The following is a 41498-nucleotide window of genomic DNA, read 5'->3' as shown; positions in this document are numbered from 1 at the left end:
AAGTCGATCGCTCAATAACATTTTTAACCAAAGTGATCGGCATCGATGTTATTAGGTGATCGCCATGAATGGTATTGGCTGATCGGCATCAGTGTTATTGAGCGATCGGGATGGATGAAAATATGCAACAAAGAAGATTGCTCCAAATCATGTCGTTGTACACCATCTAGATAGGTATTATAAAGCGGTATGTAACGTCTATTGAAACCCATGAATAAAGGTTGCTTTTGTTGTTCTGCTATTTCATATAGCGCTTCACATTCTTGATAAGAATCAGATAAAGGCTTGTCGACAAATACAGGAATACCATGAGATAAGAAGAACTGAGCAATTTCATAATGCGATGATGTTGCACTATGAATCATGACGGCATCGATACCACGCTTGCCATTAGTCGATTGATGTGAGATTAACATCTTATAATCTGTACAAAATTCAGTAATTCGATGCGTATTCGCTAACTGTTTTAATCGCTGTTCGTTACGGGTGCAAAAAACTAACTCAATACCCTCTCGTTGCGTTAGTACTGGCAAATATGCTTTAACCGCAATATCACCTAAACCTATAACCGCTATTTTCATTATTCTTCATCTCTTTCATTGCGAACCACAACGGCGTGGTAACAAAATGAGACTATCACAAATCGCCATTTCATATAAAAACAAGCATAAAAATATGATTTGTAGACCTAAAATTTTTCATGGGAATTTTAAATCACAAAATATGACACTTTTTTTACTTTGTGAAGTCTACCCTCTGATACCATTCACGTCTGTTCAACGAAAAAAATAATCAAATGCTAGTATCTTCTTTTATCGCAAAAAAAATCCCGGGGCTAAGTGCACTACTTGTGTTTGCTGTCTTAATGACCACGGTTATTGTTCTTTTTCAACACCCAGCGCTTACGGGTGATGTCAACGACGGTATTGGGCTGCTTAATACAGTACTGACTAATTCAGCAGGTAGCCCATATTTCTTAGTAACAACAGCGCTATTGTGTGCCCTTCCTATCTTAATGAAGCTTCCTAAAAAACAGATGCTTCAATTATGGGTACAATTTGGTATTTTACTTGTGCTAAGCTTTGCTGCTAAAACAGGCTTAAAGCACATCACCGAAGTACCCCGCCCTTATACTTATGAGCTTCAACAACTTGGCTTGGTTGATTCTGTAGAGCAATTTTATCAATTAGATGCTGCAAGGAAAGATCAGGTTGTTGAGTTGGCAAAAGAAAATGTGAGCGACTGGCGCATTCGTCATTGGCAAGGTGAAACGAACTATTCAATGCCTTCTGGACACACGATTTTTGCCGCAATTTGTGTTGTATTTTGGGGGGGATTTTTCTTTAGAAGAAAGCAAATTATTCCTGCGTTGCTAATCACCCTATGGGCAACAGGTGTGGGAACAAGCCGTCTTTGGATTGGCATGCACTGGCCTTTAGATTTGTTAACCTCAATTATCTGCGCTGGGCTCTTATATTGCCTTGTACCAGAATGGGAAAGTACCAGCTCAAAATAAGATTCAAGCAGGTACGATAAAGAACAAATATCAAAGAGCCCTCAAGCAGTATTGTTCGTTAATACGAATAAAATTGCTTGAGGGCTCTTTCATAGATAGCTCTAAATTGTTCAACAAAAAGTATCACTTACATAATGTTGTGGTTGCTCAATTTACGCTGCACTTTCGCTTACGTTATGTTCATATTCAACAACAAGCTGGTTTCCAGTGTAATACACCTTTTTTATATCACCATCAAGTATATACGTGTTCTTTACTGTGACCGAGTTGGGCATAGAAGCCCCGACTTTATTACGTAAAGATGGCAGTGTTATTGCTGGATCGACACCAATAAAATCACAAAACTGAGTCACAAACTGATGTTCTAGAGGTAATTTCCCTCTTAAAATATCAGAAAACACAAGCTGGCTTACCCCTAACCGTTTTGCCATTTCTATTTGAGTGATTCGCATTTTTGCTTTATAGCTCATCCATGTGTCATGTAAAATATTACGGTCTTGTTCGGTGTATTGCATACTCAAATTCCTAGCGCATTTTTTATTTATACTGATATTTAAACGTACAATTCAGCCATTAATGTCAGGGAAAAGTAAGGCTTATTCAGAATGGATAATCAATATGTAAACGCGTTGAAATCACTCTGTATTCTGCAATTAAACTGTTTGAGTATTAATTTTGGCTTAAAATCTTTAGAGTGCGACAGCAAGTCATACCAAAATCAGTAATACTTTCAAATTAACGGTTCAAAGTGATTGTTTGAGAATATAAGCAAGATATAATCATGATGCTATCAAAATGAATCTCCGTCTGATTTAGCGCTTTGTACTTTGTAATAACGGTCGAATAAAGTAATGAGTATGCTTAGAAAGCTTGTCTCAAAATTTGTGTTAATTGCTATGCTGTTCACTGTATTTTCAACTACAGTGAATGCAGGATTACTATACTCAAAAAGCCTTGTTCAGCCGTCAAATTGCATAGAATCAATGCTGTGCTGCCCTACAATGCAAATGCACAAAATGACGGACTCACCATCAATATCCTCAACTGACATATGTGATTCACATTCTTCAAGTATGGGTGAACCGTCGTCAGCCATTACGCAATGCTGTAGTGATGCAGATTGTCACTCTCAAGTTAGCCCCATAGCAATATTACCTAGCTTTTCATTTAGCCCTGAAAACACGCACATTGATCATTTCATTGAACCCCAAGGTCAGCTTTTCACACGTAATGAACCTATCTTACGTCCGCCTGTATTTATTTAATTACGACCAAAATTTAGACAATACTGTGTTTTGGTAACACTGTTTTTTTGTAATATTATATTTTGATAACAATTAAATAAATTAGGATTTGCCATGAAATTTTCACATCTAACAGCCCTTGTATTACTGACACTTAGCACTTCATCTTTTGCACAAACCATTAAAGGGACGAATTATCAATCACCCTATTGTGGCTGCTGTAAAGAGTGGGTAAAACATATGGAAGATAATGGCTTCGAACTTGATGTCGTATACAAAGAAGATCTAACACCAATCAAAATTGAACTGGGTCTACGTCCTGAATATGCATCATGCCATACCGCTGAAATCGAAGGATACACCTTCGAAGGTCACGTACCTGCCGATGAAGTTAAACGATTTCTAGACAAGAAGCCGGCACGTATGATTGGGCTTGCCGTTGCTGGAATGCCGATGGGTTCACCTGGCATGGAATATGATGACCAAAAAGACCCGTATGAAGTCTTAGCATTTGACGAAAATGGTAAAACAATGGTTTGGTCTACGCATAATCAGTAATACATGTAGAGCTGTTTTAGTCACGATACTTGATTGAGATATGTTCTTTGAAAAAGCCAGTTAGAAATGATTTTTCTAGTAGAAAGCATATCAAAACTAGCTGGCTTTTTTATCAATTCATCTTTTCAATACGGTCAAATAGCAGCCTATTAGGATCGTCATTTTCTGCCCATTCAGGGTCTGTCTCACGTTTTTCGTAATAAATTTGTAACCCATTAAAATACGTAAACGCCGTTAATTCAGAGTCTTTCATAAAGAATTCAAAGAAGGCATCTTCTTGCTGAGAAAGCCCTACCAATGTCGTAATACCACGCTGTAAAGCCCACTGAATAGCATGTGGTGAAATCATCGTGCGGTACAACATCAATTCCTTAATCGCTGAAAGTTGAACATTCAGTAATGCATTGTCTGTTTTTTGTTGCAGGTTCATTTGCTCATCAAGCACTTGTTGTTCAGCAAGTAGCGCTTTTAAACTCAATAGACTCGTTTCACGTTCAGCGACTGAATAACCATAGGTTGTTTTACAAAAACGAATCGCATAAGCCAGTTTAGTGCGCCCCACTAGCTCAACAACATCTTCAAGGTATGGTTGAGGGATATTATAAGCCTTAGATAGTTGCTCTACGGCTTGAACAAGGCTGGTATATACTATTCCGTTAAATTCAAACTGAAACACTGTTGTTAAGCCCACGACAGGAATACCATCAATGCTAAGATCCCATCCAGAGTAATTGACTCGCTCTTTGGCAATTTCAAACATCACCCAAGCCTTATCACGAAAGCCTTCAAATGCTCGACCTTCCATCTCTGATTCTTCAAGCTCTTGCTTGGTCCAATTAACACCAATTTGAAGGTGTTTTTCATAATGCTTATGAAGCTTATCTTTTACTTTGTCACGCAATAAATCCAAGCTACTCACCTTAAGGGGTTTACTAAAAGTAAAACACTCCTGACAAGCTGGGATCATAATGGGTGACATTTGATTATCGTAATTAGGCGATGCCATAAATGCATATGATTTATAGTACGGTTCGCCGCAAAACCAGCAGGTATGACGGAATTCAAAAGGAACATCAATAGACTGATAGTCATCGATCATAATGGCTTATTATCCTGCATTTAAGAATCAATACGAACAGCTTAGATTCAAATAGTAAGTGCGTAACGTTAGCCTATTATGCTGATCCCCTCTCGATTAAATCAACATTAATGACTAAGTTTGTTTTACCTCACTGATTTACTGTTTGTTTTCCATACAACACCGAGCGATCTTATTCAGATATCTCGTATTTTTTTAAAAAAAAGACATTCATTTTTTGCAAATGTACCGTGGAAAAAGTTAAAATATGTGCCCGTTTTGAATAAGAGTGTGATTGAATGTCTGAACAGAAGCGAAAGGCGCTGAAAAAAATAGCTAAATGCCTAGAGCTGGGTAACTCTGCGAACATCAACGAAGCAGCGCAAGCTATTCGAATGGCACACCGTCTAATGCTAAAATACGGCTTAGATCAAGATGATATCGAATTCATCAAAATGGGCAAAACCAAATCTGAAACCTTATTACCTTCAGATGTGAGTACGCAAATTCTTAAAATTATCCGAGGCATAAATCGTCGCTTCGGAGTTGAATGTGTACTTACCAACCATAAAGGTTTAAAAAAAGCAGAGTTTATTGGTGTTGCTGAACGAGCCATTTTTGCAGCTTTTGCGTTTGATATTGTTTACCGCGAAATGAATCAACAAACAGGTCAATTCCGAAATAGCTTTGCGGGCACAGGAACAAGTACAGCAGAAGTTGCTCGGCGTGTTGCATCCTTTTTAGCCGGATGGCTGGAAGGTGCACTTGAAAAGTTACCGGTTTTAAATACTGACGATGATCATGAACAACGTATGTCAAACTACATCGACAAGCAGTTTGAAAACCTAGATCGCGAAACATTCAAACAACAGCTACAAGAAGCAATGAAGGGAATTACAGACGATTACGAAAAGGGAATGAAAAAAGGACGCGCTATTTCAGTCAATCGTCCTGTTGGTAGCTCAACGACTAAACAAGATTATAAGCTGCTAGACAAATAATTCATCATAGAATATCAATACATTTTCATTGGTTTAGCAGCCATTAAAAAGCCGTACTTTGTTACGGCTTTTTGCTAACGTTTAAAAAAGAAGCATAAAGCCATAATTTATCATCACTTTGCAATGAAATGAGAGAGATGTCTCGTTTTTATGTTAACATCAAACAAAATCCCATGAATCCCGTAGCCTTTACACATGAAATTTCCTGGTCAGCGTAAATCCAAGCATTATTTCCCAGTTAATGCCCGTGATCCATTAGTAGCTCAAATTCAACAAGATAATCCACTAGCACGCACACACCCTGTTGGTGTTGGTCAAACCATTGTTGATATTGAAGCACGCGTTGATGATGACTTCTTAGCAAGACATGCTTTGAGTAAAGGTCACTCTTTAGTTCTTGATGAAGATAAAGCTGAATTGCTTTACCTTGAACTAAAAGAACGGAAATTGATCAGCCACGAATACCCAGGTGATACCATTGGTAACACACTGCACAACTATTCCGTACTAGCTGATGATAAATCAATTCTTTTAGGTGTAATGAGCCAAGATCTTAAGATTGGTTCGTACGCTTATCGTTACCTATGTAATACATCAAGCCGAATGGATTTAGACCATTTACAACCTGTCGATGGCCCTATTGGTCGTTGTTATACGCTGATAAGTGAAGATGGTGAACGTACTTTCGCAATAAACGAAGGTCAAATGAACCAGCTTCGCCCAGAAAGCATACCTGAGTGCGCATTTGAAAAAGCATCAGCCCTTGTGCTGTCTTCATACTTGGTTCGTGGTAAGCCAACCGACCCAATGAAAAGCGCTGCACTTAAAGCTATTGAGTACGCAAAAAAGCACGATGTACCAGTTGTACTTACATTGGGCACTAAATACGTCATCGAAGGTAAAGAAGAATGGTGGATTGAGTTCTTAAAAGAACACGTCACCTGTGTTGCGATGAACGAAGAAGAAGCTGAAGCATTAACGGGTGAAAAAGATCCTTTAATCGCTGCAGATAAAGCATTAGATTGGGTTGATATGGTTCTTTGTACTGCGGGACCAGTTGGCTTATACATGGCAGGTTACTGTGACGATGAATTAAAGCGTGAGTCAACACTTCCATTGTTACCTGGCCGTATTGCTGAATTCAATAAGCATGAATTTAGCCGACCAATGATCAAAGACAGCTGTAAAAACCCTATCCGTGTTTATTCACACATAGCCCCATACCTTGGGGGTCCTGTTGAAATTAAAAATACCAATGGTGCTGGTGATGCCGCGTTATCTGCACTACTGCACGATATGTCTGCAAATTGTTACCACAAAGCTAATGTGCCAAATTCAAGTAAGCACACAGCTCAATTCTTAGCATACTCTTCTTTTTCACAGATTTGTCAGTACTCTAACCGCGTAAGTTATGAAGTACTAACTCAGCACGCCCCTCGCCTTTCGCGTGGATTACCAGAGCGTGAAGATTGTCTTGAAGAAGCATATTGGGAGCGTTAATTCGCCCAATTATAATTTCTACCTAAGAAAACCCCATTAAAAAGGAGCTAATAAGCTCCTTTTTTATTACGCATGCAAAAAAGGCCGCCTAAGCGACCTTTTATCAATTTCTTTTTAATTAAAGAATTATATAGCTACAACGTTCGCAGCTTGAAGACCTTTTTGGCCTTGCTCTACTTCAAAAGAAACTTTTTGACCTTCAGCAAGCGTTTTAAAGCCTTCTGAAGCGATTGCACGGAAATGTACGAATACGTCAGCGCCGCCGTTGTCTTGAGTGATGAAACCGAAACCTTTCTCTTCGTTAAACCACTTGACGATACCAGTTGTGTTAGACATGTGTGTCCCTTATTTAATATTTAAATGTCGCATATGCGACGTGATAATCTGTTGAATTATACACTGTTACGCTAAATAAAAGGAAACATATAGGTACATAACGATAACGTTTTTGTAGCTGTAGGTTTAACTTGTACTTGATGCTGCATGTAATAACTCTCTGAAGAACTGAGCGAGATAATACCACCTGCTCGCTTTTTGTACAGCTTAATTTTTGTACAAATCCATTTTTAGCCGCAATAATACGCTATAAAACAGAGGAGGAACACAAGTAACTTTTAATTATCAAATGCTTAACCGAAAATGTAAAAGTTTAATAATAACAAAAGTGACCCGCCCCTCTTCTCTATATCTCTAATTAGTATGCTAAGCAATAACAGCATGGCGTTCTGCACCACGCAACATTGCATGTATTAGCTCGTTAGCTTCAAATTTAGTGAGTGCTTCATCCGCACCAACTTGATGAGCTTGAGAAACGCTAATTTCACTTGATAAGGAGGTATGTAAAATAATGTAGATACTTTTCAGTTTATCGGTGTTTTTTACTTCAAAAGCGAGTTCATAACCATCAAGCCCTGGCATCTCAATATCACTCACTAGAATCTGAAACGGATCATGATTATCCGCTGCATGTTTCATCATGCTTAAAGCATCTTTCCCATTCGTTGATATAAAGTAAGGAACACTAATACTGTCTAATGCTTGTGATAACTGACGTCGAGCGACAGATGAATCATCGACTAATAGAATCTTAAGTGGGCGTAAAATTTCACGTTCGATATCTGTTAGTACAGGATTAAGGCTACTTGGGTCTTCAGGGAAGATCTTTGACATCAACAATTCAACATCTAGAAGTTGAACAAGATTATCTTCAACTGTTGTTACACCAGTAACAAACACATTATTGCCTAGCGATACAGGTGGAGCATCAATTTCATGCCAATTACATTCTGTAATTTTATTTATGCCACGCACCATAAAACCGACTAGCTTTCGTTGGCAATCGGTAATGATAATATAACAGTCTTTTACTTCCTCCTTAACTAACGCTCGATAGCCCACAGCTTTAGCCATATCGATTACAGGGAATGTTTGACCACGCAAAGTAGCAGCACCCAAAACGGTAGAGTGAGAATGCGGAATAACAGTTAGCGGTGTGTAAGGAACAATTTCTTTCACTTTCAACGTTCCAATCGCAAAAGATTGGTTAAGTGTGAGTTGAAAAAGCAACATCCCTTGAGACTGGTTGGTTGCGCTTTTAATCATAAGTCGATCCCGTAATTACATAGCCGATAACATAGAAATCTATTTTAACCGTTTAAAGGACTTATAGGAATTAAGGTTATTGATTTTATAGATATTAAGTCAATTTTGATAACTTATGCATGAATTATCAAAATAACAAACCGTACTAAGTCACTATCTGTGTAGCCACCAGAATTTTCTAACGTATCGCTACAGCTCCACCATCAGGCAGAAAATTATACAAACTCACACTATAGTTAAGATGGTGCTATAGCTTGTTCAAAGAGGATGGATCGATATGGAACTACGTAATAAAGTTGGAGAAATCGCCAAATTAGCAGATAACTTAACATTGAAAGAAATCGCCGATATGGGCTTTTCTATCGATATCTGTGACAAGAACTACGATCCCAATGAACATTGGACAATACAACAAGACTCAGACAAAAAGGAAGGCGGTTATCCATAAAATCGTACAGAATATTCAACGTATCTTTATAAACATTTATGTAAGTATTATGGACAACAAAACGAAAAGCTGACAAATGTTGGCTTTTCATATTTCTATGCTATTCAGTAATAAATGGTTGCATTCTTTCTTACAAGTTTAATTATTTAAAAATAACGATTAAACATTACGGCCCGCCACAATAAGACAGCTGTTGCATATACAGGCGAATTATAAAAAGCACTTTAATATTATTAGATAAACTGGTGAAAAATCACAAACTTAATCAACACTCAATTATATAAAACCCGTTTGATAGTAAGGCTTTATCTATTCTGAAAAATAATAACCAAGCTCACATTAAATCAGTAGCAAATATACCATTTCTTACAACTTCACCTTGATTTCGTATTTCATACTGCAAAAATTAGTTGAAAAACCTTCCGACCTCTCAATTAACGCACAAAGTAGATCAATTCTAATTGAAAATTTAATTAATATTCCCATAATAAGAACTGTCAATATTATTATATTGGTTTATAAAAAGGATTTTTATGAAAAACATCGCTAACTTTGTCGAGCAACTTGAAAGGAGTAAAGTTCCTTTCAATATGTGGATCTACGCTGGTAATAACAGCTACTCTCCTTTGAAGGCTCAGGAGAATATTAAAGCTACACAGGTACTACAAAACACTATTGAACATCACCTACAAGTTGTTGTAGAAATGAACGAAAGTGCTTATTTGCTGTTATCTGAAGTACATATGGCTGTACCTATCAACTTTCAAGACTATCAAGTAACTGCTCTGACTGAGTCAAAAGCAGCGTAATATGATAGCAATTCGATGTATTGATATCAGAAAAAAACGATCAAGAAATAATCTGGCTAGGTGATTTCGACATTAACCTGATTGATAAACTCGTTTAATAGGCTCTTTTTAGAGCCTATTTTTTATACACTTTCAAATTAAAATCTGCTATTAAAATATACTTTATCTCGTAAGACTTATAATTTTTCATGATAATAAACTTTCTTTCATTTAGTCGTCAAATATTCATAATTCTATTACAATGTTGAATGAATGTGGAATATTATCCACTTTACGAGGAGAACTTAATATAAGCGGTTAACGCCAGCAAAAAAATAAACCAAACGTCACCTTTCGATGACGTAAAATTATTAGGATGATGCAAGTAGATTTACAACGAAAAAAATTATTTATTCGTCAGACAATTAACCTTCAGTGCTCGACTGCTTTAATGTATACATAACATTCCTCATTCCATTTTTACATGCCGCATTACCTGCATCCCAACCATCATTAAATCGAGTTAACCCGCCATCAAATGTTTCATCCTTTTGATACTCGGTATCCTCTACATTCTTTTCTTTCAACGCACTCTCACAGCCTTGGTTATAGCCATAATGATAAATACTGTCATATTTAACGTTAGTAACATATTCCTCAGGAAAGAATTTATAATTATCATAATCAGCACTTGTGCACCCGATAGCTGATAATGACAGTACAGCGATAAAAATGAGCCTTGCTTTCATCATAGTTTTTATTCCTTGAGTCGCTTTCTATCTATTTGTTTAACCACAACTTCATAACTTTTTCTTGTCACTTAATGTTAGTCTAGACAAGACTCAATGACTTGTTTAAATTATTCATCACAATAATGGTATATTTCTAACGAAAGAATAAGAAAGGTATACTGATTTATGCTGCAAGTAGAACGACAATTAAAAAACATCGTAGTAAGTATAATGGCTGCTGATCCTGCGCACGACATCAATCACATAGAACGGGTTGTTGCCTCAGCAAAAGCGTTTGCCATTCAAGAAGGGGCATCGTTAGACATCGTGATTCCTGCCGCTTGGTTACACGATTGTGTCTCCTTACCAAAGAACCACCCTGATAGACATTTAGGCTCTCAATTTGCAGCAAAGCAAGCCATTACTTACTTAAAGTCGATCAACTACCCTGGGCGTTTTTACGCTGACATCGAGCATGCTATAGAGGCGCATAGTTATAGTGCCAACATCGACATCAAAACTATTGAGGCAGCAGTCGTACAAGATGCTGACAGAATTGATGCTTTAGGGGCTATTGGTATTGCGCGATGCATACAGGTAGGTACTACATTTGGTGCAAACTTATATTCGAATGATGACCCATTCTGTGAGCACCGTCAGTATGATGATAAACACTTTTCTGTCGACCATTTTTATAACAAGCTTTTTAAGCTCAAAGACACCATGAATACGAAAACGGCCGAAAAAGAAGCGCAGATAAGAACAGAATATATGAAGGGTTTTCTTGCTCAGTTACAAAACGAAATCGGTGTTTAGAATAAAAACTCAGACGGGACACAATTGCTATAGGTAACTTGGGTATAAAAAAGCACCGTCAATACGGTGCTTTTGATCAATAAGTAAAGTGCTGAATAGCCACTCTACTTTCAAATTAGTTTAGATTCGATTACTTTGAATCAGCACGGCTCATGAACTTCTGTTCTGCGGTGTTGATCTTAATCTTTTCGCCAGATGCGATGTATTCAGGCACTTGAACAGACAAACCTGTAGACATAATTGCAGGCTTAGTACGAGCACTCGCCGATGCGCCTTTAATTGAAGGATCTGTCTCACTAATAACCATATCAACCGTTGCTGGTAGCTCGATGGCTACTGGCAAATCATCAACAGTCAGAACTTGCAGACCTTGTGTATCTTCGGTAATGAAAAGCAGCTCTTCTGCAATACTTTCTTTATTGAAATTATATGGCGTGTAATCTTCGCTATCCATGAAGACATACTCATCACCATCGATGTATGAAAACATAACAGAATGACGGCGGAAATCAGCCAGAGTAATCATTTCATCAGCTTTGAAGCTTTCATCTGTTTTCGAACCAGTTGCCACATCGTATAAACGCATACGATAAAGACTTGCACCAGCACGACCACTCGGTGTTAGCTTCTTAATATCTTTAACTAAAAACACTTTTCCGTTATGTTCGATAGCTGCAAACTTCTTTATTTCACTAGCCTTTGGCATGATCAATATTCCAAAAAATAAATCGTATTGTGGAAAATAGCATGAACTGGATTTTAGGCAAGTACTGAAAGTAATAAGCGCTGATTAATTCACCATCTTTACGCATAACAATTAGAAACATGGCGACAGAATGTTCGAGCTCTTACGGCGTGCCTTGATAATATGTCATTTGCCAATTTCAATGAATAAACGATGCAGTAACGCCTTCAGCTGATCTTGATCCTGACGTACTTCATACTGATGTTTTGAATTTACTTTTTCCCAATGCTGCGCCATAACTCAATAAAAAAATGAACAACCGCAGTGATAGGGTTTGATGCGTGATATTCCTCAATAACATAGACAAAGTTCGACTTGAATTTTTCTACTGCTTCACCCTCAGTTTCTGCATAAATATAGTCATCTTCCACCTCAAAACCCTGCATGAGTAACTGTTCTTTTTCTTGTAAAAATGTATCTGAGGTTGGATTCAAAAAAGTAAACTCTTTTCGATTTGAATCAGGTTTGCAGAAAAATTGAAACTTACTCATCTTACTTACACCTTTATCATTAATATCATAACTTTAATGCTGTATGTTCATACAAAAACATATAAAAAACAAATAAAAAGGAGAGGATTAAGATAGAGTTCAAATATTTTAAATGCAATGAATATTCAAACAATTTTACTTTAGCAAGCCATCAATAACGCCTTGCTGTAGCTTTACTTCAAGGGTATCCCAAAGTTGTTGGCTTCCGTCTGAAATTCGACGTCCATTTAATGAAAAGACTTTCTCTTTAGAAATATTGTGCTTTTTCCAACTATGCCCATTACCTTGAAGGTTATGCAGTAGAGGTGGAACACGATCAATGGCCTTAGCGTATTTAGATTCCGCCGTTTCACCGGCTTCAAACTCATGCCATAACGACAAATATTCTTCACCTAGCCCATCAGGTAACAAGTCAAAAACACGCTTTAATCCAGCTTCTTCATTTTGCTTATTTTCAACTGTTTCACTGGCGTATATTATCGTATCGCCCGCATCAATCTCGCCTAAATCATGGATAAGCAGCATCTTGATTACGCGGTTAATATCAACGGGCTCATTAGCATAATCTTTGAGCATTAAAGCAGAAAGGCACACATGCCAGCTGTGCTCGGCAGAATTTTCATAACGTTCCAGGCCTACTGGCCGAGTATTGCGAATAACCGATTTTAACTTTTCGATCTCAACGATAAAATCGAGAATTTGTGTAATTTCTTTCATTAAGACACCATCCTTGGCTTCAGATTCATACATTAGATATACAAGTATTATGTGCTATATAGAGTATTACATTCTGCTAGACATAGTGTGGTCATCATTCATTTGAAGCAGATCCCAGCGATTACCATATAGATCTTCAAATACGGCAACGGTTCCATAATCTTGCTCTTGGGGAGGTCTCAAAAATGTAATACCTTCAGATACCATTCGGTTATAGTCTCGCCAAAAATCGTCAGTATTTAAGAATAGAAAAACACGCCCACCCGCTTGATTGCCAATGAAGTCATGCTGTTCTGGTTTTGATGCACGTGCTAACAGTAACGCCACCCCGTTAGAGCCAGGAGGTGAGACAACAACCCATCGTTTATCCTGTTCTGGCTGGTAGGTATCTTCAATCAGCTCAAACTGTAATTTATTAACATAAAAATCAATCGCTTCATCGTAATCTTTAACTACTAGCGCAATATGAATAATTGATTGTTTCATTTAATCATCAACCTTAATCTTTGTTTTAACAGTACTATACTTATCCAATAACGTTAAGTCGCCACATAGATATGGATATCATGGAAAATACTTTCGTCTTACACTGTTTAAAAAAACTGTCTTTGACGTTTTTAACACTGAGTGTTTTTGCTACACAGCAAACCTACGCAAGCGAATACATTGTAGAAAAAATTAACCATCACAATCAAAAGCAAAGTTCTTGGGTGGTATTACCCTATATATTCAGTTCTGACAGTATGGGGCTAACGACCGGAGCTGTGGGGATATTTGATGGGTATCTTCAGCCACAAATGACAATGGTGGCAACGATATTCGTAGGTGAAGAGCTTGATGTCACAAATGAAATTGATGGTGATAATAAAGAAGAACGCACAGCTGGCGCTATGTTTACTGTAAGTGGCTACAAACCACCACTCACAGATCGCGTATTCATCACGATGCTCGGTGCCTATGCGTATTACCCTAATCAGCGTCTATACCTCGATGGCAGTAATGATTCCATTCGCGATCTGGAATCGAATGATCCGAAGAGTACCTCTCCTTTGCAGACTCAAGGTTATAGCAATTGGTTTGAAGCCGATTTTCGTTATGTTCTACCTTGGGGAGAAAGTACTGATAATGCCCTACCCATTATTCAATTAGATCGCGGTATCGCCGTTAATAGAGATAATATCGGTGGTGGTACTCCTTTTTCAACAGGGCAAACAATTTTAGGAACTGAGCTGTTTTACTCCAAATGGACAGCAGATAAATTTGCTGAAGAACCCGTAATAAATACGAATGGTATTAGGTTCTATCTTGAGCATGATAATACCGATTACCCCGCAAACCCAGCCAGAGGATATCGTTTTAATGGTCAATTCTCTGTCGATTTTGGTATTGGAAATTCAACGCAAAGTTGGAATGCAATTGAACTTGATTATGCGCATTATATAGAACTTGATGACTTTTCATGGACGAGACAAAATGTTATCGCATTTAATGTCTGGAGTGCTTACTCTCCCTCATGGGATAAGTCAGAAAGTTTGCAGGAAGGCGGTGGTGTATTAGATAAGCATCAAACCCCCATGTGGGAAGGTGCCCGTTTAGGTGGTTGGAATAGAATGCGTGCTTACGATAGTAACCGGTTTAATGATAAAGCAGCATTATATGGCACCGTCGAATACCGTGTAATTCCAGACTTTAACCCTTTACGCGATAACACATGGAGTCCATTTCCTATAGATTGGTTTCAAACGGTCTTTTATATTGAAGTGGGACGCGTCGCAGAACAGTATGAACTCGATTCATTACTCACTGACATGAAATACGATGTTGGTTTCAGTCTACGTGCATTAGCCGCTAATGTGCCTGTCCGTTTTGAAATGGCTTTTGGTGAAGAAGGGTCGGCAATGTGGGTTATGCTTAATCAACCATTTTAAAGGGCTCTTTGGTTTTTACTATAAACCCACCAAAGAACACCTTATTGCGTTATTAGAGTTATGCTAACAACCAGCCTTAAACTGTATCTAAAGCATTTTCCCTTGTACCGGTATTAATGCCCCTGTCAGGTTTGTTTTTGCTGGCTGAGTCAATTCAATCATTAAGCTAGCGAACTGAGATGGGTTTACCCACTCATTATGATCGATATCAGGCATTCCTTTTCGGTTTACTTCTGTATCAATGATCGTAGGCAGTACAGCATTTACTTTTATGCCATATTGAACACCCTCAGCCGCCTGACTTTCTACTAATCCATTAAGGGCACGTTTAGATGCCATATAAGGACCAAAACCATAAGATACATTACGAATAGTATCTCGGGCAGAAACATACATAATAGATCCCGCTTCTTTTTGCTTCATAGCAGAGAATATTTCACGCCCTAACATCCAAGCTGTTGTGAAGTTTACGCTGAACAATCGCTCAATATCTTTTGGCTCTGCATCTTCCCATGTGCTCCATAAAAAAATACCCGCGCAATGATAATGAGCATCAATTGAACCTCCCAAAATATCAAGTGACTTAGCCACGAATGCACGACACGTTTCCTCGTCAGTTAAATCACCAAGAAGTACAGTGAGCTTACCGTTATATTTATTTTCTAAATCCTTCGCACGCAGTTCATCCCCTACTCGCCCATAGCCGACAACCTGAGCACCAGATTCAATCAATTGCGCAATAATCTCTTGTGCCGTTACAGAAAAGCATGCCGCCACAGTTGCGGTTTTAATTTGGCTCGAATACATAGTCATCTCTTTTCTCTCTTTCATTGTTATTATTTGCTAGACGACATAATAATTGTTGCCATTAACGCTGCCTATATGCTTATGAACAAATGGCTTTTGTCTTTTAAGCAAAGGTAGGGGTTGCCCAATACCTTTTTGACATGACTTAAGCCATATAATGTTCAAAACAGAATGTAAGGTTAGGTAACGATTATTCATAATAAACTTATCAAAATCTAACGCTGCAAGTAATAAACGGTATGCACGTTACACAGTGGTTACATTGGCATTATTAGATGTTACTTTTCGTTACGCTTCTTTACGTCCAATGTGACGTTCAACTCGTAAATAAAAATAAAACCCCCGTAATATAGATTCCATTGAAAACGAAAAATAAAACCAAATAACAATAAAAGCAATTAGCACAAGAAAATCAATACAAGCTACAAAAACGGAATGTTAATAAACAGGATTTATTAATATAAGGAACCATCTAATTTATATTTATTATTGCTCATGCCTTAATGAGCAATAAATAATTTTACCTTTTAATAAACAAATAATTAATCATCTAGTTTTCTAGATATACTTTCTACGTTCATAATGGATGGAGTTCAAATGAACATATTCAGTACAATGCAAAAAATGGGTCGCAGCCTCATGCTGCCAGTCGCCTGTATGCCAGCAGCGGGTATCTTACTTGGAATTGGCGGTAACTCGGAAGTCGCAAAATTCTTACCTGATATTGTCGCACAAATAATGACAGAAGCAGGTCTAGGTGTATTCGCGAATATGGCATTGCTATTTGCCATTGGTGTTGCACTTGGATTTACTAAAAATGATGGTGTTGCAGCACTTGCAGCAACATTAGGTTATTTAACCATGACACGTGTATTAGGTGTTGTCGCTGAAGGCACTGATACAGGTGTATTTGGTGGCGTTATTATGGGGTTAGTGGCAGCGCAACTCTTTAATAAATATCATGATATTAAACTACCTACCTATCTTGGTTTCTTTGGTGGTAAACGCTTTGTTCCCATTGTGACCTCTTTAGCGGCATGTGTTGTTGCAGGAGCTTTAGCATTAATATGGCAACCAATTGGTGCAGGTATCGCAGCGTTCTCTGAATGGGCTGCTTACCAATCACCAGAAGTCGCATTTGGTATCTACGGTATCGTTGAACGTTCTTTAATTCCTTTCGGTTTACACCATATTTGGAACGCTCCTTTCTTCTACGAAGTTGGTGAATTTACAACAGCTGCTGGTGAAGTGGTTAAAGGTGAAATCCCTCGTTACCTTGCGGGTGACCCTACCGCTGGTAATCTAGCCGGTGGTTACATGTTTAAGATGTTTGGCTTACCAGCTGCTTGTCTTGCAATGTATGTAACGGCTAAAAAAGAAAATAAGTTAATGGTCGCGTCAATTCTAGGCTCTGCGGCACTAACATCATTCTTAACGGGTATTACCGAACCAATTGAATTTGCTTTCTTGTTTGTAGCACCTGTTCTTTATGTTGCACACGCACTGTTAGCTGGTTCTGCATTCGTTGTAATGATTCTGCTTGGTATTAAGCACGGTACAACATTCAGCCACGGTTTATTCGACTTCACGCTGCTTTTCGGTCAATCAACCAATGGCTGGTTACTACCTGTTATCGGTCTTGTTTACGCTGTTATTTACTTCTTAGTTTTCGTTACTTTAATTAAAGCGTTAGATTTAAAAACACCAGGACGTGAAGATAAAGAAGAAATGAGTGTTGCTGTAAATACATCTAAAGATGGTTTAGCGCAAGACATCGCAATGGCATTTGGCGGTAAAGAGAATATCAAAGACTTAGAAGCTTGTATTACACGCTTACGTGTAACGGTATTCGATAGTTCAAAAGTCGATATTCCACGCTTAAAAGCACTCGGTGCGGCAGGTGTATTCGCAAAAGGTGATAACTACCAAGCGGTATTTGGCACACACTCTGAGATCATTAAAGGTCAAATAGAAGTGCTAGCATAATAAAAGTCTGAGTGGACTTTAGCCCGGACTTCGGTTCGGGTTTTTCCTTGTTAAAATCTACCATTAATAGTCAATAACACGCCAAACCTCTTACCTAAAATACTATTTTTCACATTTAAAATGTATTAGGCATTCGTTCTCCCTTCTGAAGTCACCTCAAAAATAAATATTTCCGGCTCTTCTATTACCGTTGCTGCCTGCATTGCCTCTTTTAATTCCTGAGACTTTAAAAACACACTGGCATTATCAACCGTATCCCATTCAAATATTAAACAAATAACATTCAGTTCATTTGGAACATGCCCGACGCTATACGATAATTCCCCTGCAGATTGTCTTTGTGTTAAAAAATCATCAAAGGCAACTCTCCATTTTGATGCATTCTCTACCTTATGTTTAATAAAGACCTTTATCATAACCCCACCTTTACTTCATTAATCATGATTTTCTATTTAATCGTGATTGATCCTGTCATTCCCGCCTCTGCATGCCCTTTGATAGTACATTTAAGGTCTTTAATTTCTGTCGCTTTCACAGGTACGAACCACCATTCAGCAGTACCACCGGGATAAACTTCAATCTCTCGCACGGTTCCTTTTATCTCTGCAATTACTTTGCCTTCAGCACTCACCACTTGCGTTTTACGTGTAAATACAGCCTGAGCCAAGCCTTCGGAACTAAAGTAGTGCTTCTCTTTCCCTTCATTATGCAAAATGAGCTTGTAGAGTTTACCGGTTTCGAATTCAAGTTTATCAGGGAAAAAACGCATGGCATTCTTGTCATTACCTAATGAAACTTTCATTTCAATAGGCTCTTGCTTTGTCATATCACCTGCGGCAAGGACACTTCCTGTACACACTAAACTGATCAATACAGCTGAAATTACGCCTAACGATCGATATTGCATGATGCTTCTCCTCAGTAAGTAGGTAAAAATATGCACGCATTACACTTGGTAATAGCATGGTTATTGAAAACCTATTCCTTATTTTAGGTGCTGATTGCAAAATCGGTTTAATAATTGTGGAAGAAGGAAGGTATAGCGCGTATAAAAAAAGGGTGACTGAGAATTCACTCAACCACCCTACTTTCTGTATTGAACTTGCCTGTATCGTTACTTCACAGTCAGGTCACGCTAGATTATAAACCCTGTGCATACTGAGCATTAGTCGATACTGTTACCATGTTGGCTAGTTCAACTTTTGATTCTTCAACACCGTTCAAAATATTTTCAAAATGCTTAACTAACTGCGATTTATCCAACTCTTCTTTAGAGCCTGAACCAATGTTTGTTAAATCAATAAAGAATTCGTCGAATAAACCTGAAAGATCATTTACTACATCAATATTTAAGAACTGCTCATCGTTATAGATGCTTGGGTAGCCACCTTTTTGCTTATCAACCGCAAAAGAGATCCCCTTAACATTCGTAATGGTGGTCGCTTTTTCACATCGAAGCATACAGCCATCTTCAATTGCTGGTTTATTACAACCTACCGTTTGTTGGAAGAAACACTGACGGCTAGTCATCATCAAAATCGGATGATAGATGCTGTAGAATAACTTAAAGTTTTCAGGACGCTTAATGTGTCGGATCTGGCCACGGTTAATTTCATTCGAAATAAATGCACCAGAACAGTTAAGTTCTTCTTTCATGGTAACTAGAGCATGAGAGTTAGTGGTGTTTAAGAATGGCCCCGCGACCCAATCAATATTCAGTTCAAAAGCTTTATAAGCGATACCAGTATTGTTACTCACAATACGCTTTGGCTTCACTTCTTCTAGTACTTTCACGGCTTCTAAGTAATCTTTACCAATTAATACCGCAGGGAACCAAGGAATCAAACGTGGATTATTTAAGAAGATGTTGATGTACTTTTTACAGTTCTTTTTAAAGCTTTCTGGTAGTTTGAAGTAAATATCAGCATCTGTTTCATCACAAAGGTGAAGATCTTTCTCATTAGCGATCAGAATCGACAATGTTGGTTTTTCTTCTACTTTTGGATGTTGTGGTAAAGCAGCAACCTCTACATGCTTAATCACTTCGACAGAATCATTCAATAAAAACGCGACTTCATTTTTTAGTGCAGTAAGCTCTTTAAATGGAATCGTTAAGTTCTCATCAAAATTATCAAAGCCTAAACGCTCTAGGTTGAAATCGGCATTATTAAAACTTCTAAAACGCTTTTCGATAGTTTCTGAAGACATCGAAATCTGATCTGCTACGCGCAATGATGAATCAGATGTAACCACAAACGTCTTATTGCCCGTTGTAACGCTAACCGTTAACGGTTCGTCTAGCTTTGCAGTAAAATCGATTGTTAATGTTGGCTTTGAAATATCAAGGAACTTGATTTTATCTTCTAATGTTGCACCAATGGCATTTTTAGATTCGTATAAATCTTTCTTAACATCTTCAATCTGAACAACAGAAATAGCGTTGTTTTTATCGATAGCATAATTCACGCTGTTATCACGTGGGTTATCGATAAACATGTCTTTCGCCAGATTACCTTTTAAGAATGAGTTGGTGAAATCACGGTTAAATACCTTATGAAGATTTGAGTCATCTTCTAGTATTAAACCTGTTTCTACAAAGTTATTGATATGCTTGCGCCAGGTATCAACAACTGTGTACACGTAATGTGCACCCTTAATACGGCCTTCGACCTTTAACGAATCGACACCTGCATCAACCAATTCAGGTAAATCAAAGTACGCTGAGTTATCTTTTAGGTTAAGAGGGAATTTGTTACCAGCAGCTGTAATTTCGTATTCATCACGACATGCTTGGCTACAACGACCACGGTTACCCGAATTACCCACACTGACTGAGCTTGAGTAACATTGACCAGAGAAGGCAATACACAATGAACCGTGTACGAAAACTTCAGTTAATATATCGTGTTCATGTGCTAGTGCTGTTAACGATTTTACTTCGCCAAGGTTCAATTCACGCGATAAGTTAGCGCGTGTTGCGCCCACTTTACTTAGGAATAAAATTTGACCTTCGTTATGAGTAGTTAACTGCGTTGAAGCGTGAACATCAAGGTTAGGAAAATGCTTTTTCACTAGGTTAAATATGCCTAGGTCCTGAACGATAATACCGTCAATGCCGCTATTAACCAGTTTATTCAGTAGCTTTACTAAACTTGGAATTTCATGCTCTAAGATAACAACGTTAAGGGTTAAGAAAACCTCGCAGCCGTATTGGTGAGCAAGTCGTAAAACGCCACTTAATTCATCAAATGAAAGATTGGACGCTCGGTTACGGGCATTAAACATATCTAAGCCACAGTAGACGGCATTAGCACCAGCAACAATCGCGGCTTTAATTGCTTCTACATCACCACCCGGTGCCAATAATTCAATTTTTCTACTCATTACGACAAAGCTCACTTAAATTGTTAGATTATATTTTTTCACGGCAATTCTACCTGCATCCTGTTTTCATAGCTATAAAATCGGCTTTTATTGACCCAGATCATTATTATAATGATATCGGATAACCGTAAACTCGGCCGATTTTACAAGAAATACAAGTAGCAGGTTAAAATTTATTTATATGATTATTCAGTAATATAGGGTTGCTGAATAAGTAAACCTTTCCGTCCTAAATACGGAAAGGCTCATCATTATTGATTAACAGTCGTTAATCGCATTGCGTACACGCTTATCTGAAACAGGGTAAGGCGTACCCAGTTGTTGAGCAAAGAAACTCACGCGAAGTTCTTCGACCATCCAACGGATCTCTTTCACTTTTTCTGGTACGGCTTGCCCTTTCGGAATTTTATTCAGTAATTCTTTGTAATCGCTCATTACTGAATCAATCTTCAAGATTTGAACACGATCTTTATTAGGGTCGATGGGGAGTTTTTCCATTCGACGTTCAATCGCCTTCATGTACCGCAGAATATCAGGCAATCTCTGCCATCCACATTCTGTTGCAAAGCCTTTAAAGATCAGGCCTTCAACCTGTGCCTTAATATCAGACAGTGCAAATGCCATAGATAAATCAACACGACCTTTTAAGCGCTTGTTAATGCTAAACGCTGTCGTCAAAATAGCTTCAACTTGCTGCGCAACATCAACAACCGTATCGCCAAGTTCTGCACGAACGTATTCTTTGGTTTGTGCAAATTGCTCTGGTTCCCAAATCAAACCGCCCTTCTGTTGAATAAGTTTATCAACACCGCAGGCAATACAGTCGTCAATAAGATCCATCACACGACCATATGGGTTGAAATATAAACCCAATTTCGATTTATTTGGCAAATTCGAGTGTAAATATTTAATAGGCGAAGGCACGTTCAACAGAACCAAACGACGCTGACCTTGAGTCATTGCCATTCGCTGCTCTTCTTCCGTTTCAAATAACTTGATACCCACAGAATCTTTGTTATCAACCAATGCAGGGAACGCTTTAACCTCAAAGCCACCCCGTTTTTGCTGATAGCATTCAGGTAATGCGCCAAAGCTCCATGTTTTTAAGCCTTCTTGTTCAATATCATCATCAGCAACTTGCGACAATGTTTCTTGAACTTGCTCTTTCAAGCCATCTTTTAAACTGTATAAGTCTTTGCTTTCTTTCAGCTTACGATTCTTGTGGTCAACCACACGGTACGTAATCTTCAAGTGATCTGAAACTTGCTCGGCTTTCCAGTCTTCACGCAATATTGTGACACCCGTAATACGCTTTAATTCTTTCTCTAACGCATCCAGCAATGGCATCGACATCGCTTCTGCACGTGAAAGAAAAGCATCTGCATAATTAGGTGCAGGCACAAAGTTGCGACGAATCGGCTTGGGTAATGATTTAATTAATGACACAACCAATTCATGACGAAGACCCGGTATTTGCCAATCAAAGTTATCGGGTTCTACTTGGTTCAGTATCGGTAGCGGCACATGCACCGTTACACCGTCACTATCTTCACCTGGTTCAAACTGGTAGCTTAACTTCAGTTTCAAGTTGCCTTGATGCCAAAAGTTAGGGTAATCCAAATCAGTAATATGGCTCGCATCGCCTCTGAACAACATTTCACGTTCAAAGTTAAGCAGGTTACTGTCTTCTTTTGATGCTTTCTTCCACCAGCTATCGAAGAAACTCCCCGATACCACAGTGTGCTCAACACGTTGATCGTAGAATTCAAATAATTCGTCATCATCGATCAAAATATCACGACGACGAGATTTGTGTTCTAGCTCTTCCACTTCGCGCAATAGTCGTCGGTTTTGATGATAAAACTTATGCTTCGTTTCCCAATCACCTTCAACTAACGCCGAACGAATGAAAATTTCACGCGATACTTGCGCATCAATATTGCCGTAATTTACTTTACGCTTTGCAACAATAGCAATGCCGTACATCATGATTTTTTCAAACGCGAATACAGCAGCTTGTTTCTTTTCCCAATGCGGTTCGCTATAGCTACGCTTCAACAAATGCTGTGCTAATGGTTCAACCCACTCTGGCTGAATTTTAGCGGCAATACGCCCCCACAGCTTTGATGTTTCAACCAATTCAGCAACCATCACCCACTTAGGCTGTTTCTTGAAAATGCCAGACCCCGGAAAAATATTAAAGCGCGCATTTCGTGCACCTTGATATTCGTTCTTTTCCTGATCTTTAATACCAATATGAGAAAGCATACCTGCCAATAATGACTGGTGAATACTGTCGTAGCTTGCTTCTTGGCTATTAATTTTCAAATCGAGTTCTTTCACTACCTGACTCACTTGGTAGTAAATATCTTGCCATTCACGAATACGCAAATAGTTCAGGTAGTCTTTCTTACATTGTTTACGGAATTGATTACCAGACAGCTCTTTTTGCTGCTCTTGAACGTAATTCCATAAATTAACAAATGCGATGAAATCAGAATCTTTATCCGCAAAGCGATTATGCTTTTCGTCAGAAGCTTGTTTTTTCTCTGACGGTCTTTCACGTGGGTCTTGAATCGACAATGCACACGCGATAACCATCACTTCGCGCAATGAACCCAGTTTAGGCGCTTCTAACACCATACGTGCAAGGCGAGGATCAAGCGGTAACCTTGCTAACTGACGACCCATTGGCGATAAACGCTTACGGGGATCAGTCGCTTTAAGATTAATCGCACCTAACTCTTCAAGTAGGCGTAAACCATCTTGAATGTTGCGATTATCTGGCGCTTCTACAAACGGAAAGGCGTGAATATCGCCCAAGCCAATTGCCGTCATTTGCAAGATAACGGATGCTAAGTTCGTACGTAGAATTTCAGGGTCGGTAAATTCAGGGCGAGATAAGAAATCGTCTTCTGAATATAAGCGAACACAGATACCTTCTTGAACACGACCACATCGGCCTTTACGCTGATTAGCACTTGCTTGTGAAATCGCTTCAATCGGTAGACGCTGTACTTTAGTTCGGTAGCTGTATCGGCTAATACGTGCAGTACCAGGGTCGATAACATATTTAATGCCAGGTACCGTTAACGATGTTTCCGCAACGTTAGTCGACAAAACAACACGGCGACCACTGTGTGATTGGAATACACGGTTCTGTTCATTAGCAGACAAGCGCGCATACAAAGGAAGTACTTCGGTATTACGCAAATTACGTTTTTCTAGGGCATCTGCCGTATCACGAATTTCACGCTCACCATTCATGAAGATCAGGATATCACCAGAACCTTCATCGCATAGCTCATCGACAGCATCGAAAATAGCTTGTAGCTGATCACGATCGTTATCATCACCGTCTTCAGACACGGGACGGTAGCGAGTTTCTACCGGATAAGTACGCCCAGTCACTTCAATGATAGGTGCATTATTGAAATGCTTTGAAAAACGTTCAGGATCGATCGTTGCCGATGTAATCACAACTTTTAGATCAGGTCGTTTGGGTAATAATTCACGCAAGTAACCCATAATGAAATCGATGTTAAGGCTACGTTCGTGCGCTTCATCGATAATTATGGTGTCGTACTGACTTAAGAAACGGTCATTTTGAATTTCAGCCAGTAAAATACCGTCTGTCATCAATTTGACTTGGCTGCGATCAGATACTTGGTCATTAAATCGGACTTTATAACCAACGTACGAACCTAATTCGCACTCCATCTCTTCAGCAATACGCGTTGCAACAGTACGTGCAGCAAGACGACGAGGCTGAGTGTGACCAATCATACCGTGGGTGCCACGGCCTAATTCCATACAGATCTTTGGTAACTGCGTGGTTTTACCCGACCCTGTTTCACCCGCCACAATCACAACTTGGTTGTGTTTTATTGCTTCTGCAATGTCATCTTTTCTTTGGCTAACAGGCAGTAATTCTGGATATTTAATCGTAGGTCGATTTGTTCTACGCAGCTCAACCGTTTGCATTGATTTCGCAATATCTAGCGCAATTTCATCAAATACAACGTGCTTTGCTTTTTCATTCTTAATTCTTGCCGCACCTTGCACACGTTTGTGCAAACGAAAACGATCGCGAATCATGCAATCTTTAATGGCGGCTTTCAGCGTTTTTTCATTATTCAAAACGTCTGATTGAGGAGTATTAGACAGACTCAAAGGAATTCCTGACTTTCAATTTTAAAATAATAAAGTATATCCAAACCACCTCAAATCGCAGATTTAGGCGAGCGTTGAAGACGTTTGGGTATATCTATAAAAACGGGCGTGATTCTACCACATATTTAAAGCTGATTCTGAACTGTGATTAACATCAAAATACAAACAGTAAAAAGCAGAATTCAATACCGCCAGTACACGCATAAGCATACTGTGGACCAAATTCTGCTTTAAATGTTTCACATTGATTTTTTACGGCAACACACCCTAGGCTACAAGGCACTCTTTTTCATTAATCGGTGCGTCGTCATTGTCATTAATCAAATTCGTTAACCACCGACGTCCTTTTATGCGGTGCGTGGTCAAGAACACTTTAACCACCTCTTCCGTCAAAATGGCAAGCATCACCCAGTGCAACGGCCATCCCAGTACAATACCCGTGATTATCGCAAGAGGAATACCAATTGCCCATTGTGCGAACAGATCAATAAAAATACTGTAGCGAATATCGCCGCCACTACGTAAAACACCACCAATGCCGACCATGTTGAACACTTTTAGGCATAAACCAAGCGCTAACACTAACGTAACATTCACGGCCATATCCAAATTAGGCGTACCCGCTTTTGCGAATAAATCACCAATGCTGTTATGAAATATTAATACCGTCGCACCAACAATCATCGCTAACGTCGCACTTAAACCAATAAACCACCATGATTGGTGCCATGCACGTTGGTAATTTTCAGCCCCTAGCTCATGGCCAAGTATGGTTGATGCGGCTACAGCAAAACCAATAAACCCAGATATTAGCACTCCTTCTATCGGTGATAATAAACTGATGATTGCTAGTTCAGTCACGCCAAGCTGCCCGATTATGTAGTTGTAAACCAATATTCCCATTGCCCAACCACCGTCATGGATCACCATCGGCAGTGCAACAGAAAGATACTTTTTTCGCGCTTTTACCGTTACTGCAGCTTCAACATCTGATACTTTTGGCAAAATCTCATTATACTTCCAATATGTGACAGCCAATAAAATAACAGTTTGGATACCGCGCGATATTGTTGTACCTAATGCAGCACCTGCAACACCCATCTCAGGAAACCCATATAAACCGAATATCAATAGTGCGTTTAGCGCGGCATTAATGAGTACCGCAATCAGCCCAACGACAGTAGGCATTTTAGCGACACCTATCGAACGTAATGCAGATTCTAGAGGCACAACAATGGCGGTAAATATGATGCTCCAACCACATACAAACAAATACATCGTTGCGTGCTCAACAAAGGTTGGATCATTTGTAATAACACTGACGATACTTTCAGGTGCTAAACGAAACAAAATCGCAAAAGGTATTGTCAAAACAATGGCACAAACCCAAGATTGCAATAGTGTACGACGCACACCATCCATTCTTCCTGCACCAAAATACTGTGCCGCTAGTATGCCTACAGCACCGCTCACACCAACAATGACCAATAAGTTAAAGAAGAATATTCGATTACCGACACCAACAGCTGCAACCTGCGATTCACCAAGAGTTGAAACCATCATTACATCGACCAAACCCAAGATGGCAAAAAGCATCGACTGCATCGAAACCGGTATCGCCAATCGCCATGTTTTCTGCCAAAATTCTTTATCCGCTGCCGCTTTCCAATTTTGCATTTTTGCCCCCTTCTAATGTTTGCTTATGTGAGGTGGATCATACGCCTAAAGGTAAATAACGACTTATGCTATCTTCTCAACAACCTTTGCCAAACTATCAAATGATATTTTTATACGATTATTAATTAATATCAAAACAAGATAAAAACAGAAAGGAGAAAACATGAGTTGGCCTGAGTACTATGAAATATCGGATCAATGCCGCACGACAACGATCGATCAAGGTCAGCTTATGGCTTTAGAGAAACACCAAATCGTGCAGTGCGGCGTAAACTACGCACGCCAGAGTTTTACGGTATACCGTCGTAACCCCAATATGCATATGTTGCTATTTACTTGTTGCGGTGAAGGTTGGCTAGAAACACCCGTGCGAAAATGGACACTGGAAAGCGGTAGCGTTATTCATGTTCCGCCTGGTTCTGCGAATGGATTTGGGATAACCCAAAAAGAAAAAGATGCTGATAACGAAACATTAGACGCTGAAAATGAAAATACATGGGATATAGCGTGGGTAATGTTAAGTGATAATGGCGAGTGGGCAAAAACAATGCCTAACGAAGTCACATACAGCAAAACGCAATGTGCTGATATGCTGCGTAAAACCATAGACTGCTTACATCAATCGATGTCGTTACCCTATCCTGTTGGTAACCAGCTAGGAGATAATCTAGTTGAACAAATACGCTTATTAGTAACTAATCGTTTACCGACATCTATGCCTATCTCGTTACAACGATTAGAAAAAGTGTTTGATCGCGCTAAAGAACAACTTCATCGCCAGTGGAGCGTGGCTGAACTAGCGGCATTGCACCCTTGTTCTGAGCCTCACTTTCACCGCTTGTGCCAACAATATTATTGCCATAGCCCTATTGCGCATTTAACACGATTACGGATGGAATATGCTGCTCGTCTATTAAGTGCGACTGAATGGCCAATACAACATATTAGTGAATCAAGCGGGTATCCAAACCCTGCCAATTTCAGCACTCGTTTTAAAAAATGGAGCTCTCTTACCCCTAGAGAATTTAGGCAACGCTTTAAGTATTAGCATATACCCAAGCCACCTCGCCTAGAGCCCAATAAATTCTCGTCGATACGAACATCTTGAGATGACTTGGGTATAAACGTTATTTATAGAACTGTATTTTAATGGAACAGTGTGCGATGAGTGTTGTCATAACCTTTATGAGCAAGGGAGTTAGAGTGGATTCATTCCTATTGAAACCTTGATTTATTACCAAACAAACCATAGTTAGTAATAAAGCGACAAATTAATACGTAGAGTAAGAGGCACATTATGTTCAAACAGTTACGCACTTTATTTCGCCAAGTCATGCATGAAGGCAGCGATGGCGGTGCTATTGATACCCCAACAATGAATTTAGCGATGGCCTCTTTATTGTGTGAGGTTGCCAATGCTGATCACCAAGTAGATCCTAGAGAAGAAGCAGCCAAAGTACAGCTGCTGATTAAACTACTCGATATAGATGAAAGAAGAGCTATAGATTTACTCGCAGAAGCAATGGTAAGAAGTGAAAAATCTGTTTCTTTATATGAATTTACAACGAAACTACGTGAACTTATACCAGAAGAACGCTTTCAGCTTATTGAAGCGATGTGGCAAGTCGCCTATGCCGACGGAATTATCGAACCCATGGAAGAAGCAGTGATCCGTCAAGTGGCAGAGTTAATTTACCTTGACCATTCAGAGTTTATTCGCGCAAAATTGTCAGCAAAAAATGGGTAATCAACATACACATTTCAAAACGGGACACATGATATAAAAAAAGCCTGCAAATGCAGGCTTTAAATAAACATAATTTCTATTCAGACTTACTTTTTACCCAAGTGTACCCATGTTTCGAGTACGGTGTCTGGGTTTAAAGATACGGAGTCAATGCCCTGCTCCATCAACCAATCTGCCAGATCATCGTGATCTGATGGTCCTTGACCACAAATACCGACATATTTACCGGCTTTATTGGCAGCTTTAATGGCCATAGACAACATCGCTTTTACTGCTGGATTTCGCTCATCAAACATGTGCGCAATTTCGCCAGAATCTCGGTCAAGACCAAGCGTTAACTGAGTCATATCGTTTGAGCCAATCGAGAAGCCATCAAAATACTTCAAGAAATCATCCGCTAGAATCGCATTCGACGGCAACTCACACATCATAATCACTTTCAGACCATTTTCACCACGACGAAGATCGAATTTAGCCAGCAAATCGATAACCGATGCAGCTTCACTCACTGTACGTACAAATGGGATCATGATTTCTACATTTTTTAAGCCCATCTTTTCACGAACGCGCTTCATTGCTTCACATTCAAGTGCAAAACAATCTTGGAACTGTGGCGAAATATAACGAGAAGCACCACGGAAGCCTAACATTGGGTTTTCCTCCGTCGGCTCATAGTTAATGCCCCCTACTAAGTTGCGGTATTCATTCGACTTAAAATCAGACATACGCACAATAACGCGTTTGGGCCAAAATGCTGCAGCAAGCGTTGAAATACCTTCCGTTAACTTCTCGATGTAGAATTCAACAGGGTTATCGTAACCCACAATGCGCTTATCGATTTCAGCTTTAATCTCGTCAGATTGTTCATCGTAGTTAAGCAAAGCTTTCGGGTGAATACCGATCATCTTGTTAATGATGAACTCTAGTCGAGCTAGCCCTACACCTTCATTTGGAATACAAGCAAAATCAAATGCACGATCTGGGTTGCCCACATTCATCATGACTTTAAGAGGAAGATCTGGTAGATCAGTCACTGATGAACGACGAATTTCAAAATCAAGTTCACCTTCATACACAAAGCCAGTTTCGCCTTGCGCACAAGATACAGTGACATGCTGACCAGTGCTTAAAATTGATGTTGCATTACCACAACCAACAACCGCAGGTATACCTAGTTCACGTGCAATGATAGCCGCGTGACATGTACGCCCGCCTCGATTAGTGACAATAGCGGATGCTTTTTTCATCACAGGTTCCCAATCTGGGTCTGTCATGTCTGCAACCAATACATCACCCGGTTGAACCTGATCCATCTCACTTAAATCAGCAACAACACGAACAGCACCAACACCAATACGCTGACCAATAGCACGGCCTTCAATGATTGCCGAAGCTTGAGCATTTAGATGAAAGCGTTCCATCACTTGTTGGTCATCACGAGAACGTACTGTTTCAGGACGCGCCTGAACAATCAGTAATTCACCAGTAATACCATCTTTGGCCCATTCGATATCCATCGGGCGACCGTAATGTTTTTCGATAATCAGCGCTTGTTTTGCTAAAGATGTAATTTCATCATCAGTTAACGAAAATTGCTGACGTTCTTCTTCAGTTGTATCAATCACATCAACTTGTGTACCTAGCTCTTTACCCTCGGCGTAAACCATTTTGATTTGTTTAGAACCAATGGTACGACGCACAACGGCATGATTACCAGCTTCAAGTGTTGGCTTATGAACGTAGAATTCATCTGGGTTAACAGCCCCCTGCACAACCATTTCACCTAAGCCCCATGATGAGGTAATAAATACCACCTGATCAAAGCCAGACTCGGTATCAAGGGTAAACATTACCCCCGAAGAAGCTTTGTCTGAACGTACCATACGCTGAATACCAGCAGACAATGCAACACCTTCATGATCAAACCCTTGGTGAACACGGTATGAAATAGCACGGTCATTAAACAACGAAGCGAATACATGCTTTGTTGCTTCAATAACGGCATCGATTCCGCGCACATTTAGAAATGTTTCTTGCTGACCGGCAAACGAAGCATCAGGTAAATCTTCAGCAGTTGCAGATGAACGAACAGCAACAGACAACATGTCGTCACCGTTACCAAGTTCAGCATAACATGCTCGAATATCCTGCTCTAAGTCAGCCGGAAATTCAGCGTCCAATACCCAGTTGCGAATGGTTTCACCAGCAACTTTTAACGCATTCACATCATCAACATCAAGTTCTTCTAATAGTTGATAAATACGCTTGTTTAATCCGCCAGCTTCCAGAAATTGATTAAAAGCATGCGAGGTTGTCGCATATCCATTTGGAACTTTCACACCTGCATTTGCAAGATTGGCTACCATCTCACCCAGCGAAGCATTTTTTCCACCCACTTTATCAACGTCATTCATTGATAAAGCATCGTACCAAACTACATTCTGTTGCACGACGAATCTCCTTGCTTTTGGATTTAGCTTAAATGTGGGCAAGATCTCAACGGAAACGATTGCATTGGCAGTTAAAAAAATACTGCGTCACAATGGTCGGGCTGATGTCTATACCCTGTAAAGTTATTGTTATAAGTATTTATACAGTGAACGTTACAGAATTATTTGAAGGATTCAACTTTTTATGCAGCGCAAATCCAATTTTCGTGATGTGTTTTACGTTTCTGACGGTACAGCGATCACTTCTGAAACACTTGGACATGCCGTTTTAGGGCAATTTCCAATAGAAACACACCAAACAACGCACCCTTTCATTGAAACAAATGAACGTGCAGAACAGGTAAAAACACTTGTAAATCAATCCCATGAAAGGACAGGCATCAAGCCATTAGTCTTCTATTCAATCGTTATACCTGACGTGAAGGTTATCATTGAACAAAGTAACGCTCATTTCTACGACGTCTTAAATGTGCTAGTCGAGCCTTTAAAGCACGATTTGCAGCTTGAACCAGAGCCTCAGTTACAACGTTCACATAGTATTAACAAGGATGCCGCTAGCTATCAAGATCGCATTGCAGCTATTGAATACACCCTCGCGCATGATGATGGAATTTCACTGAATAATCTTGACCAAGCCGATGTGATTTTATTGGGAGTATCACGTTGCGGAAAAACCCCAACAAGCCTGTATCTTGCGATGCAATTTGGCATAAGAGCAGTGAACTATCCCTTCATCGCCGAAGATATGACAAGCCTTAAACTGCCTGCTGCCATAGAGCCTTATCGCTTTAAAACCTATGGGCTAACCATTGACATCGAACGCCTAGTCGCAATACGAAATGAACGCTACGCCAACAGCGATTATGCGAGCTTAGAGCAGTGTGAAAAAGAACTGCATAAAGTTGAAGGAATGTTTAGACGGGAAGCGATACCCTACTTAAATACATCATCTCTTTCAGTAGAAGAAATCGCCACCCGACTACTCGACATTAGTGGTTTAAAACGGAAAATGTGCTAATAAAAGATATTTATCTTTAAAAAATAACCTTTATCTTTTGTGATTAAAAATCATCAAGGGTAAAGGTTCTATACCTTGATCCTTCAAGATGCAAAGTCAGCACCTTGAGGTAACATGGGTATACACTCAAAGGCCTCAAGATGCAGAATTCAGAGTGATCTAATCAGAAAAATTCATGTGATATCTATACCCAAGTTACCTCAATATGCTCGTTTCAGCGAGAATTTGTTGGGCACTAGGAAAGGCACTTGTTTATAGACCTAGTCGTTCTACGTTGAAAATAAGTAACACCGCATTGAGCCCAACAAAACTCGCCCTTCGGGAGTGATTCAGCGTATCTACTTCTGTGTCAAATGTGTTTGAAAGGGAATGCCATTCCTACACACATTTTCCTTGAATTAAACACGCTGAGATCACTCTGAATCCTGCATATTGAGGTAGCTTGGGTATACAGTCTTATGCGACAGCTTCATTGTCGAAAATATGATTTAAAAACGATTAATTGACACTAATAAGTCCTATTTTTTAGCTTTGATAATAAAATTCTCATATTTAAGAGAATGAATTCATTTATTTATTAATGACTTAACATTAGTTCACCTTTACTGCATATATTCATCAAAAAAACACTAAGAATTGAAATATGCTTATTTCGTGGTCAGGAATAATAATAAAAGAGGTTGCTAACATGTTTAGGTATGCACTTAGTATTTGTCTTTCTTTTTCTCTTATTGGTTGCGGAGGCTCAAGCGGTGACGATGCAATAGAGGCTGTTATTGAAGAAGTACAAGCGGTAGCAGAGATAGATCCAAACATTGCTGACCTTAATCGTACGCGTAGTGCTAACGTGCAATTTGTAAATACGTCATTAGACTCAATGGATTATTTTGTAAATAGTAGTACCAGTACATCACTACTTTTTGACCCAAATAATAGAGCTCTTACTAACAATAATAATGAAATTACGAGTAAAAGCTTCGAATGGACAAAAACAGATTCTATAAGAGCCAGCCTCGGTATACAAGATACCAACAGTCAAACACAACAAGCTGAATTAAAGTCTACTACCATAGAAGACACCGATAAATGGTGGGCAATTGCATGGCGAGATGGTGGCAAACTCCAAGATAATTTGATGCTAACGGCTTTAAAACGACAGCCATCAGCCGTGAATTCTACGTATAGAGTACGTGTTTTTAGCCAATCAGATACTCAGGTAATAAATACTAATCTCAATGACTTACAAACCATTGTTGCCACAAAAGGAACCATAACAAAACATCTCACAATTCAATCTTGTAATAGTGACTTATTTTTTGGAGCTCAATCTGTAGATTTATGTAATTTGGATATCAGTAAATCTTATTTACTGATAACTGATGGGGAAGACCTGCTGCTTGCAGCAGAAGAAAAACAATAAAAAGTAAAACGATAACTTGGGGTAAAATAAACTAAAAAAGCGCTATATTAGCAACACTTTATAACGCAGGGATAGCCTACAACTACATACGTAATAAATTAATGTGGTTTTCTATATGTGTTTTGCAATGTTATTGCACACATTTTGGGGAATAGAAAATCAATAATTACTGATATGAAAAATAGAAACAACAGTAATAATATTAATTCTATTACGACAAATAAAGTAGGCAGCGGTGGTAATGTCGCCCCAGTATTATTCTTTGAATATGCTGGGGCTTTCTTTACCCATAAGTAAAGAGTTAGTATTTATTGATTAACGCTTAGTTTGATTACGCCCGCGATTTTTATGTATTTTAGATTTTGCTTTTATACGGCGTTTTTCAGACGTAGAGCTAGAACGACGGTTATCTTGCGCTTTAATGGTTGGATCTGGTTCGTACCCTTCCAGCCACTCTTGAGGTAGGCGTGTATCTAATAATTCTTCAATTGCACGCAGAGCCCATTCTTCATCAATACTCATTAATGAAATAGCACTGCCCGTTAAACCTGCACGACCAGTACGACCAATACGGTGAACATAATCTTCAGCTTGAAAGGGTAAATCGAAGTTAACAACATAGCCTAGCTGTTCAATATCTAAACCTCGTGCTGCAACGTCAGTAGCAACCATCGCGCGTACTTTACCTTCTTTAAAGTCACTTAATGCACGTTGACGTGCACCTTGGCTTTTATCACCATTAATTGAAACCGCTTTAATACCATCAAGAATCAGCTCTTTTGCTAATTCATCTGAACCTTGCTTTGTTTTAGTAAAGATTAAAACCTGATTCCAATTTCGAGAACCAATAAGGTAAGACAGTAATTCACGCTTACGGTGTTTATCAACTGGATACACCATTTGCGTGACACTTTCGGCAGCAATATTTTCTGGTGTAACTTCAATTAGCTTGGGATCAGCTAAAATATCGTAAGCTAATTTTTTGACTTGATTAGAAAATGTTGCAGAAAAAAGTAACGTTTGACGTTTTCTAGGCATGCGCTGCATGATGCGTTTAATATCAACGACAAAACCCATATCTAGCATACGATCAGCTTCATCTAATACTAAGCACTCAATCTTAGATAAATCGACAGTACCCGTAAAAGCATGATCCAATAATCGACCTGGCGTGGCAATCAAAATATCAACACCCGACTTCAATGCTTTTACCTGAACTCCCATACTGGTGCCGCCATAGGCAACGGCCACCTTAATCGATGTATTTTTACTGTATGCCAAAATACTATCGTGCACTTGTTGGGCAAGTTCACGGGTTGGCGTTAAGACTAAAGCACGGATTGCCTCAGGCTTTTTTATATAACCTTCGTCGTGTTCTGATTGCTGACTCGCCAGTAATCGTTGAATCATCGGTAGGCCGAATGCTGCTGTTTTACCGGTTCCTGTTTGTGCACCAGCCATAATATCATCACCAGCCAATACTTGAGGAATGGCTTGTTCTTGAATGGGTGTTGGTGTTTTAAAGCCTAGTTCTGTAACAGTATCAACTAGCTGAGTATTCAGGCCTAAAGCTTGAAATGACATGGTGTATTCCTACAAACAAACGGTAAAGAGCGCGGATTCTAACAGACCTACTCTGTTATACAAACCCCAGATATAACAAATCACTTTATAAAACAGATGGGTTTATACTTGAGGTAGATTGGGTATATACACATACGCTTCAAATACAATAAAGCACCGACATGCGGTGCTTAATAATATTGCTACGTGATTACGTTAATGGATGTTTATTTTTTGATATTCAAGAATGCAGCACCACGTACGCCACCAGCATCACCGTGTTTTGCTTTCACAATTTTAGGCACTTGTGCCACTGATAATAAATGCTTAGCTATTCGTTTTGGCAATTCTTGGTACAGCAATTCGAAGTTAGATAAGCCACCGCCAAGTACAACAACATGTGGATCTAAACCTGTGAAGATATTTGCTAAACAGATCGCCAACATTTCCATGAAGCGATCAACATGTTCTACTGCTTTTTCTTCGCCAGTAGCATGTAATTTAATGATCTCGATTGCCTTCAGATTTTCGCCATAATAATGCGCATATAATTGCTCAAAACCACGACCTGATAGGTAATTGTCGATACACCCCTTGTTATCACAGCCACATGTGAATAACGGTGCTTTTTCGCCAAGACTGAACCAAGCGTCAATTGGCATACGCGTATGACCAAGCTCCCCTGCTACGTGGTTCATGCCAGAGAATACTTGCCCATCAAACACTAAACCGCCACCAAACCCCGTTCCTAAGATTAAACCTAGTACTGATTTTTCACCTTGAAGTGACTCATCCCATGCTTCAGATAAGGCAAAACAGTTTGCATCATTATCAATAGTAACGGTACGACCTAATTTGGCTTCTAGATCTTTACGTAAGAAACGCCCTTTTGCCGCAGGAATATTCGACGTTAATACAGAACCATCGCGGGCATCTTCCATACCCGGCAAACCAATACCAACTAAGCCTTCACAACCTAAATCATTATCTGCTTTTTGAATAATACCAACGATGGTGTCAACCAGCTTATCGTAATCATCCCCAGGTGTTGCTACACGCTCTGTGGCTACTCGCTCAAGTTTTTCATTAAACGCACCAAATTCAATTTTAGTACCGCCTACATCAAAGCCGTAGTACATCCTGATCTCCCTAAAATAAATCAAAAGTGATTATCAAATTATTTAGTGCTACTAAATGTGCAACTATTTCGTTCAATAACATACCCATATTATTGAACGAAATAGCTATAGATTTATAACGCTGTTACCAGAATGCGTTGCAGATAAAATTATCCATACTTCTACGCCTACAGACTGTGACGGAACACTAATTTAGTATGCCACTTTTATGGAGATGATCGCGATTGCTGAAAGAAACAGCAGAAAATTGCATATTTATACCCAAGTTACCTTGAAGTCGACACGTTGAGTTCACTCTATGCCCTGAAATTTAAAGGCTCTTAGGTATGTTGACAAGGAATGTTAATGATATAAAAAAGACGATGAAGAATGCCCTTTCTTCATCGCTACTATAGATTTAAATTGCCGCTACATGACTTTCTAGTCGCTTAATTGCAGACTCATCGGGCAACAAACGGTTCATTTTACCCGTCATGTAACTTTCACGGAAAACGTCAAACCACAAATCAAGCATGTCAGCGTTATTACCTTCACCAAATAAATCAATAATGCGAGCTGCTACCTCAGCCGTACCCAATTGATTTTCTTTTGATGCTTCACGCATTCTATAACGTGACGGTTTATCAGGGTTAATTGATAAAATAGGAAAACGATCCAGATAAGGACTACGACGGAACATTTTTTTCGCTTCAGACCAACTACCATCGAGCATGATAAATAGCGGACGTTTTCCATCCTCAAGCTCAATGTGTTCAGCAACACGCTCAGGTTCTGCATATTCAGCAGGAAAAACGACATAAGGCTGCCACTGTGGGTCATCTAACAAGGTGAGCATGTCTTGATTAGGCTCTGTACGAGACCAAATATATGCAAACGTATCTTCAAATAAATCAGCAATTAAGCGCCCAGTATTACTTGGCTTTAATATTTCATCATCAAACATGACCAATAAAAACGCAGCGTTTGATTGAATTATAGGTTTAAGACTACAAATACACAGGTGCTTACGCAGCATACACTGGCGGCAACGTTCGACTTTAGAACCTCGCGCTTTAAAAGGACGGGTGGAACGAGCAAGTCGTTCTTCATATAGCGTATGTACAGCATGAATGCGCATGGCGGCTTTTACCTGATTCGAGAAAACGCGTGCATTCTACATAATTTGGGCAGTCGGTGTTAATAAAACCCGCTCAATACGCTATTTTACTGATCAAGCTGCATGTTATTAGCCGTTATACAATAATCGTTCGCTATTATTGCGCTTTTACTAATTGATAACGCATAAGCATCGCTTGTTGCTGGTGTGCTATATTAGCAACCCTATTCGCTTCATCAACCAATGTATCTAACTGTTGATTGTTTATTTGAGCACGGCTCGCAACCTGTTCAATACTACGACCGACTTCGATCGACGCATCTTCTTGTTGCTGAGTAGCTGCTGAAATTCTGATGACTTTATCGTTAATTGATCCAATCATTTCTTGGATTTGATGAATAGATGTTTGTACATCGCCGCTGAGTTCAATCGAAGATGTCATTTCTTGTCGACTAACCACCATTGCATCATTTGCATCTTCAGCCGCTTTATGTAAATCAGTGATCGTTTGGCGAATAGATTCAGTTTGCAAATTCGTTTCACTGGCAAGTTTTCGTACTTCATCAGCAACAACGGCAAACCCACGACCTTGCTCGCCAGCGCGGGCTGCTTCAATGGCTGCATTCAAAGCTAATAAATTCGTATTATTTGCAATCGAACTAATAAGTTCGACCACTTCGGTAATCTTATTTACATAATTATCCAGCTCAACCATACGTTGTTCATTAATAACAAACTGCTCTTCTAGTGCCATTAATCCTCTAGTGCTACGGTCTATCACCTTTACACCATTCAAAGCCAATTGGTAAGCTTGCTCTGATTCCGATTCTGACTCTACGGTACTTTGAGCTATGTCTTTAATTGACGCCTCTAACTCTGTAATTGCTGAAGCGACTGTAGCCAATTCAGAACTTTGTTGGTGCAGGGCTTCTCTTGATTGCGATGAAGCCGATTGGCTCCGATCAGCAGCTCGATTTAAACTTTGGCTGTTTTCAGTCAACTTGATTAACGCATTACAGTTATTACTATTCGATTCGTTCAACATTCTCGCCAACTGCGAAAATTCTTGAGGTGCATCAGTATTGGCTTCTACTGTTAAATTTCCTTCGCTCATCGCTTTAACAGTGCAATCAATTTGCTGAATTGAGCCACGAACAATGCGGCTAATCCAAATACCAGAAATAAGTGCTACTAACAATCCTATGCCACTTAATGTCATAAAGATCATTCGAGCGTTATCACTCGCCACTAACACACCTTTTTGCCCTTCTTCAACAAGTGCATCAGCACCTTTTGTTACATTACCAAGTAACGTCATTGTCGAATTAATCTGTTGTTGAATCTTATTTGTTTTAACCGCTTGCTCTTGCATTAATTGAAGGACGTTGAGATGTTTTTGTACGATGCCATCTTGGTTATATAAATCTTTCACCATCTGAAATGGAACCGTTAAGCTAGAAAAATCATCAATACTTTTATCTACCAATTTTAGCTCATACCATGCGTATTCCATGCCTGACATATTCGAGCTTTTTAAGCTTCGGGCCATTTTTTTCGCTTTATCTACATTTGATTCAAGCAACAAAGCAATGAGATTACTGGCCATTTCTAAAGAATGATTAATAAAGTTAGTCGCATTGTTCATCGCATCAGGGTTATGACCATATAGGCCGATACTCAGCCGACTCATCTCAGAACGTACAGAGGAAACTGCATAGTTCATCATTGCTTTGTCTGCTTCGACCTGAGCTTTTGTGATCATAATCTGCTGTTGAGCAAGGTAGGTTTCATCAGCTAAAAGTTCGATAGCATCAACTTCAGTTTTAAGTTGTTGAATGTCATTTTGTAGCCAAGAAATTTGAGATGTTTTAGCTATATACTCTAAGGTATTAATAGATTGATGAATGTTTTCTTGCTGGGTTTGAAATGAAAGGTAAGCAGTATCTAACGTTTCAATAGTTTGACTATTAATAATATCAGAGATACTTTTTGATGCTTCTAAAGAGCGTTGAACAATTGCTGAGTTATTAATAGATACGGGCAACGCTTGTTGACTAAGCACATCAAACTCATGAGAAATATTATTTAAGCCTCTATTGCCATAAAAGGTTAATAGACAACCAATTCCCACTAATAACAATAAAACAATCTGAATACTTTTTACTACTGAGAAACGTTCTTTTTGTTGTCGAACCCGCATCATCTTTACTTCCTTGATAAACTAATCGCCAGCATTAGAAAAACCACTATTTATCGAAACGACTAAAATGTGATTTTGAGCCCAATGCTGTTAAACCATCAATTTACACAGAAAATATGACAAAAATATTTCATATTATAATTTTATTAAGGTTATTAAAATCAATGATATCAAGGTCATAAAAATCAAGGTTATTAAAATCAATCAGGGGTTGGAGGTGGTCAGAAATTCACTTATAAAAAAAGCGACAATAGTCGCTTAGTATTCAGCCTAGATACTCAGTTAACTGTAGACGTAGGAAAACTACTTTCTCTGACTGATTGCACTATCAAATAAGTTTTTAACTAAACCAATATAATCTTCAAGAAACGAGATCTGCTCAACCGTAGGGGATCTAAGCCAAGCCCCCGCTAATACTTCACTTAGGTCAGCAACGACAGCATCAGCTTCTTGCATTAATTTAAAGCGAAAGTCTGCTTCTAAATCAGGATTTTGCGAAAAAACAACCATTAGATTTGTCGCAATCATGTCTGTTACAACATCTTCAACAGTTTCTTTACAGACATCTTCACTTGCCTTTTCAAACAATGCAAGGTGTTCAGTAAAATATTCAATCAGTGCGTGATAACCTTCAGATTCAACAACCATATAACTACTTTAATGCTATTTATAATTAGCTTAATTGTAAGGGTAATCAGTAGAAAAACAATGCTCTACCTCAAGACTCTGTTAAGCGGTATCTTTTTCTTGCTCAACTAAGGCTTCAAATACTGTGCTTTGATTACGTCCAGATTGCTTAGAAATATATAATGCCTTATCTGCATGCTCTAACCATTGTTCATAATTACGCAGTTCTGGGTACCACTCACACACACCTAAACTGATTGTCACATTGATTGAACGTACATCAACATTCACCCTAGCCTGCTCTATTCGCTGACGTAGACGCTCTGTAAAATACTGCCCCATATCAGATGACGTATACGGCAGAATGACACCAAACTCTTCACCACCATACCGACCAGCAATATCACTCTGACGCTTGGTACGGCGTAATACGTTAGATACAATACGGATAACGCCATCACCAGCAACATGCCCAAAGGTATCATTTACTTTCTTAAAGTGGTCAATATCAAACATAACTAAAGTCGATGGTGTCTGTGTTTGTCGGCAACGCTCAAACTCTTCAGCGAGGCAAGTCTCCCAATGACCACGGTTATACAGTTGTGTTAGCCTATCCGTCATACTTAAGTGAGTAAGTTGCTTATTTGATTCTCGTAAATGTGTTTTGTTTTTCGCAATATCAGATACATCAGTCACAGACAAACAAACATGCGAAAAGTCACCATGAAGTGATTTCAATGGCGTGAGTATGAGGTTTTGATACATGAGCTCCGATCCACCTGAGATCGGGCTAAAGTTTGAAAAATTAAAGATAGAAGGTCGATCTTCCCATGACGTGAACGAACGCATACCTAACTTAAATGTCGATTCAATCTTATTCTTCAGCCACTCTTCTGGTAAATCATCTAACACATCAAAAAGATTTCGCCCCATGATATCGTCAGAACTTATACCACTATAAGCCTGCATGAACGTATTCCATGCCATTACGTTGTAGTGTTTATCAATAATAACGACACCCACATCGATATTATCCATCACCTGCATA

The 41498-nt window shown here is 39.1% G+C and carries 35 protein-coding genes and 1 pseudogene (1 of these 36 cut by a window edge); 13 read left to right on the top strand and 23 right to left on the bottom strand.

Annotation, left to right across the window (positions count from 1 at the left end; all coding sequences use genetic code 11):
* Positions 1-143 precede the first annotated feature (143 nt).
* Positions 144-581, bottom strand: a pseudogene (locus C9J12_RS06170) (Gfo/Idh/MocA family protein); the annotation flags it as partial.
* Between the two features lie 215 nt (positions 582-796).
* Here C9J12_RS06170 and C9J12_RS06165 point away from each other — a divergent pair.
* Positions 797-1516 carry a phosphatase PAP2 family protein gene (locus C9J12_RS06165; RefSeq protein ID WP_107241918.1) on the top strand — a complete coding sequence of 240 codons (720 nt, stop codon included), beginning with the start codon at positions 797-799 and terminating at the stop codon, positions 1514-1516.
* 152 nt (positions 1517-1668) lie between these two features.
* On the opposite strand, the gene C9J12_RS06160 is transcribed toward C9J12_RS06165, so the two are convergent.
* Positions 1669-2031 (bottom strand): helix-turn-helix domain-containing protein, encoded by a 363-nt coding sequence (locus tag C9J12_RS06160; protein ID WP_107241917.1) that lies wholly within the window; start codon positions 2029-2031, stop codon positions 1669-1671.
* A gap of 843 nt (positions 2032-2874) precedes the next feature.
* Here C9J12_RS06160 and C9J12_RS06150 point away from each other — a divergent pair.
* Positions 2875-3318, top strand: coding sequence for a DUF411 domain-containing protein (locus C9J12_RS06150; RefSeq protein ID WP_107241915.1), 444 nt, complete (start codon positions 2875-2877; stop codon positions 3316-3318).
* 112 nt (positions 3319-3430) lie between these two features.
* Here C9J12_RS06150 and C9J12_RS06145 read toward each other — a convergent pair whose 3' ends face one another.
* Positions 3431-4417, bottom strand: coding sequence for a hypothetical protein (locus tag C9J12_RS06145; RefSeq protein ID WP_107241914.1), 987 nt, complete (start codon positions 4415-4417; stop codon positions 3431-3433).
* A 278-nt stretch (positions 4418-4695) separates the two neighbouring features.
* Between C9J12_RS06145 and C9J12_RS06140 the strand changes: the two genes are divergently transcribed.
* Together C9J12_RS06140 and C9J12_RS06135 are read left to right on the top strand one after the other, a co-directional pair.
* Positions 4696-5397, top strand: coding sequence for a DUF2786 domain-containing protein (locus tag C9J12_RS06140; protein ID WP_011218615.1), 702 nt, complete (start codon positions 4696-4698; stop codon positions 5395-5397).
* Positions 5398-5592: 195 nt separating this feature from the next.
* Positions 5593-6897, top strand: coding sequence for an inosine/guanosine kinase (locus C9J12_RS06135; RefSeq protein ID WP_107241913.1), 1305 nt, complete (start codon positions 5593-5595; stop codon positions 6895-6897).
* 126 nt (positions 6898-7023) lie between these two features.
* On the opposite strand, the gene cspE is transcribed toward C9J12_RS06135, so the two are convergent.
* The gene (gene cspE / locus C9J12_RS06130) at positions 7024-7233 is read right to left on the bottom strand and encodes a transcription antiterminator/RNA stability regulator CspE (RefSeq protein WP_011218617.1); all 210 of its coding nucleotides are present in this window, start codon (positions 7231-7233) and stop codon (positions 7024-7026) included.
* Positions 7234-7599: 366 nt separating this feature from the next.
* The gene (locus tag C9J12_RS06125; protein ID WP_107241912.1) at positions 7600-8499 is read right to left on the bottom strand and encodes a chemotaxis protein; all 900 of its coding nucleotides are present in this window, start codon (positions 8497-8499) and stop codon (positions 7600-7602) included.
* Between the two features lie 277 nt (positions 8500-8776).
* Between C9J12_RS06125 and C9J12_RS30620 the strand changes: the two genes are divergently transcribed.
* Together C9J12_RS30620 and C9J12_RS06120 are read left to right on the top strand one after the other, a co-directional pair.
* A complete protein-coding gene (locus C9J12_RS30620; protein WP_011218619.1) occupies positions 8777-8947 on the top strand; it encodes a hypothetical protein in 171 nt (56 codons plus the stop codon).
* 533 nt (positions 8948-9480) lie between these two features.
* Positions 9481-9756 (top strand): hypothetical protein, encoded by a 276-nt coding sequence (locus C9J12_RS06120; RefSeq protein WP_107241911.1) that lies wholly within the window; start codon positions 9481-9483, stop codon positions 9754-9756.
* A gap of 404 nt (positions 9757-10160) precedes the next feature.
* Here the strand turns inward: C9J12_RS06120 and C9J12_RS06115 are convergent, their stop codons facing one another.
* On the bottom strand, positions 10161-10487 hold the full coding sequence (locus tag C9J12_RS06115; protein WP_107241910.1) for a hypothetical protein: 327 nt from the start codon (positions 10485-10487) through the stop codon (positions 10161-10163).
* Positions 10488-10652: 165 nt separating this feature from the next.
* Between C9J12_RS06115 and C9J12_RS06110 the strand changes: the two genes are divergently transcribed.
* A complete protein-coding gene (locus tag C9J12_RS06110) occupies positions 10653-11282 on the top strand; it encodes an HD domain-containing protein (RefSeq protein WP_107241909.1) in 630 nt (209 codons plus the stop codon).
* Positions 11283-11412: 130 nt separating this feature from the next.
* On the opposite strand, the gene efpL is transcribed toward C9J12_RS06110, so the two are convergent.
* The 4 genes from efpL to C9J12_RS06090 form a co-directional block, all read right to left on the bottom strand.
* On the bottom strand, positions 11413-11988 hold the full coding sequence (gene efpL / locus C9J12_RS06105; protein WP_107241908.1) for an elongation factor P-like protein EfpL: 576 nt from the start codon (positions 11986-11988) through the stop codon (positions 11413-11415).
* Between the two features lie 251 nt (positions 11989-12239).
* The gene (locus C9J12_RS06100) at positions 12240-12518 is read right to left on the bottom strand and encodes a hypothetical protein (protein WP_011218624.1); all 279 of its coding nucleotides are present in this window, start codon (positions 12516-12518) and stop codon (positions 12240-12242) included.
* Positions 12519-12653: 135 nt separating this feature from the next.
* Positions 12654-13235 carry an HD domain-containing protein gene (locus tag C9J12_RS06095; protein WP_107241907.1) on the bottom strand — a complete coding sequence of 194 codons (582 nt, stop codon included), beginning with the start codon at positions 13233-13235 and terminating at the stop codon, positions 12654-12656.
* A gap of 66 nt (positions 13236-13301) precedes the next feature.
* Positions 13302-13721, bottom strand: coding sequence for a VOC family protein (locus C9J12_RS06090; protein WP_107241906.1), 420 nt, complete (start codon positions 13719-13721; stop codon positions 13302-13304).
* An 80-nt stretch (positions 13722-13801) separates the two neighbouring features.
* Here C9J12_RS06090 and C9J12_RS06085 point away from each other — a divergent pair, with 80 nt between their 5' ends.
* Positions 13802-15163, top strand: a complete 1362-nt coding sequence (locus tag C9J12_RS06085; protein WP_107241905.1) for a BamA/TamA family outer membrane protein — start codon at positions 13802-13804, stop codon at positions 15161-15163.
* Positions 15164-15250: 87 nt separating this feature from the next.
* Here the strand turns inward: C9J12_RS06085 and C9J12_RS06080 are convergent, their stop codons facing one another.
* The gene (locus C9J12_RS06080; RefSeq protein WP_227876288.1) at positions 15251-15976 is read right to left on the bottom strand and encodes an SDR family NAD(P)-dependent oxidoreductase; all 726 of its coding nucleotides are present in this window, start codon (positions 15974-15976) and stop codon (positions 15251-15253) included.
* A gap of 591 nt (positions 15977-16567) precedes the next feature.
* On the opposite strand from C9J12_RS06080, the gene ptsG reads away from it, so the two are divergent.
* The gene (gene ptsG / locus C9J12_RS06075) at positions 16568-17956 is read left to right on the top strand and encodes a glucose-specific PTS transporter subunit IIBC (RefSeq protein ID WP_107241903.1); all 1389 of its coding nucleotides are present in this window, start codon (positions 16568-16570) and stop codon (positions 17954-17956) included.
* A gap of 125 nt (positions 17957-18081) precedes the next feature.
* Here the strand turns inward: ptsG and C9J12_RS06070 are convergent, their stop codons facing one another.
* The 5 genes from C9J12_RS06070 to C9J12_RS06045 form a co-directional block, all read right to left on the bottom strand.
* Entirely contained in the window at positions 18082-18372 is a 291-nt protein-coding gene (locus C9J12_RS06070) for a hypothetical protein (protein WP_107241902.1), read from the bottom strand.
* A gap of 32 nt (positions 18373-18404) precedes the next feature.
* A complete protein-coding gene (locus C9J12_RS06065; protein WP_107241901.1) occupies positions 18405-18863 on the bottom strand; it encodes a cupredoxin domain-containing protein in 459 nt (152 codons plus the stop codon).
* A 233-nt stretch (positions 18864-19096) separates the two neighbouring features.
* Complete coding sequence (locus tag C9J12_RS06055; protein WP_107241899.1) at positions 19097-21340, bottom strand: peptidase U32 family protein; 2244 nt, start codon at positions 21338-21340, stop codon at positions 19097-19099.
* Positions 21341-21598: 258 nt separating this feature from the next.
* A complete protein-coding gene (hrpA, locus tag C9J12_RS06050; RefSeq protein ID WP_265416141.1) occupies positions 21599-25480 on the bottom strand; it encodes an ATP-dependent RNA helicase HrpA in 3882 nt (1293 codons plus the stop codon).
* Between the two features lie 300 nt (positions 25481-25780).
* Entirely contained in the window at positions 25781-27190 is a 1410-nt protein-coding gene (locus C9J12_RS06045; RefSeq protein ID WP_107241897.1) for an MATE family efflux transporter, read from the bottom strand.
* Between the two features lie 163 nt (positions 27191-27353).
* Here C9J12_RS06045 and C9J12_RS06040 point away from each other — a divergent pair, with 163 nt between their 5' ends.
* Together C9J12_RS06040 and C9J12_RS06035 are read left to right on the top strand one after the other, a co-directional pair.
* Positions 27354-28238 carry an AraC family transcriptional regulator gene (locus C9J12_RS06040; RefSeq protein WP_011218469.1) on the top strand — a complete coding sequence of 295 codons (885 nt, stop codon included), beginning with the start codon at positions 27354-27356 and terminating at the stop codon, positions 28236-28238.
* 249 nt (positions 28239-28487) lie between these two features.
* Positions 28488-28937: a tellurite resistance TerB family protein gene (locus tag C9J12_RS06035; RefSeq protein WP_107241896.1), complete on the top strand. Its 450-nt coding sequence runs from the start codon at positions 28488-28490 to the stop codon at positions 28935-28937.
* Positions 28938-29023: 86 nt separating this feature from the next.
* Here the strand turns inward: C9J12_RS06035 and ppsA are convergent, their stop codons facing one another.
* Positions 29024-31387: a phosphoenolpyruvate synthase gene (gene ppsA / locus C9J12_RS06030; RefSeq protein WP_107241895.1), complete on the bottom strand. Its 2364-nt coding sequence runs from the start codon at positions 31385-31387 to the stop codon at positions 29024-29026.
* 184 nt (positions 31388-31571) lie between these two features.
* On the opposite strand from ppsA, the gene ppsR reads away from it, so the two are divergent.
* Positions 31572-32405 (top strand): posphoenolpyruvate synthetase regulatory kinase/phosphorylase PpsR, encoded by an 834-nt coding sequence (gene ppsR, locus C9J12_RS06025; protein WP_107241894.1) that lies wholly within the window; start codon positions 31572-31574, stop codon positions 32403-32405.
* Between the two features lie 643 nt (positions 32406-33048).
* Positions 33049-33825, top strand: a complete 777-nt coding sequence (locus tag C9J12_RS06020; RefSeq protein WP_107241893.1) for a hypothetical protein — start codon at positions 33049-33051, stop codon at positions 33823-33825.
* 315 nt (positions 33826-34140) lie between these two features.
* Here C9J12_RS06020 and C9J12_RS06015 read toward each other — a convergent pair whose 3' ends face one another.
* From C9J12_RS06015 to C9J12_RS05990, 6 genes are all read right to left on the bottom strand, one after another.
* On the bottom strand, positions 34141-35409 hold the full coding sequence (locus C9J12_RS06015; RefSeq protein WP_107241892.1) for a DEAD/DEAH box helicase: 1269 nt from the start codon (positions 35407-35409) through the stop codon (positions 34141-34143).
* A gap of 206 nt (positions 35410-35615) precedes the next feature.
* Positions 35616-36527, bottom strand: coding sequence for an N-acetylglucosamine kinase (gene nagK / locus C9J12_RS06010; RefSeq protein WP_107241891.1), 912 nt, complete (start codon positions 36525-36527; stop codon positions 35616-35618).
* Positions 36528-36924: 397 nt separating this feature from the next.
* Positions 36925-37644 (bottom strand): tRNA-uridine aminocarboxypropyltransferase, encoded by a 720-nt coding sequence (locus C9J12_RS06005; protein WP_107241890.1) that lies wholly within the window; start codon positions 37642-37644, stop codon positions 36925-36927.
* A gap of 136 nt (positions 37645-37780) precedes the next feature.
* Complete coding sequence (locus tag C9J12_RS06000) at positions 37781-39826, bottom strand: methyl-accepting chemotaxis protein (protein WP_107241889.1); 2046 nt, start codon at positions 39824-39826, stop codon at positions 37781-37783.
* 300 nt (positions 39827-40126) lie between these two features.
* A complete protein-coding gene (locus C9J12_RS05995) occupies positions 40127-40471 on the bottom strand; it encodes a DUF3802 family protein (RefSeq protein ID WP_107241888.1) in 345 nt (114 codons plus the stop codon).
* A gap of 81 nt (positions 40472-40552) precedes the next feature.
* On the bottom strand, positions 40553-41498 hold the 3' portion of the coding sequence (locus tag C9J12_RS05990; protein WP_107241887.1) for a sensor domain-containing diguanylate cyclase. It continues 35 nt past the right edge of the window; 946 of the gene's 981 nt are visible here — the last part of the coding sequence; the start codon falls outside the window, past its right edge; the stop codon is at positions 40553-40555.

It is taken from the genome of Photobacterium frigidiphilum, from assembly GCF_003025615.1.
Taxonomy (GTDB): domain Bacteria; phylum Pseudomonadota; class Gammaproteobacteria; order Enterobacterales; family Vibrionaceae; genus Photobacterium; species Photobacterium frigidiphilum.
Note: the sequence above shows the minus strand (reverse complement) of the source record. Positions and strands in the feature narration are given on the sequence as shown.

What these genes read in the sequence shown, in the direction of transcription:
- C9J12_RS06005 (WP_107241890.1), bottom strand. Translation starts at nt 37,644, where the DNA reads ATGCGCATTCATGCTGTACATACGCTATATGAAGAACGACTTGCTCGT.
- efpL (WP_107241908.1), bottom strand. Translation starts at nt 11,988, where the DNA reads ATGCCAAAGGCTAGTGAAATAAAGAAGTTTGCAGCTATCGAACATAAC.
- C9J12_RS06140 (WP_011218615.1), top strand. Translation starts at nt 4,696, where the DNA reads ATGTCTGAACAGAAGCGAAAGGCGCTGAAAAAAATAGCTAAATGCCTA.
- C9J12_RS06035 (WP_107241896.1), top strand. Translation starts at nt 28,488, where the DNA reads ATGTTCAAACAGTTACGCACTTTATTTCGCCAAGTCATGCATGAAGGC.
- C9J12_RS06110 (WP_107241909.1), top strand. Translation starts at nt 10,653, where the DNA reads ATGCTGCAAGTAGAACGACAATTAAAAAACATCGTAGTAAGTATAATG.
- C9J12_RS06065 (WP_107241901.1), bottom strand. Translation starts at nt 18,863, where the DNA reads ATGCAATATCGATCGTTAGGCGTAATTTCAGCTGTATTGATCAGTTTA.
- C9J12_RS06080 (WP_227876288.1), bottom strand. Translation starts at nt 15,976, where the DNA reads ATGACTATGTATTCGAGCCAAATTAAAACCGCAACTGTGGCGGCATGC.
- C9J12_RS06055 (WP_107241899.1), bottom strand. Translation starts at nt 21,340, where the DNA reads ATGAGTAGAAAAATTGAATTATTGGCACCGGGTGGTGATGTAGAAGCA.
- nagK (WP_107241891.1), bottom strand. Translation starts at nt 36,527, where the DNA reads ATGTACTACGGCTTTGATGTAGGCGGTACTAAAATTGAATTTGGTGCG.
- cspE (WP_011218617.1), bottom strand. Translation starts at nt 7,233, where the DNA reads ATGTCTAACACAACTGGTATCGTCAAGTGGTTTAACGAAGAGAAAGGT.
- C9J12_RS06100 (WP_011218624.1), bottom strand. Translation starts at nt 12,518, where the DNA reads ATGAGTAAGTTTCAATTTTTCTGCAAACCTGATTCAAATCGAAAAGAG.
- C9J12_RS06160 (WP_107241917.1), bottom strand. Translation starts at nt 2,031, where the DNA reads ATGCAATACACCGAACAAGACCGTAATATTTTACATGACACATGGATG.
- C9J12_RS06070 (WP_107241902.1), bottom strand. Translation starts at nt 18,372, where the DNA reads ATGATAAAGGTCTTTATTAAACATAAGGTAGAGAATGCATCAAAATGG.
- C9J12_RS06165 (WP_107241918.1), top strand. Translation starts at nt 797, where the DNA reads ATGCTAGTATCTTCTTTTATCGCAAAAAAAATCCCGGGGCTAAGTGCA.
- C9J12_RS06120 (WP_107241911.1), top strand. Translation starts at nt 9,481, where the DNA reads ATGAAAAACATCGCTAACTTTGTCGAGCAACTTGAAAGGAGTAAAGTT.
- C9J12_RS06135 (WP_107241913.1), top strand. Translation starts at nt 5,593, where the DNA reads ATGAAATTTCCTGGTCAGCGTAAATCCAAGCATTATTTCCCAGTTAAT.
- C9J12_RS06145 (WP_107241914.1), bottom strand. Translation starts at nt 4,417, where the DNA reads ATGATCGATGACTATCAGTCTATTGATGTTCCTTTTGAATTCCGTCAT.
- C9J12_RS06090 (WP_107241906.1), bottom strand. Translation starts at nt 13,721, where the DNA reads ATGAAACAATCAATTATTCATATTGCGCTAGTAGTTAAAGATTACGAT.
- C9J12_RS06115 (WP_107241910.1), bottom strand. Translation starts at nt 10,487, where the DNA reads ATGATGAAAGCAAGGCTCATTTTTATCGCTGTACTGTCATTATCAGCT.
- ppsR (WP_107241894.1), top strand. Translation starts at nt 31,572, where the DNA reads ATGCAGCGCAAATCCAATTTTCGTGATGTGTTTTACGTTTCTGACGGT.
- C9J12_RS06015 (WP_107241892.1), bottom strand. Translation starts at nt 35,409, where the DNA reads ATGTCATTTCAAGCTTTAGGCCTGAATACTCAGCTAGTTGATACTGTT.
- C9J12_RS06000 (WP_107241889.1), bottom strand. Translation starts at nt 39,826, where the DNA reads ATGATGCGGGTTCGACAACAAAAAGAACGTTTCTCAGTAGTAAAAAGT.
- C9J12_RS06150 (WP_107241915.1), top strand. Translation starts at nt 2,875, where the DNA reads ATGAAATTTTCACATCTAACAGCCCTTGTATTACTGACACTTAGCACT.
- C9J12_RS05995 (WP_107241888.1), bottom strand. Translation starts at nt 40,471, where the DNA reads ATGGTTGTTGAATCTGAAGGTTATCACGCACTGATTGAATATTTTACT.
- C9J12_RS06020 (WP_107241893.1), top strand. Translation starts at nt 33,049, where the DNA reads ATGCTTATTTCGTGGTCAGGAATAATAATAAAAGAGGTTGCTAACATG.
- C9J12_RS30620 (WP_011218619.1), top strand. Translation starts at nt 8,777, where the DNA reads ATGGAACTACGTAATAAAGTTGGAGAAATCGCCAAATTAGCAGATAAC.
- C9J12_RS06095 (WP_107241907.1), bottom strand. Translation starts at nt 13,235, where the DNA reads ATGAAAGAAATTACACAAATTCTCGATTTTATCGTTGAGATCGAAAAG.
- C9J12_RS06125 (WP_107241912.1), bottom strand. Translation starts at nt 8,499, where the DNA reads ATGATTAAAAGCGCAACCAACCAGTCTCAAGGGATGTTGCTTTTTCAA.
- C9J12_RS06045 (WP_107241897.1), bottom strand. Translation starts at nt 27,190, where the DNA reads ATGCAAAATTGGAAAGCGGCAGCGGATAAAGAATTTTGGCAGAAAACA.
- ptsG (WP_107241903.1), top strand. Translation starts at nt 16,568, where the DNA reads ATGAACATATTCAGTACAATGCAAAAAATGGGTCGCAGCCTCATGCTG.
- C9J12_RS06085 (WP_107241905.1), top strand. Translation starts at nt 13,802, where the DNA reads ATGGAAAATACTTTCGTCTTACACTGTTTAAAAAAACTGTCTTTGACG.
- C9J12_RS06040 (WP_011218469.1), top strand. Translation starts at nt 27,354, where the DNA reads ATGAGTTGGCCTGAGTACTATGAAATATCGGATCAATGCCGCACGACA.